General features: G+C 44.6%; 65 protein-coding genes, 14 tRNA genes and 4 rRNA genes (2 of these 83 only partly in view). 76 read left to right on the top strand and 7 right to left on the bottom strand.

Annotation, left to right across the window (positions count from 1 at the left end; translation table 11 throughout):
* The 40 genes from fusA to salA all read left to right on the top strand — a co-directional run.
* Positions 1-880, top strand: the 3' end of a protein-coding gene (fusA, locus tag NYR53_RS32295) for an elongation factor G (RefSeq protein ID WP_261303077.1). Its footprint begins 1,196 nt before the window's first position; only the last 880 of its 2,076 coding nucleotides appear in the window; its start codon lies beyond the left edge, outside the window; the stop codon is at positions 878-880.
* Positions 881-919: 39 nt separating this feature from the next.
* Complete coding sequence (gene tuf / locus NYR53_RS32290; protein WP_145669490.1) at positions 920-2,110, top strand: elongation factor Tu; 1,191 nt, start codon at positions 920-922, stop codon at positions 2,108-2,110.
* A 241-nt stretch (positions 2,111-2,351) separates the two neighbouring features.
* A complete protein-coding gene (gene rpsJ, locus NYR53_RS32285) occupies positions 2,352-2,660 on the top strand; it encodes a 30S ribosomal protein S10 (protein ID WP_028557496.1) in 309 nt (102 codons plus the stop codon).
* Between the two features lie 45 nt (positions 2,661-2,705).
* Complete coding sequence (rplC, locus tag NYR53_RS32280; RefSeq protein WP_029196463.1) at positions 2,706-3,329, top strand: 50S ribosomal protein L3; 624 nt, start codon at positions 2,706-2,708, stop codon at positions 3,327-3,329.
* A 16-nt stretch (positions 3,330-3,345) separates the two neighbouring features.
* Positions 3,346-3,972, top strand: coding sequence for a 50S ribosomal protein L4 (gene rplD / locus NYR53_RS32275; RefSeq protein WP_029196462.1), 627 nt, complete (start codon positions 3,346-3,348; stop codon positions 3,970-3,972).
* On the top strand, positions 3,969-4,259 hold the full coding sequence (rplW, locus tag NYR53_RS32270; protein ID WP_028557493.1) for a 50S ribosomal protein L23: 291 nt from the start codon (positions 3,969-3,971) through the stop codon (positions 4,257-4,259). The genes rplD and rplW overlap by 4 nt, the downstream gene beginning before the upstream one ends.
* A gap of 30 nt (positions 4,260-4,289) precedes the next feature.
* Complete coding sequence (gene rplB, locus NYR53_RS32265) at positions 4,290-5,120, top strand: 50S ribosomal protein L2 (RefSeq protein WP_028557492.1); 831 nt, start codon at positions 4,290-4,292, stop codon at positions 5,118-5,120.
* 48 nt (positions 5,121-5,168) lie between these two features.
* On the top strand, positions 5,169-5,447 hold the full coding sequence (gene rpsS / locus NYR53_RS32260; protein WP_029196461.1) for a 30S ribosomal protein S19: 279 nt from the start codon (positions 5,169-5,171) through the stop codon (positions 5,445-5,447).
* Between the two features lie 30 nt (positions 5,448-5,477).
* On the top strand, positions 5,478-5,810 hold the full coding sequence (rplV, locus tag NYR53_RS32255) for a 50S ribosomal protein L22 (RefSeq protein WP_261303076.1): 333 nt from the start codon (positions 5,478-5,480) through the stop codon (positions 5,808-5,810).
* 13 nt (positions 5,811-5,823) lie between these two features.
* Positions 5,824-6,486, top strand: coding sequence for a 30S ribosomal protein S3 (gene rpsC, locus NYR53_RS32250; protein WP_261303075.1), 663 nt, complete (start codon positions 5,824-5,826; stop codon positions 6,484-6,486).
* A 3-nt stretch (positions 6,487-6,489) separates the two neighbouring features.
* The gene (rplP, locus tag NYR53_RS32245) at positions 6,490-6,924 is read left to right on the top strand and encodes a 50S ribosomal protein L16 (protein ID WP_261303074.1); all 435 of its coding nucleotides are present in this window, start codon (positions 6,490-6,492) and stop codon (positions 6,922-6,924) included.
* On the top strand, positions 6,914-7,111 hold the full coding sequence (gene rpmC / locus NYR53_RS32240) for a 50S ribosomal protein L29 (RefSeq protein ID WP_028557487.1): 198 nt from the start codon (positions 6,914-6,916) through the stop codon (positions 7,109-7,111). Before rplP ends, rpmC begins: the two co-directional genes overlap by 11 nt.
* Positions 7,112-7,138: 27 nt before the next feature.
* Positions 7,139-7,402 carry a 30S ribosomal protein S17 gene (gene rpsQ, locus NYR53_RS32235; protein ID WP_029196458.1) on the top strand — a complete coding sequence of 88 codons (264 nt, stop codon included), beginning with the start codon at positions 7,139-7,141 and terminating at the stop codon, positions 7,400-7,402.
* 35 nt (positions 7,403-7,437) lie between these two features.
* Positions 7,438-7,806 (top strand): 50S ribosomal protein L14, encoded by a 369-nt coding sequence (gene rplN / locus NYR53_RS32230; protein ID WP_028557485.1) that lies wholly within the window; start codon positions 7,438-7,440, stop codon positions 7,804-7,806.
* Between the two features lie 55 nt (positions 7,807-7,861).
* Positions 7,862-8,215, top strand: coding sequence for a 50S ribosomal protein L24 (rplX, locus tag NYR53_RS32225; protein WP_079418006.1), 354 nt, complete (start codon positions 7,862-7,864; stop codon positions 8,213-8,215).
* A gap of 33 nt (positions 8,216-8,248) precedes the next feature.
* The gene (gene rplE, locus NYR53_RS32220) at positions 8,249-8,791 is read left to right on the top strand and encodes a 50S ribosomal protein L5 (RefSeq protein WP_261303073.1); all 543 of its coding nucleotides are present in this window, start codon (positions 8,249-8,251) and stop codon (positions 8,789-8,791) included.
* Between the two features lie 37 nt (positions 8,792-8,828).
* Positions 8,829-9,014 carry a type Z 30S ribosomal protein S14 gene (locus NYR53_RS32215; protein ID WP_029196455.1) on the top strand — a complete coding sequence of 62 codons (186 nt, stop codon included), beginning with the start codon at positions 8,829-8,831 and terminating at the stop codon, positions 9,012-9,014.
* Positions 9,015-9,047: 33 nt separating this feature from the next.
* On the top strand, positions 9,048-9,446 hold the full coding sequence (gene rpsH / locus NYR53_RS32210) for a 30S ribosomal protein S8 (RefSeq protein ID WP_029196454.1): 399 nt from the start codon (positions 9,048-9,050) through the stop codon (positions 9,444-9,446).
* Positions 9,447-9,475: 29 nt separating this feature from the next.
* A complete protein-coding gene (rplF, locus tag NYR53_RS32205) occupies positions 9,476-10,018 on the top strand; it encodes a 50S ribosomal protein L6 (protein ID WP_261303072.1) in 543 nt (180 codons plus the stop codon).
* Positions 10,019-10,119: 101 nt separating this feature from the next.
* Positions 10,120-10,488, top strand: a complete 369-nt coding sequence (gene rplR, locus NYR53_RS32200; protein ID WP_261303071.1) for a 50S ribosomal protein L18 — start codon at positions 10,120-10,122, stop codon at positions 10,486-10,488.
* Positions 10,489-10,517: 29 nt separating this feature from the next.
* Positions 10,518-11,015, top strand: a complete 498-nt coding sequence (gene rpsE / locus NYR53_RS32195) for a 30S ribosomal protein S5 (RefSeq protein WP_029196451.1) — start codon at positions 10,518-10,520, stop codon at positions 11,013-11,015.
* Between the two features lie 11 nt (positions 11,016-11,026).
* Positions 11,027-11,215 (top strand): 50S ribosomal protein L30, encoded by a 189-nt coding sequence (gene rpmD / locus NYR53_RS32190; protein WP_029196450.1) that lies wholly within the window; start codon positions 11,027-11,029, stop codon positions 11,213-11,215.
* A 36-nt stretch (positions 11,216-11,251) separates the two neighbouring features.
* Complete coding sequence (gene rplO, locus NYR53_RS32185) at positions 11,252-11,692, top strand: 50S ribosomal protein L15 (protein WP_047683177.1); 441 nt, start codon at positions 11,252-11,254, stop codon at positions 11,690-11,692.
* Complete coding sequence (gene secY, locus NYR53_RS32180; protein ID WP_261303070.1) at positions 11,692-12,996, top strand: preprotein translocase subunit SecY; 1,305 nt, start codon at positions 11,692-11,694, stop codon at positions 12,994-12,996. Before rplO ends, secY begins: the two co-directional genes overlap by 1 nt.
* 85 nt (positions 12,997-13,081) lie before the next feature.
* Positions 13,082-13,732 carry an adenylate kinase gene (locus tag NYR53_RS32175; protein ID WP_029196447.1) on the top strand — a complete coding sequence of 217 codons (651 nt, stop codon included), beginning with the start codon at positions 13,082-13,084 and terminating at the stop codon, positions 13,730-13,732.
* Positions 13,732-14,484, top strand: a complete 753-nt coding sequence (gene map, locus NYR53_RS32170) for a type I methionyl aminopeptidase (RefSeq protein WP_261303069.1) — start codon at positions 13,732-13,734, stop codon at positions 14,482-14,484. The genes NYR53_RS32175 and map overlap by 1 nt, the downstream gene beginning before the upstream one ends.
* A 10-nt stretch (positions 14,485-14,494) precedes the next feature.
* A complete protein-coding gene (locus tag NYR53_RS32165; RefSeq protein WP_029196445.1) occupies positions 14,495-14,800 on the top strand; it encodes a KOW domain-containing RNA-binding protein in 306 nt (101 codons plus the stop codon).
* A 2-nt stretch (positions 14,801-14,802) separates the two neighbouring features.
* Complete coding sequence (infA, locus tag NYR53_RS32160; protein ID WP_009676800.1) at positions 14,803-15,021, top strand: translation initiation factor IF-1; 219 nt, start codon at positions 14,803-14,805, stop codon at positions 15,019-15,021.
* 107 nt (positions 15,022-15,128) lie between these two features.
* Positions 15,129-15,242, top strand: a complete 114-nt coding sequence (gene rpmJ, locus NYR53_RS32155) for a 50S ribosomal protein L36 (RefSeq protein ID WP_029196444.1) — start codon at positions 15,129-15,131, stop codon at positions 15,240-15,242.
* A 19-nt stretch (positions 15,243-15,261) separates the two neighbouring features.
* Positions 15,262-15,630, top strand: a complete 369-nt coding sequence (rpsM, locus tag NYR53_RS32150) for a 30S ribosomal protein S13 (RefSeq protein WP_028557471.1) — start codon at positions 15,262-15,264, stop codon at positions 15,628-15,630.
* A gap of 18 nt (positions 15,631-15,648) precedes the next feature.
* Entirely contained in the window at positions 15,649-16,044 is a 396-nt protein-coding gene (gene rpsK / locus NYR53_RS32145; protein ID WP_028557470.1) for a 30S ribosomal protein S11, read from the top strand.
* A gap of 126 nt (positions 16,045-16,170) precedes the next feature.
* Complete coding sequence (locus NYR53_RS32140) at positions 16,171-17,115, top strand: DNA-directed RNA polymerase subunit alpha (protein WP_029196443.1); 945 nt, start codon at positions 16,171-16,173, stop codon at positions 17,113-17,115.
* Positions 17,116-17,139: 24 nt separating this feature from the next.
* On the top strand, positions 17,140-17,505 hold the full coding sequence (gene rplQ, locus NYR53_RS32135) for a 50S ribosomal protein L17 (RefSeq protein WP_029196442.1): 366 nt from the start codon (positions 17,140-17,142) through the stop codon (positions 17,503-17,505).
* A 138-nt stretch (positions 17,506-17,643) separates the two neighbouring features.
* Positions 17,644-18,405 carry a tRNA pseudouridine(38-40) synthase TruA gene (truA, locus tag NYR53_RS32130; protein WP_261303068.1) on the top strand — a complete coding sequence of 254 codons (762 nt, stop codon included), beginning with the start codon at positions 17,644-17,646 and terminating at the stop codon, positions 18,403-18,405.
* 172 nt (positions 18,406-18,577) lie between these two features.
* Entirely contained in the window at positions 18,578-19,015 is a 438-nt protein-coding gene (gene rplM, locus NYR53_RS32125) for a 50S ribosomal protein L13 (protein WP_029196440.1), read from the top strand.
* Positions 19,016-19,033: 18 nt separating this feature from the next.
* Positions 19,034-19,426, top strand: coding sequence for a 30S ribosomal protein S9 (gene rpsI, locus NYR53_RS32120; protein WP_029196439.1), 393 nt, complete (start codon positions 19,034-19,036; stop codon positions 19,424-19,426).
* A 223-nt stretch (positions 19,427-19,649) separates the two neighbouring features.
* On the top strand, positions 19,650-20,342 hold the full coding sequence (locus NYR53_RS32115; protein ID WP_261303067.1) for a phosphoadenylyl-sulfate reductase: 693 nt from the start codon (positions 19,650-19,652) through the stop codon (positions 20,340-20,342).
* A gap of 33 nt (positions 20,343-20,375) precedes the next feature.
* Positions 20,376-21,548 carry a sulfate adenylyltransferase gene (gene sat, locus NYR53_RS32110; RefSeq protein WP_261303066.1) on the top strand — a complete coding sequence of 391 codons (1,173 nt, stop codon included), beginning with the start codon at positions 20,376-20,378 and terminating at the stop codon, positions 21,546-21,548.
* A 71-nt stretch (positions 21,549-21,619) separates the two neighbouring features.
* Entirely contained in the window at positions 21,620-22,375 is a 756-nt protein-coding gene (gene cwlD / locus NYR53_RS32105; protein WP_261303065.1) for an N-acetylmuramoyl-L-alanine amidase CwlD, read from the top strand.
* 60 nt (positions 22,376-22,435) lie between these two features.
* Positions 22,436-23,524 (top strand): iron-sulfur carrier protein/transcriptional regulator SalA, encoded by a 1,089-nt coding sequence (salA, locus tag NYR53_RS32100; RefSeq protein WP_261303064.1) that lies wholly within the window; start codon positions 22,436-22,438, stop codon positions 23,522-23,524.
* Positions 23,525-23,571: 47 nt separating this feature from the next.
* Here the strand turns inward: salA and gerD are convergent, their stop codons facing one another.
* Complete coding sequence (gene gerD / locus NYR53_RS32095) at positions 23,572-24,381, bottom strand: spore germination lipoprotein GerD (RefSeq protein WP_261303063.1); 810 nt, start codon at positions 24,379-24,381, stop codon at positions 23,572-23,574.
* Positions 24,382-24,518: 137 nt separating this feature from the next.
* Here gerD and NYR53_RS32090 point away from each other — a divergent pair, with 137 nt between their 5' ends.
* Positions 24,519-25,115, top strand: coding sequence for a KinB-signaling pathway activation protein (locus tag NYR53_RS32090; protein ID WP_261303062.1), 597 nt, complete (start codon positions 24,519-24,521; stop codon positions 25,113-25,115).
* Between the two features lie 37 nt (positions 25,116-25,152).
* On the opposite strand, the gene pdaB is transcribed toward NYR53_RS32090, so the two are convergent.
* A complete protein-coding gene (pdaB, locus tag NYR53_RS32085; protein WP_261303061.1) occupies positions 25,153-25,935 on the bottom strand; it encodes a polysaccharide deacetylase family sporulation protein PdaB in 783 nt (260 codons plus the stop codon).
* A gap of 113 nt (positions 25,936-26,048) precedes the next feature.
* On the opposite strand from pdaB, the gene NYR53_RS32080 reads away from it, so the two are divergent.
* The 34 genes from NYR53_RS32080 (at position 26,049) to NYR53_RS31915 (ending at position 51,332) form a co-directional block, all read left to right on the top strand.
* The gene (locus NYR53_RS32080; RefSeq protein ID WP_261303060.1) at positions 26,049-26,660 is read left to right on the top strand and encodes a stage II sporulation protein M; all 612 of its coding nucleotides are present in this window, start codon (positions 26,049-26,051) and stop codon (positions 26,658-26,660) included.
* Between the two features lie 151 nt (positions 26,661-26,811).
* Positions 26,812-27,042: a regulator of G-protein signaling domain-containing protein gene (locus NYR53_RS32075; RefSeq protein WP_029196431.1), complete on the top strand. Its 231-nt coding sequence runs from the start codon at positions 26,812-26,814 to the stop codon at positions 27,040-27,042.
* Positions 27,043-27,366: 324 nt separating this feature from the next.
* Positions 27,367-28,908, top strand: a 16S ribosomal RNA gene (locus NYR53_RS32070).
* A 123-nt stretch (positions 28,909-29,031) separates the two neighbouring features.
* A 5S ribosomal RNA gene (gene rrf, locus NYR53_RS32065) occupies positions 29,032-29,148 on the top strand.
* A 79-nt stretch (positions 29,149-29,227) separates the two neighbouring features.
* A tRNA-Ile gene (locus NYR53_RS32060) sits at positions 29,228-29,304 on the top strand.
* Between the two features lie 31 nt (positions 29,305-29,335).
* Positions 29,336-29,411, top strand: a tRNA-Ala gene (locus NYR53_RS32055).
* A 215-nt stretch (positions 29,412-29,626) separates the two neighbouring features.
* Positions 29,627-32,544, top strand: a 23S ribosomal RNA gene (locus NYR53_RS32050).
* Positions 32,545-32,612: 68 nt separating this feature from the next.
* A 5S ribosomal RNA gene (gene rrf / locus NYR53_RS32045) occupies positions 32,613-32,729 on the top strand.
* Together the 16S, 23S and 5S rRNA genes with 14 tRNA genes alongside form the textbook arrangement of a ribosomal RNA operon.
* Before the next feature lie 42 nt (positions 32,730-32,771).
* Positions 32,772-32,847 (top strand) — tRNA-Asn (locus NYR53_RS32040).
* A 2-nt stretch (positions 32,848-32,849) separates the two neighbouring features.
* Positions 32,850-32,925, top strand: a tRNA-Thr gene (locus tag NYR53_RS32035).
* A 15-nt stretch (positions 32,926-32,940) separates the two neighbouring features.
* Positions 32,941-33,015: transfer RNA gene (locus NYR53_RS32030), tRNA-Glu, on the top strand.
* A 23-nt stretch (positions 33,016-33,038) separates the two neighbouring features.
* A tRNA-Val gene (locus NYR53_RS32025) sits at positions 33,039-33,114 on the top strand.
* A 12-nt stretch (positions 33,115-33,126) separates the two neighbouring features.
* Positions 33,127-33,199 (top strand) — tRNA-Thr (locus NYR53_RS32020).
* 9 nt (positions 33,200-33,208) lie between these two features.
* A tRNA-Gln gene (locus NYR53_RS32015) sits at positions 33,209-33,280 on the top strand.
* Positions 33,281-33,290: 10 nt separating this feature from the next.
* Positions 33,291-33,363, top strand: a tRNA-Lys gene (locus tag NYR53_RS32010).
* Between the two features lie 20 nt (positions 33,364-33,383).
* Positions 33,384-33,463 (top strand) — tRNA-Leu (locus NYR53_RS32005).
* Between the two features lie 39 nt (positions 33,464-33,502).
* Positions 33,503-33,577, top strand: a tRNA-Gly gene (locus NYR53_RS32000).
* A gap of 8 nt (positions 33,578-33,585) precedes the next feature.
* Positions 33,586-33,662, top strand: a tRNA-Arg gene (locus NYR53_RS31995).
* Between the two features lie 26 nt (positions 33,663-33,688).
* Positions 33,689-33,762, top strand: a tRNA-Pro gene (locus NYR53_RS31990).
* A 7-nt stretch (positions 33,763-33,769) separates the two neighbouring features.
* Positions 33,770-33,840, top strand: a tRNA-Gly gene (locus NYR53_RS31985).
* A 380-nt stretch (positions 33,841-34,220) separates the two neighbouring features.
* Positions 34,221-35,237 (top strand): YutH/CotS family kinase-like spore coat protein, encoded by a 1,017-nt coding sequence (locus tag NYR53_RS31980; protein ID WP_261303059.1) that lies wholly within the window; start codon positions 34,221-34,223, stop codon positions 35,235-35,237.
* 20 nt (positions 35,238-35,257) lie between these two features.
* Entirely contained in the window at positions 35,258-36,475 is a 1,218-nt protein-coding gene (locus NYR53_RS31975; RefSeq protein ID WP_261303058.1) for a glycosyltransferase family 4 protein, read from the top strand.
* Positions 36,372-37,172, top strand: a complete 801-nt coding sequence (locus NYR53_RS31970) for a HipA family kinase (protein ID WP_261306621.1) — start codon at positions 36,372-36,374, stop codon at positions 37,170-37,172. Before NYR53_RS31975 ends, NYR53_RS31970 begins: the two co-directional genes overlap by 104 nt.
* A gap of 300 nt (positions 37,173-37,472) precedes the next feature.
* The gene (gene ppc / locus NYR53_RS31965) at positions 37,473-40,259 is read left to right on the top strand and encodes a phosphoenolpyruvate carboxylase (RefSeq protein ID WP_261303057.1); all 2,787 of its coding nucleotides are present in this window, start codon (positions 37,473-37,475) and stop codon (positions 40,257-40,259) included.
* A gap of 121 nt (positions 40,260-40,380) precedes the next feature.
* A complete protein-coding gene (locus NYR53_RS31960) occupies positions 40,381-41,250 on the top strand; it encodes a DMT family transporter (protein ID WP_261303056.1) in 870 nt (289 codons plus the stop codon).
* A 57-nt stretch (positions 41,251-41,307) separates the two neighbouring features.
* Positions 41,308-41,904 (top strand): RNA polymerase sigma factor SigW, encoded by a 597-nt coding sequence (gene sigW, locus NYR53_RS31955; RefSeq protein WP_261303055.1) that lies wholly within the window; start codon positions 41,308-41,310, stop codon positions 41,902-41,904.
* Positions 41,905-41,973: 69 nt separating this feature from the next.
* A complete protein-coding gene (locus NYR53_RS31950; RefSeq protein ID WP_261303054.1) occupies positions 41,974-42,579 on the top strand; it encodes a zf-HC2 domain-containing protein in 606 nt (201 codons plus the stop codon).
* A 185-nt stretch (positions 42,580-42,764) separates the two neighbouring features.
* Positions 42,765-43,580 (top strand): diadenylate cyclase CdaA, encoded by an 816-nt coding sequence (gene cdaA / locus NYR53_RS31945; protein ID WP_029198171.1) that lies wholly within the window; start codon positions 42,765-42,767, stop codon positions 43,578-43,580.
* A complete protein-coding gene (locus NYR53_RS31940; protein ID WP_261303053.1) occupies positions 43,573-44,805 on the top strand; it encodes a CdaR family protein in 1,233 nt (410 codons plus the stop codon). The genes cdaA and NYR53_RS31940 overlap by 8 nt, the downstream gene beginning before the upstream one ends.
* A 41-nt stretch (positions 44,806-44,846) precedes the next feature.
* Complete coding sequence (gene glmM, locus NYR53_RS31935) at positions 44,847-46,187, top strand: phosphoglucosamine mutase (RefSeq protein WP_261303052.1); 1,341 nt, start codon at positions 44,847-44,849, stop codon at positions 46,185-46,187.
* A gap of 477 nt (positions 46,188-46,664) precedes the next feature.
* Positions 46,665-48,494, top strand: a complete 1,830-nt coding sequence (gene glmS, locus NYR53_RS31930; protein WP_261303051.1) for a glutamine--fructose-6-phosphate transaminase (isomerizing) — start codon at positions 46,665-46,667, stop codon at positions 48,492-48,494.
* Between the two features lie 294 nt (positions 48,495-48,788).
* A complete protein-coding gene (locus NYR53_RS31925; RefSeq protein WP_261303050.1) occupies positions 48,789-48,959 on the top strand; it encodes a hypothetical protein in 171 nt (56 codons plus the stop codon).
* Between the two features lie 15 nt (positions 48,960-48,974).
* The gene (locus NYR53_RS31920) at positions 48,975-49,826 is read left to right on the top strand and encodes a VOC family protein (protein ID WP_261303049.1); all 852 of its coding nucleotides are present in this window, start codon (positions 48,975-48,977) and stop codon (positions 49,824-49,826) included.
* Positions 49,827-50,249: 423 nt separating this feature from the next.
* Positions 50,250-51,332, top strand: a complete 1,083-nt coding sequence (locus NYR53_RS31915) for an IS110 family RNA-guided transposase (RefSeq protein ID WP_261303048.1) — start codon at positions 50,250-50,252, stop codon at positions 51,330-51,332.
* Positions 51,333-51,737: 405 nt separating this feature from the next.
* Here the strand turns inward: NYR53_RS31915 and NYR53_RS31910 are convergent, their stop codons facing one another.
* From NYR53_RS31910 to NYR53_RS31900, 3 genes are all read right to left on the bottom strand, one after another.
* Positions 51,738-52,061 (bottom strand): NIPSNAP family protein, encoded by a 324-nt coding sequence (locus NYR53_RS31910; protein ID WP_261303047.1) that lies wholly within the window; start codon positions 52,059-52,061, stop codon positions 51,738-51,740.
* A 224-nt stretch (positions 52,062-52,285) separates the two neighbouring features.
* Positions 52,286-52,696, bottom strand: coding sequence for a MerR family transcriptional regulator (locus NYR53_RS31905; protein ID WP_261306595.1), 411 nt, complete (start codon positions 52,694-52,696; stop codon positions 52,286-52,288).
* Positions 52,697-52,726: 30 nt separating this feature from the next.
* Positions 52,727-53,461, bottom strand: a complete 735-nt coding sequence (locus NYR53_RS31900) for an SDR family oxidoreductase (RefSeq protein ID WP_261303046.1) — start codon at positions 53,459-53,461, stop codon at positions 52,727-52,729.
* 357 nt (positions 53,462-53,818) lie between these two features.
* Between NYR53_RS31900 and NYR53_RS31895 the strand changes: the two genes are divergently transcribed.
* On the top strand, positions 53,819-54,055 hold the full coding sequence (locus NYR53_RS31895; RefSeq protein WP_261303045.1) for a hypothetical protein: 237 nt from the start codon (positions 53,819-53,821) through the stop codon (positions 54,053-54,055).
* Positions 54,056-54,501: 446 nt separating this feature from the next.
* Here NYR53_RS31895 and NYR53_RS31890 read toward each other — a convergent pair whose 3' ends face one another.
* Both NYR53_RS31890 and NYR53_RS31885 read right to left on the bottom strand, forming a co-directional pair.
* Positions 54,502-55,698, bottom strand: a complete 1,197-nt coding sequence (locus NYR53_RS31890) for an MFS transporter (protein ID WP_261303044.1) — start codon at positions 55,696-55,698, stop codon at positions 54,502-54,504.
* 67 nt (positions 55,699-55,765) lie between these two features.
* A protein-coding gene (locus tag NYR53_RS31885; protein ID WP_261306594.1) for an ArsR/SmtB family transcription factor crosses the window boundary here: on the bottom strand, positions 55,766-55,936 show its 3' portion. The gene runs 111 nt beyond the window's last position; the window shows 171 of its 282 coding nt (coding positions 112-282); the start codon falls outside the window, past its right edge — the gene reads right to left on this strand; the stop codon is at positions 55,766-55,768.

Genomic DNA, 55,936 nt, shown 5'->3' with positions numbered 1-55,936 from the left:
GGTCTTCCCTGAACCGGTTATCCAGCTTGCTGTTGAACCGAAGACGAAAGCCGACCAAGATAAAATGGGTATCGCATTGCAAAAGCTTGCTGAAGAAGATCCGACTTTCCGTGCTTCTACAGACGAAGAAACAGGACAAACGATCATCGCTGGTATGGGTGAGCTTCACCTTGAGATCCTCGTTGACCGTATGCTTCGCGAGTTCAAAGTAGAAACCAATGTAGGTAAACCACAAGTTGCTTATCGTGAAACGTTCCGCGCAGCAGCTAAAGTTGAGGGTAAATTCGTTCGTCAATCCGGTGGTCGTGGTCAATACGGACATTGTTGGGTTGAGTTTGAACCTCAAGAAGCTGGTACAGGCTTCATTTTCGAAAGCAAAGTAGTGGGCGGATCTATTCCAAGAGAATATATCGCACCTATTCAAGCTGGTATCGAAGAGTCCATGAAGAACGGTGTAATCGCAGGATTCCCGCTCGTGGATATCAAAGCTACTGTTGTCGATGGATCTTACCATGATGTTGACTCCAATGAAATGGCGTTCAAAATCGCGGGTTCCATGGCGCTTAAAGCAGCTAAAGAAAAATGTAAACCGGTTCTTCTTGAGCCAATCATGAAGGTTGAAGTTACTGTACCAGAAGAGTACATGGGCGATGTTATGGGTGACCTTAACTCCCGTCGTGGACGCATCGAAGGTATGGATAACCGTCATGGCGCGCAAATCATCCGTGCTAAAGTGCCTTTGTCCGAAATGTTTGGATATTCCACAACACTTCGTTCAAGAACACAAGGCCGTGGTGTTTACTCCATGGAACTTTCACATTATGAAGAAGTACCTAAGTCCATTGCAGAAGAAATTATTGCAAAAGGCAAAGGCGCTTAATATAAAACTAATAGTCACTCTAAGGAGGAATCGTTTAAAATGGCAAAGGCTAAATTTGAACGTAACAAACCGCATGTTAACATCGGTACTATCGGTCACGTTGACCATGGTAAAACAACTTTGACAGCTGCTATCACTACAGTATTGTCCAAAAGATACGGTGGAGCTGCAGTAGCATTCGACCAAATCGATAAAGCACCAGAAGAGCGCGAGCGCGGTATCACAATCTCCACAGCTCACGTTGAGTACGAAACACCTAACCGTCACTACGCACACGTTGACTGCCCAGGACATGCTGACTATGTTAAAAACATGATCACTGGTGCTGCTCAAATGGACGGAGCGATCCTGGTTGTATCCGCAGCTGACGGCCCTATGCCGCAAACTCGTGAGCACATCCTTCTTTCCCGTCAAGTAGGCGTACCTTACATCGTAGTATTCCTTAACAAATGTGATATGGTTGAAGACGAAGAGTTGCTTGAATTGGTTGAGATGGAAGTTCGCGACCTTCTTAACGAATATGAGTTCCCAGGCGATGATACTCCAATCATCCGTGGTGCAGCTCGTGAAGCTCTTCAAAACCCAGATGGTGCATGGGCAGATAAAATTGTTGAGTTGTTCGAACAAGTCGACACTTATATCCCAACTCCTGAGCGTCAAACTGACAAACCGTTCCTTATGCCAGTTGAGGATGTATTCTCAATCACAGGTCGTGGTACAGTTGCTACAGGCCGTGTAGAGCGTGGAACAGTTAAAGTACAAGAAGAAGTTGAAATCGTTGGTATCGCTGAAGAAACTCGCAAATGCGTAGTTACAGGCGTTGAGATGTTCCGCAAATTGCTTGACTCCGCTCAAGCTGGCGACAACATCGGTGCACTTCTTCGTGGTGTTGACCGTAAAGATATCGAGCGTGGACAAGTTCTTGCGAAACCGGGTTCAGTTAAACCACACACGAACTTCACAGCTCAAATCTACGTTCTGACTAAAGAAGAGGGTGGCCGTCATAAGCCTTTCTTCACTGGTTACCGTCCACAGTTCTACTTCCGTACAACTGACGTAACAGGCATCATCAACCTTCCAGAAGGTACTGAAATGGTTATGCCAGGTGATAACATCACGGTTACTGTTGAATTGATCAACCCAATCGCAATCGAAGAAGGAACACGCTTCGCGATTCGTGAAGGCGGACGTACAGTTGGTGCGGGCGCGGTTGCAACAATCCAAAAGTAATATCTATAAATAGAAGAAACATCCATCGTTTAGGCGGTGGGTGTTTTTTTTATGCATATGCCTAAAATTTCGCTTGCAATTAGTTTTCAAATTTTATATAATATAAAACGTTGGTCTGTGACGTTGCGATGATGCGAAAGGTTGCCGACACACCTGGCCCCTTTGCCATGGGGATGGTTGTTGGAGAATTTTCGCGGAGTATGTCCGATACTAAATTGGGCGATAGAAGGAGGGACTTATCATGGCAAAGCAAAAAATTCGTATCCGTTTGAAAGCTTATGATCACAGAATTATTGATCAATCAGCTGAGAAAATCGTGGAAACTGCCAAGCGTTCCGGTGCAGGTGTATCCGGTCCGATTCCGCTTCCGACAGAGAAGCAAATCATCACGATTCTTCGTGCGGTGCACAAGTACAAGGATTCGCGTGAGCAATTCGAAATGCGTACGCATAAGCGTCTTATCGATATTGTGAATCCAACACCACAAACAGTTGATGCTCTAATGCGTTTAGACTTACCGTCTGGCGTTGATATCGAGATCAAACTGTAAAACAACTATAGAATGAACGTTTAGGAAGGAAATGAGGTGTCAACGATGAAAGGTATCTTAGGAAAAAAACTTGGGATGACACAGTTGTTTACTCCGGAGGGCAATGTAGTTCCGGTAACTGTCATTCAAGCGGGACCATGTGTGGTACTGCAAAAGAAAGATGTGGATAACGACGGTTATGAGTCGATCCAAATCGGTTTTGATGATGTTAAAGCTAGCAGAATCATTAAACCAGAGCTTGGCCATGCGAAAAAAGCAGGGGCAACACCTAAGCGCTACGTTAAAGAAATTCGTGGCATTCAGTTGGGTGACTATGAAGTTGGTCAAGAGCTGAAAGCAGATCTGTTCACAGAGGGCGAATTCGTTGATGTAACGGGTACTTCCAAAGGTAAAGGTTTCCAAGGTAACATCAAAAGACATAACCAATCCACTGGCCCGATGGCTCACGGATCACGTTATCACCGCGGACCAGGTTCCATGGGTTCGATTCAAGCAAACCGCGTTCCTAAAGGTAAGAAATTGCCAGGGCACATGGGTAACGAAACAGTAACTTTGCAAAACTTGCAAATCATTAAAGTAGATGCTGAACGTAATGTATTGCTAGTTAAAGGTTCCATTCCGGGCCCTAAAAACAGCTACGTTAGCGTGAAGTCTGCTGTTAAAAAGTAAGAAAGGAGGAAGACAGATGCCAAAAGTAGCTTTATATAATGTAACAGGTGCTCAGGTAGGAGAAGTTGAACTGTCTGACGTTGTTTTCGGAATTGAGCCTCACGTTCACGCGATTCACGAAGCTGTTCTTTTGCAACAAGCAGCTGTGCGTCAAGGAACACACAAAACAAAAGGTCGTTCGGAAGTTCGCGGCGGTGGTCGTAAACCTTGGAAACAAAAAGGTACAGGTCGTGCGCGTCAAGGTAGTATTCGTGCTCCACAGTGGAAAGGCGGCGGTACCGTATTCGGACCGACACCTCGCAGCTATGGTTTCAAATTGCCTAGAAAAGTTCGTCGCTTAGCGATCAAATCCGCTTTGTCCTCGAAACTTATCGATAACAACTTGATCGTATTGGATCAGCTTCAATTGAACGCTCCAAAAACGAAGGACTTCGTAGCTATTTTGAACAACCTCAAAGTAGACCGTAAAGTATTAGTTGTAGGCGTTGCTAACGACTCCAATGTTGCTTTATCTGCTCGCAATATCCCAGGTGTGAAATTCGTTGCTGCTGATGGTGTTAATGTTCTTGATGTCATGTTGTATGACAAACTGATCATTACACAAGAAGCTGTACAGAAAGTTGAGGAGGTGCTTGCACAATGAAAAATCCACGCGACATTATCAAGCGCCCGATCATCACTGAGCGTACAAGCGACCTAATGGCTAACAAAAAGTATGTTTTCGAAGTGGATCTTCGCGCTAACAAAACAGAAATTAAACAAGCTATTGAAGCTATCTTCAAAGTAAAAGTTACAAATGTAAACACATTGAGAATGCCAGCTAAGCCAAAACGTTATGGCAAACACTCCGGTTACACTTCCATTTGGAAGAAAGCTATCGTGTCCCTGAGCGCAGAAAGCAAAGAATTGGAATTCTTTGAATCGGTATAACCCATTTCTTGAAGTAAGGAGGAATTCAGAGTGCCAATTAAAAAATATAAACCAACCTCACCAGCTCGACGTGCGATGTCGGTTTCTACTTTTGAAGAAATCACAACATCAACACCGGAGAAATCATTGCTTGCTCCTTTGTTCAAGCATGCTGGTCGTAACAACCAAGGTAAAATTACGGTTCGTCACCATGGCGGTGGACACAAACGTAAATACCGTATTATCGATTTCAAACGTACTAAAGATGGAATACCAGGACGCGTTGCTACAGTTGAGTACGATCCTAACCGTTCCGCGAACATCGCATTGATTCATTATGCAGATGGCGAGAAAAAATACATCATCGCTCCTAAAGGTCTTAAAGTGGACGATCGTATCGTTTCTGGACCACAAGCAGATATCAAAGTAGGTAACGCTCTTCCATTGGAAAACATTCCGGTTGGTACAGTTATCCACAACATCGAGTTGAAGCCTGGTAAAGGTGCACAACTAGTGCGCGCTGCCGGTACGGAAGCTCAACTTCTTGGTAAAGAAGAAACTTACGTAACCATTCGCCTTTCATCTGGTGAAGTTCGTAAAGTCCTTAAAGTTTGCCGCGCAACAATCGGTTCTGTTGGTAACGAAGATCACGAGCTCGTGAAAATCGGTAAAGCAGGACGTAATCGTTGGAAAGGCAATCGTCCACAAGTTCGTGGGGTCGTAATGAACCCGAATGATCACCCACACGGTGGTGGTGAAGGACGTGCACCAATCGGACGTAAATCACCTATGTCACCATGGGGTAAACCGACGCTTGGTTTCAAAACTCGTAAAAAAGGCAAAGCTTCCGATAAATACATTGTACGTCGCCGTACGAAGTAATCTAGGATATATGAATTCTCTTGAGGTTCAAGGAAGGGAGGAACACCCATGGGTCGCAGCTTAAAGAAGGGTCCATTTATTGATGGATACTTACTGAAAAAAGTAGAAGACTTGAACACTTCCAGCAAAAAACTGGTTATCAAAACGTGGTCCCGTCGTTCTACGATTTACCCGCAATTCGTTGGTCACACTTTCGGAGTATATGATGGAAGAAAACACGTGCCTGTGTATGTAACCGAAGATATGGTTGGACACAAGCTTGGTGAATTTGCACCAACTCGTACTTACAAAGGTCATGATGACGACAAGAAAACCGGAAAACGTTAATTTCATTTTTAACCGAGAGGAGGTACTACCATGCAAGCTAAAGCAATATTGAACCACGCTCGGATTGCTCCTCGTAAAGCAAAGCTAGTTGTTGACTTGATTCGGGGAAAAGCGGTAGGCGAAGCGATTGCGATTCTGCGTCACACACCTAAAGCAGCTTCTCCAATCCTGGAGAAACTATTGAATTCCGCAATTGCCAATGCAGAGCATAACTATTCATTAGATCCTAATAAATTAGTGGTAACTGAGACGTTTGTTAACCAAGGACCTACAATGAAAAGGTTCCAACAACGTGCAATGGGCCGCGCTAGCGCGATCAAAAAACGTACCAGCCACATTACAATCGTGGTATCTGAAAAATAAGGAGGGATAACGTGTGGGTCAGAAAGTCAACCCGGTAGGCCTTAGAATTGGTATTATTCGTGATTGGGAGTCCAAATGGTTCGCAGAGAAAGATTTCGGAACTCTGTTGCTTGAAGACGTCAAAATCCGCGAATACTTAAAAAATAAACTTAAAGACTCAGCAGTTTCCCACATCGATATCGAGCGCGCGGCTAACCGTGTGAACGTAACGATTCATACTGCTAAACCAGGAATGGTTATTGGTAAAGGTGGAGCTGAAGTTGAAGTAATTCGCAACTACATCGCTAGCATGTCCAATAAAAAAGTACACATTAACATTTCTGAAATCAAAAGCCCAGATCTTGATGCAATTCTCGTAGCTGAAGCTGTAGCACTTCAATTGGAACGTCGTGTTTCATTCCGTCGTGCGATGAAGCAAGCTATGCAAAGAACAATGAGATCCGGCGCTAAAGGTATCAAAATTGCAACTAGCGGACGTCTTGGCGGTGCTGAGATCGCTCGTACGGAAGGATATAGCGAAGGAACAGTTCCACTTCATACGCTTCGTGCGGATATCGACTATGGTACAGCAGAAGCAGCCACTACTTATGGCCGTATCGGTGTAAAAGTATGGATTTATCGTGGAGAAGTGCTTCCGACAGCTAAGAAAAAGGCTCAGCCGGAAGGAGGAAATTAAATCATGTTAGTGCCTAAACGTGTAAAACACCGTAAAGAACACCGCGGTAACATGAAAGGTCGCGCTAAAGGCGGAACGGAAGTAGCTTTTGGCGAATATGGTCTGCAAGCGGTAGAACCGGCTTGGGTAACAAACCGTCAAATCGAAGCAGCACGTATTGCCATGACACGTTATATCAAACGTGGTGGTAAAGTATGGATTAAAATTTTCCCAGCTAAACCAGTTACACAAAAGCCGCTTGAAGTCCGTATGGGTAGTGGTAAAGGTAACGTGGAGAAATGGGTAGCAGTAGTAAAACCGGGTAAAATTTTGTTTGAACTTGCTGGTGTAAGTGAAGAGGTCGCTCGTGAAGCGATGCGTCTTGCTGCTCACAAGCTTCCAATCAAAACGAAATTCGTGAAAAGAGAAGAAGTAGGCGGTGAAGCAAATGAAGGGTAGTGAATTCCGGAACTTAACCACTGCTGAAATCGAGCAAAAAGTTAATGGTTTTAAAGAAGAACTCTTTAACCTCCGTTTTCAACTAGCTACTGGTCAATTGGACAACCCGACTCAAATTCGTGATTTGCGTAAAGAGATCGCTCGTGCCAAGACTATTTTGCGTGAAAGAGAATTGGGGATTGGCTAACCAAATCTAGAAGGGAGGGTTCCTTAGATGGCTGAACGTAACGATCGTAAAGTTTTGATCGGTAAAGTTGTCAGCGATAAAATGGATAAAACCATTGTTGTTGCTGTCGAAACTTACAAAAAACATGATCTCTATCACAAGAGAATCAAATATACGAAAAAATTTAAAGCGCACGATGAAAACAACCAAGCTAAAATTGGTGACACTGTGAAAATCAGTGAAACTAGACCGTTATCCAAAGATAAAAGCTGGAGACTGGTTGAAATTACTGAAGTTGGCGTTGTTATCTAATAATCTAGACATGAACCCCGAAAGGAGGGAATACGATGATTCAACCATTTACTCGTTTGGCTGTCGCTGACAACTCAGGTGCGAAACAATTAATGTGTATCCGCGTTTTGGGTGGTACTGGTCGTCGCGTTGGTCACATTGGTGATTTGATCGTCTGTTCAGTAAAAGAAGCAACACCAGGTGGCGTTGTCAAAAAAGGTGACGTTGTTAAAGCAGTTATCGTTCGTACGAAGAGCGGTGCTCGCCGTAAAGACGGATCATATATCTCATTTGATGAGAATGCGGCTGTTATCGTGAAAGAAGATAAAAGTCCACGTGGTACACGTATCTTTGGACCAGTTGCACGCGAACTTCGTGACAGAGACTTCATGAAGATCGTATCCTTGGCTCCAGAAGTTATCTAAGAACAGTTACGATGTTTGTTTTCCTAACGGGAAACCTCAGGAGGTGTAGAAGCTAATGCCAAGATTAAAAAAGAGATTAGAATCTCATAACAATAAACTGCACGTGAAAAAAGACGATACGGTTTTTGTAATCACTGGTAAAGACAAAGGTAAGAAGGGTCGCGTTATCGCTGCTTATCCTCGTCAAAACCGTGTGCTTGTAGAAGGTGTGAACATGGTTAAGAAACATGCGAAACCATCTCAACAAAATCCACAAGGCGGTATCTTGAATCAAGAAGCTGCAATCCACGTTTCTAACGTGATGCTAATTGATCCTAAGAGCGGCAAACCTACTCGCGTAGGATACAAAGTATTGGATAACGGAACTAAAGTTCGTATCGCGAAAAAATCCGGCGAAGTTATCGACTAATACAAACAAGCATGGAAAGGAGGCAAATGAGTCATGGCAGTAAGACTGAAAGATCGTTATTTGAACGAAATTACTCCAGCGTTAATTCAAAAGTTTAACTACTCTACAGTAATGCAAGTTCCTAAAATCGAGAAAATCGTTATCAACATGGGTGTTGGTGAGGCTGTATCGAACTCCAAAGTACTTGACACTGCAGTAGAAGATCTTCAAAAAATCGCTGGTCAAAAACCAGTTGTAACAAAATCCAAAAAAGCGATTGCGGGTTTCAAACTTCGTGAAAATATGCCAATCGGCGTGAAAGTAACTCTTCGCGGCGAGCGCATGTATCATTTCTTGGATAAACTTTTCAACGTATCACTTCCACGTGTACGTGACTTCCGTGGTATTTCCAACAAGGCTTTTGACGGCCGTGGAAACTACACACTTGGTCTGAAAGAACAACTCATTTTCCCAGAGATTGAGTATGATAAAGTAGATAAAGTTCGTGGTATGGATATTGTTATCGTAACAACGGCTAAGTCCGACGAGGAAGCTCGCGAGCTTTTAACACAACTCGGAGCGCCTTTCGTTAAATAGGTTACCAGGTCGTACCTATCAGGAGGTGTTATATTAAGTGGCAAAAACTTCGATGAAAGTCAAACAGCAACGTACCCCGAAGTTTAAAGTGCAAGCATACACACGTTGTGAGCGCTGCGGACGTCCGCATTCAGTGCTTCGCAAGTTCAAAATTTGTCGGATTTGTTTCCGCGAATTAGCACACAAAGGTCAGATTCCAGGCGTCAAAAAAGCAAGCTGGTAATCACCCTATTTTCGGGAAGGAGGTTTACACAAAATGGTCATGTCAGATCCAATTGCAGATATGCTAACTCGCATTCGTAATGCGAATATCGTACGTCATGAAACAGTTGAAATTCCTGCGTCAAAAGTGAAGAGGGAAATCGCTGAAATCCTTAAAAAAGAAGGATTTATCCGTGACGCTGAGTACGTTGAAGATAGCAAACAAGGTATCATTCGTTTGTTCCTGAAATACGGTTCAAACAATGAGCGTGTTATCTCCGGTTTGAAAAGAATTAGCAAACCAGGTCTACGCGTTTACACTAAATCACAAGAAATCCCTCGTGTATTGGGCGGATTAGGGATTGCCATCATCTCCACATCTAAAGGAGTTATGACGGATAAAGATGCTCGTCAATCCAAAGCTGGCGGAGAGGTTATCTGCTACGTTTGGTAATACAATTGTAATTGAATGGAGGTGCAAACATGTCTCGTATTGGTCGTAAGCCAATCACCATTCCAAGTGGTGTAAATGTAACACTAGACAATACTCAAATCACGGTTAAAGGCCCTAAAGGTTCTTTGTCCCGTGAACTTCATAAAGATATGAAAGTAAGTGTTCTAGAAAACGAGATTTCCGTTGAGCGTCCTTCCGATAACAAACTCCACCGTTCCCTGCATGGTACAACACGTAGTGTTGTTGCCAACATGGTAAGTGGCGTAACGGAAGGTTTCACGAAATCTTTGGATCTAGTTGGCGTTGGTTACCGTGCTAACAAGAGCGGCGACAAATTAGTTCTCAACGTTGGGTACTCTCATCCAGTTGAAATCACTCCTGAAAACGGAATTGAGTTCGATGTTCCTACGAACACGAAAATCATCGTTAAAGGTATTGATAAAGAATTAGTAGGCGCTATGGCAGCTAAAGTTCGTTCCGTACGTGAACCTGAGCCGTATAAAGGTAAAGGTATCAAGTATGAAGGCGAACGCATTCTTCGTAAAGAAGGTAAAGCTGGTAAGAAGAAATAAGATCGTTAGATCGCGGGTAATAGCTAAGAGTTTTCGTATGAAAACTTGCTACGTAAGCATAAGCCTCGCATCATAAGATGATGAAAGGAGTGTAAGTATAGATGATTACTAAAAGCGATAAAAATAAAGCTCGTTTGAAAAGACATCTTCGTGTTCGTAAGAAAATCGAAGGTACAACTGCTCGTCCGCGCTTGAACATATTCCGCTCTTCCAAACACATGTATGCTCAACTTATCGATGATACAACTGGTGTTACAATCGTTGCTGCATCGACTCAAGATAAAGAACTGAAAAGTGAAATTGGTAATGGCGGTAACGTTGAAGCTGCTCGTAAAGTTGGCGCATTAATTGCTCAACGCGCGAAAGAAAAAGGTTTAGACAAAGTGGTATTTGACCGCGGTGGCTACCTCTATCATGGACGTGTTCAAGCATTAGCTGATGCAGCTCGTGAAGCTGGACTTGAATTCTAGGAAAAACATATATAAAGGAGGTAAAAGACTTGCGTGTAGATCCTAATACTTTAGAGCTAACAGAAAAAGTTGTTAATATTAATCGCGTAGCTAAAGTAGTAAAAGGCGGACGTCGTTTCAGCTTCAGCGCACTTGTTGTCGTTGGCGATGGCAATGGCTGGGTTGGCGCAGGAATCGGTAAAGCTTCCGAAGTTCCTGATGCAATCCGCAAAGGTATTGAAGATGCGAAAAAGAACTTGATTCATGTTCCTATCGTAGGCACTTCGATTCCTCACCTTGTAACAGGTAAGTTTGGTGCAGGACGTGTTCTGTTAAAACCAGCTTCCCAAGGTACAGGAGTTATCGCAGGCGGACCAGTTCGTGCAGTACTTGAACTTGCTGGTATCGGCGATATCTTGACAAAATCCCTTGGTTCATCGAACTCCATGAACATGGTTAACGCAACGCTTGAAGGCTTAAGCCGCTTGAAAAAAGCGGAAGAGGTTGCAAAGCTTCGCGGTAAAACAGTTCAAGAGCTATTAGGTTAGGAGGGGTAAACATGGCGAAACAATTACAAATTACCCTAAAACGCAGCCTGATTGGCCGCCCTGAAACACAACGCGTTACAGTGAAAACACTTGGTCTTCGCAAGATGCACCAAACTGTTCTTCATCAAGATAATGCTGCGATCAGAGGCATGGTTAATCAAGTGAGCCATTTGGTAGAAGTTAAAGAAATCGAAGCATAGTAGCAAGATATTAAGATCTAGAGGAGGTGTGCAACGATGAAGTTACATGAGCTAAGTTCTGCTACTGGTTCTCGTCACACTCGCAAACGTGTTGGCCGTGGTACAAGTAGCGGCATGGGTAAAACATCAACTCGCGGACATAAAGGTCAAAACGCACGTTCCGGTGGAGGCGTTCGTCCTGGATTCGAGGGTGGACAAAACCCGTTATACCGTCGTTTACCTAAACGTGGTTTCACGAATCGTTTCCGTACGGAATACGCAATCGTAAACCTTGAAGATTTGAACAATTTCGCAGCTGGTACCGAAGTTACTCCAGAAGTATTAATGGAGACTGGTATTGTTAAAGCTCCTAAAGATGGTATCAAAATTTTAGGAAACGGTGAAATCACAGTAAAATTAACCGTTAAAGCGAATAAGTTCTCTCAATCAGCGATTGAGAAAATCCAAGCTGCCGGCGGTCAAACCGAGGTGATTTAATGTTCAATACCATAGCCAACATCTTCAAAGTAGAAGATTTACGCAGAAGAATTTTATTTACGCTCATCTTGCTAATCGTCTACCGCTTAGGTGCCTTTATTCCGGTACCTAACATTAATACGGATGTTCTGAAACTTCAAGACCAAGCGAATCAAAGTGATGTCTTTGGTTTGCTTAACACGTTTTCTGGCGGTGCGCTCTTCCAATTCTCCCTCTTCGCGATGGGGATTACGCCTTACATCACGGCTTCTATCATTGTTCAGCTTTTGTCCATGGATGTTATTCCACGCTTTGCGCAATGGGCAAAAGAAGGCGATGTTGGAAGAAAGAAAATGACACAAGTTACTCGTTACGGTACGATTATTCTAGGTGTGATTCAAGCCTTTGGACTTTCAATAGGGTTTAACCGTTTGTATAGCGGACTCGTGATTGATCCAGGTGTCACAACTTTTGCTTTAATCGCTCTCGTACTGACGGCTGGTACAGCTTTCTTGATGTGGCTCGGTGAGCAAATCACGGAATATGGGATTGGAAACGGTATTTCCATTATCATCTTTGCAGGTATCGTCGCGGCGATTCCTACAAGCATACAGCAAATTTACAAAACACTTTTTGCGACCGAAGGAGCTTTGTTCCTGAATATCGTGAAACTGATCATTATTGCTTTGGTTGTTATACTGATTATTGCCGGGGTCATATTCGTGCAGCAAGGTATCCGTAAGATACCTGTACAATATGCGAAACGGGTAGTTGGTCGTAAAATGTATGGTGGTCAAACCACTCACATTCCTCTTAAAGTGAATGCGGCTGGTGTAATCCCTGTAATCTTTGCACTTTCGTTATTAATGTTCCCTCCTACCATTGCAAGTTACTGGAGAGGAAATGTTGTTGCAGAATGGATAATTAACAATTTAAGTATTAACCAGACTGCACCACTAGCGATTGTACTCTATGTACTGCTGATTATTGGATTCACATACTTTTATACCTTCGTACAAATTAATCCAGTTCAAATGGCTGACCAGATGAAGAAAAATGGTGGCTACATACCAGGTATTAGACCCGGTAAGACAACATCGACTTATCTGACTCGCGTAATGACTAGAATTACTCTTTCTGGAGCTTTGTTTCTCTCAGCGATCTCGATTCTTCCAATGCTATTTGGAGGACTTGCCGGTTTGCCTAGTTCGGTTCGGATTGGTGGTACATCTTTACTTATCGTAGTAGGCGTTGGTCTTGAGACGATGAAACAAATCGAGAGCCAATTGATTAAGCGTCATTACAAAGGATTTATCAATAAATAGCTAATAGGTTCTGATGGGGCAATATCTGCGACATCGGCACCTATTGTGCTGTTCGTAATGCCGAGTGCGATGGGAGGTTTTAAATGTGAACGTAATTTTTATGGGGCCTCCTGGTGCAGGCAAAGGTACGCAAGCTGAAAAAATCGTAAACGAATTTCAAATTCCTCATATTTCAACTGGAGATGCTTTTCGCTTGGCGATGAGCCAAGGAACACCACTTGGTGTTGAAGCAAAAGGTTATGTGGATAAGGGACTTCTAGTTCCTGATGAAATCACGAACGGTATTGTGAGAGAGCGTCTTGCCCAACCGGATTGCGATAAAGGGTTTTTGCTTGACGGGTTCCCTAGAACTGTTGCTCAAGCAGATGCGTTGTCTGAAATCGTCGATTCATTAGGTAAGAAGATTGAAGTTGTTATCAATCTTTCCGTTGATCGCAGTTTCTTGCTTGCAAGACTAACTGGCCGAAGAATTTGTAAATCCTGTGGTTCTACGTATCATGTAATCTTCAACCCACCAAAGCAAGAAGGCGTATGCGATAAATGTTCGGGTGAGTTGTACCAACGATCTGATGATACGGAAGAGAAAGTCGGAACTCGTTTAGATGAATACATCAATAAAACGGCTCCGCTGCTGGATTACTACCAAAAGAGGGAATTATTGCGTGAGGTTAACGGGGAACAAGACATTCATGCGGTAACCGAACAAATTAGCTCACTGCTACGAGGTCTAGCGTAATGATCATTTGTAAGTCCGAGGTTGAACTAGACCTAATGCGAGAAGCTGGTCGTATCGTAGCCGAAACGCACCGCTTATTGGCAAGGGCGATTCGTCCGAACATTACAACGAAAGAACTTGATCAGATCGCAGAGGAATTCATTCGCAGTCAGGGAGCGATTCCATCTTTTAAAGGCTACAACGGTTTTCCTGGAAGCATTTGTGCTTCAGTCAACGAAGAATTAGTTCATGGTATTCCTGGTCCAAGAAAGCTGACTGAGGGCGATATTATCAGTATAGATATTGGTGCTCAGTATAAAGGTTATCATGGAGATTCTGCTTGGACGTATCCTGTCGGTGAAATTTCTGAAACAGCTCAACGTTTGTTAGCTGTAACAGAACAATCACTTTATCGAGGCATAGCAGAAGCTAAACCGGATGCTAGACTCTACACGTTGTCGCATGCAATCCAAACTTGTATTGAAGACGCAGGCTTCTCCGTGGTTATAGAGTATGTCGGTCACGGTATCGGAACGGATCTTCACGAAGAACCACAAATTCCGAATTATGGTGTTCCTGACAAAGGTCCTCGTCTCAAACCAGGCATGGTCCTAGCCATTGAACCGATGGTGGTCGTTGGCGAAAGATTTGTCCAAACACTCGAAGACGATTGGACTGTAGTCACTGCGGATCGTACCCTATGCGCTCATTTTGAACATACGATTGCAATTACGGCAGCCGGTTATGAAATATTAACTTTGCCTAGATCGTAGGTGATGATGAATGGATAGCAAGATTCCGAAGGTGGGTCAAATCGTAAAGGTGCTTCGCGGTCGAGATCCCGGAGAATATGCGGTCGTGATTGGAATTGTCGATCATCGCTTTGTCTGGCTTGCCGACGGTGATCATCGCAAATTCGATCAACCGAAGAAGAAGAACCTGAATCATCTTCAGTTACAAGAAACGATTAGCAGTGAAGTGGAGTCCAGCATTAGGGAAACAGGTCGTGTTACTAATGGAAAGTTGCGCTTCGCAATTGCCAAATTCGTTGAACTTATGCAAGATGAAGCACAAGAGAAAGGAGAATGACTGTGGCCAAAGAAGATGTAATTGAAGTAGAAGGTACAGTGATTGAACCTCTTCCGAATGCAATGTTTAAGGTTGAATTGGAAAATGGTCATAAAATCCTAGCCCATGTATCCGGTAAGATCAGAATGCATTTTATCCGCATTTTGCCTGGAGATAAGGTTACCGTAGAATTATCGCCTTATGATTTAACGAGAGGCCGTATAACCTACCGTTTTAAATAAATGTTCGGCTTACATGTAAGTTACTCTCTCAAGGCGTATGCTTACGAAGCAAGTTTTCTATTAGAAAACGCAACATGGTTGCTTACGATGATAAGGAGGGCTTAAAAATGAAAGTTAGACCGTCGGTTAAACCGATTTGCGAGAAATGCAAAGTTATTCGCCGTAAAGGTAATATCATGGTTATATGTGAAAATCCTAAGCACAAACAAAAACAAGGTTAAAAGGAGGTGCAATCTGTAGATGGCACGTTTAGCTGGAGTTGACTTACCTCGTGACAAACGAGTTGTAATCGCGTTGACTTACATTTTCGGTATCGGCACTACAACTGCTCAGAAAATCATTGCTTCCACAGGTATCGACGCTAGTACTCGCGTTCGCGACTTGACTGAAGATGAAGTGAGCAAAATCCGTGATGTAATTGACAAAACCCTTAAAGTAGAAGGCGACCTTCGCCGCGAAATTTCCCTAAACATCAAACGTCTTATCGAAATCGGATCCTACCGTGGTCTTCGTCACCGTCGTGGTCTTCCTGTTCGTGGACAACGTACTAAAACTAATGCTCGTACACGTAAAGGTCCTCGTCGTACGGTAGCTAATAAGAAGAAATAATAAAGGGGGTTAGAGCTAATGGCAAAACCTAAAAAAGTCGTCCGTACGAAACGTCGTGACCGGAAAAATATTGAGAGCGGTGTAGCACACATCCGTTCAACATTTAACAACACGATCGTAACGATCACGGATCCGCATGGTAACGCAATTTCCTGGGCAAGTTCAGGAAACCTTGGATTCAAAGGTTCCCGTAAAAGTACTCCTTTTGCGGCGCAAATGGCAGCTGAAAAAGCAGCTAAAGCAGCTATGGAGCATGGTTTGAAAACTGTTGAAGTAATGGTTAAAGGTCCAGGAGCTGGCCGTGAAGCAGCAATCCGCTCTTTGCAAGCAGCAGGTCTTGAAGTAAACCTGATTAAAGACGTGACTCCGGTTCCTCATAATGGCTGCCGTCCTCCAAAACGTCGTCGCGTATAATTCAGGATCACTTTGTAGTATAATTATTCCAAAATCGTGAATAATGATTTGAAGGATAGGAATACTATGAAATTTTCAGGCGAAGTATCCAGAGGGAAACGACGTATTGAATGGAGGGTACATTTCATGATCGAAATCGAAAAGCCAAAAATAGAAACCGTAGCATTAAGTGAAGATGGCGCTTATGGTAGATTTATCATCGAGCCGTTGGAGCGTGGCTATGGTACAACCTTAGGTAACTCACTACGTCGTATCTTACTGTCCTCTTTACCGGGGGCAGCAGTAACCTCTGTCCAAATCGATGGCGTTTTACATGAGTTTTCAACGATTCCTGGCGTTCTTGAGGATGTAACGGAAATTATCCTCAACTTGAAAGGTCTATCGTTGAAAATTCACTCCGATGAGGAGAAAGTGCTTGAAATTGACGCAGAAGGAGAAGGTAACATTACCGCGGCTGATATCCGTGGTGATAGCGATGTGGAGATTCTTAACCCGGATCTTCATATTGCAACCTTGTCTCCGGACGCACGTCTTCACATGAGGATTCATGCGGGCAGAGGACGCGGTTACGTCCAATCGGACAAAAATAAGCATGAAGAACAACCAATTGGTGTGATTCCAATTGATTCGATCTACACGCCTATTACCCGAGTAAACTATTCTATTGAGAATACTCGCGTCGGCCAAGTGACTAACTATGATAAGTTGACCCTCGAAGTGTGGACCGATGGAAGTATTCGACCAGAAGAAGCAGTGAGCTTGGGTGCCAAAATCTTAACTGAACATCTAAACTTGTTCGTCGGTTTGACGGATGAAGCGAAAGATGCTGAGATTATGGTAGAGAAAGAAGAAGATAAGAAAGAGAAAGTTCTGGAGATGACTATCGAGGAACTTGATCTATCTGTTCGTTCTTACAACTGTCTCAAGCGTGCAGGGATTAACACCGTACAAGAGCTGATTACCAAAACAGAAGAAGACATGATGAAAGTTCGGAACTTAGGCCGCAAATCACTTGAAGAAGTTCAAGAAAAGCTCGAAGAGCTGGGTTTGGGACTACGTACTGAGGAATAATCTTGTCAGAAGGAGGTTAATTCAATGAACTACAGAAAGTTGAACCGCGATTCCAGTAATCGTAAAGCATTATTCCGTGATCTGGTTACAGATCTGTTCATACATGAACGCATCCAAACTACAGAAGCAAAAGCAAAAGAAATTCGTTCCATCGCTGAGAAGTTAATCACTCTTGCGAAGCGCGGAGATCTTCACGCACGCCGTCAGGTTGCTGCTTTTGTTCGTAGAGAAGCTGCTGATGAGAATCAAGATGCGATTCAAAAACTGTTCTCTGATTTGGCTACTCGTTACTCCGAGCGTCCAGGTGGATACACACGTATCCTTAAACTGGGACCACGCCGCGGTGACGCAGCACCAATGGTTTACCTAGAACTAGTAGATCGCGCATAATGACGGATGGGAAAGGGTGGACGGAATCGCTAGATTCTGGTGAAGCCCTTTTTTTGCAGTCTTAGTACGTTCTCTAGAAGTGAATTTAGCTAAGGCTAATCACTTAGATAGGAAGGATGACTCATGGAGGAACAAGCCTTGAGAAATCTACGCTTTACCATAAGTTATGATGGGACTGCTTATTCAGGTTTTCAGATTCAGCCTAAAGCAGACACGATTCAATACCGTTTAGAACAGGCTGTTTTCATGTTGACTGGTGAGAGGGTGAAAGTCATCTCATCCGGGCGTACAGATGCCGGTGTACATGCGAAAGCACAAGTTATTAATTTCATCACGAATTCGAAGATTCCAGTGGAGCGTTGGTGTTTAGCTCTCAATGCTAGACTCCCCAGAGATATCGTCGCACATACCGCGGAAGAAGTCCTTCCTTCCTTTCATTCTCGCAAAGCCGCGAAACGCAAAACATATTGCTTTTCAATTCGCTCGGCGCGCTTCCCTGATGTCTTTCACCGCAACTATGAATACCATCATCCTACGCATTTGAATGTGGAAGCCATGAGAGAGGCGCTCCCTTGCTTGCTAGGTGAGCATGATTTTACTTCGTTTTGTACGGTGAGAACAGATAAGGAAGTAAAGGTGAGAACCCTCTACGAGGTACGTCTGGAGACGGAAACTGACGAGTTATCTACGACGGGGAAGATCGCCCGAATACGGTTAATCGTAACAGGTAATGGTTTCCTTTATAACATGGTTAGGATCATCGCAGGAACGTTGATTCAGATTGGAGAAGGTAAGAGACCAAGCAGCGATATGCAGCGAATTCTTGAAGCTAGAGACCGGTCTCAAGCAGGTCCTACGGCCGAAGCTATGGGTTTAACGTTATGGAGAGTCGACTATTAAAAAGCTTAAAACTTTACTTGCTTCTTATGGATGTTTCGTGTAAAATATAACTTGGCGTTTCGTGATCGGCTATCCCACAGCCCCTGATCACAAATGGCCGTCAACCATCCATCATTTATGTAAATTAACAATAATAATTATGTATTGAGATATATTTTTAGGAGGATTAAGCATGCGCACCACATATATGGCTAAGCCAAATGAAGTTGAGCGTAAATGGTACATTGTTGACGCTGCAGGCCAAACACTTGGCCGTCTTGCAAGTGAAGTTGCTAGCATTATCCGCGGTAAGCACAAACCGGAGTTCACTCCACACGTAGATACTGGCGATTTCGTTGTTGTTATCAATGCTTCCCAAATTAAGCTAACAGGTAAGAAAATGCAAAACAAAATGTACTACCGTCACTCTTTATACCAAGGTGGTTTAAAAGTGACTTCTGCTCAGGATCTGTTGAACAGCAAACCTGATCGCATGATCGAGTTTGCCGTACACGGTATGCTTCCTAAGAACCGTCTTGGCGATAGCTTGAAAACTAAGCTTAAAGTCTACGGTGGAGCAGAGCACCCGCACCAAGCACAACTACCAGAAGTCTGGAATCTTCGCGGTTAATATAAGGAGGAACGTTTCGTGGCACAAGTTCAATATTATGGAACGGGTCGTCGTAAACACTCGGTAGCGCGTGTGCGCTTAGTACCGGGTGAAGGACGCATCATTATCAATAAACGTGATCTAGATGAGTATTTCGGTCTAGAAACGTTGAAACTGATCGTTAAACAACCATTGACATTAACTGAGACTGTCGGTAAATACGATGTTCTAGTTCTTGCAAATGGTGGTGGAATCAGCGGACAAGCTGGAGCAATTCGTCACGGTATTTCCCGTGCATTGCTGAAAGCAGATCCGGAATACCGTGGATCCTTGAAAAAAGCAGGATTCTTAACACGTGATTCCCGTATGAAAGAGCGTAAAAAATATGGATTGAAAGCCGCTCGTCGCGCTCCTCAATTCTCCAAACGTTAAGATTACGCGCCTTTGGCGCTCAAGAGAAACCTTTCCCGCATTTTGCAGGAAAGGTTTTTTCTTTTTTGCACAAAAGAGAGGGCTGGATCAACCGACAATATGGATTTTAACAAAGTTAATACCAAAATGACAAAAAGTATTTGACACAAAGGAGAACTCAGCTATAATTAAATATAAATCATACAATAACAGTCGGGATTATAAACTTTAGGAGGTATTTAATATGAATCTCTTTGAAAAAGAAGCTTTTGTAACGAAAGCCGCTGAAGAATTCGAAAATCAATCACCGGAAGCGGTATTGAAACTTGCCGTTGACACGTTCCCTAGCTTAACGCTTGCTTGCAGTTTTGGTGCAGAAGATGTTGTGCTTGTTGATATGCTGCAAAAAATCAATCCGAATGTAGATATTTTTTACTTAGATACAAATGTTCATTTCGCTGAAACCTATGAAACAAGAGATCGCTTAGAACAGCATTATGGTACTAAATTCGTTCAGGTATTGCCAAAGCTTACGCTTGATGAACAAGCTGAGAAATTTGGAGATGAGCTTTGGAAAAGTGATGCTAACCAATGCTGTAACATTCGTAAAGTAGATCCGTTATCGGATATCCTTAAAAATTATGATGCCTGGATCACAGGAATTCGCCGCGACCAAGCACCTACTCGTGCAAATGCTAAAAAAGTGGAGTACGACGTGAAATTTGGTTTAATCAAATTTAATCCTCTTGCTAGTTGGACTTCAGAGGATGTATGGAATTACATTCGTGAGAATAATATTATCTATAATCCCTTACATGATCGCAATTACCCAAGTATCGGTTGCACACATTGCACTCGTCCTGTAGCTGAAGGTGAGGACCCACGTGCAGGTCGTTGGGCTAGTATCGAAAAAACAGAATGCGGACTTCATAAATAATCATAGGTATAGAACTCACGGAGGTGGTACCTAATGACGACGATTAAGCCCCATGGCGGCGAATTGGTTAATCGCTTGGTTCCAGCAGATCTAAGAGAAGAGCTCCTCAAACGCGCGGCTGAATTAAAAAAAATTCGTGTAAATGCTTGGACGATTTCGGACCTAGATCTTATCGCTGTGGGTGCATTTTCCCCGTTAGTTGGTTTTTTGGATGAGAAAAACTATACCTCTGTAGTGGAAAATATGCGTCTTGCTGATGGTACCGTTTGGAGTATACCTGTTACATTATCGATCGACCCAGAAGTTGCTGGTTCCATTTCAATCGGTGAACAAGTTGTGCTTATTGGTGAAGAAGATGAAGTGATCTATGCTATATTAGATACGACTAGCATTTACAAAGTTGATCAACAAAATGAAGCGATTAAGGTATTTAAGACAGATGATATGGCTCACCCTGGCGTGGATAAACTGTTCTCACGTTCTTCTACGAATATCGGAGGACCTATTCAACTGTTTAACCGACCAAAACCTAAGAAGTTTGAAGAGTTTTACTTTGACCCATTTGAAACACGTCGCATTTTTGCGGAAAATGGGTGGAAAACTGTCGTCGGTTTTCAAACGCGTAATCCGGTTCACCGAGCTCACGAATACATTCAAAAGTCGGCCATGGAAATCGTGGATGCTCTTTTCCTTAATCCGCTTGTTGGTGAGACTAAATCCGATGATATCTCTGCAAATGTACGTATGAAAAGTTATTTGGTATTACTTGAGAACTACTATCCGAAGGATCGGACTTTCTTGGGTGTATATCCGGCTGCTATGCGTTATGCAGGTCCACGAGAGGCGATTTTGCACGCGATTGTGCGTAGGAACTATGGTTGTACGCATTTTATCGTAGGACGCGATCACGCGGGTGTTGGCGATTACTACGGCACGTATGAAGCTCAAGAGATCTTCAGTAATTTTACTGCAGAAGAGATTGGGATTACACCGCTATTCTTTGAGCATAGCTTCTTCTGTACCAAATGTGGCAATATGGCTTCTAGTAAAACTTGTCCTCATGATAAGTCCCACCATATGCATCTATCTGGCACAAAGGTTCGGGGATTGCTTAGAGACGGTCAATGCCCGCCTAAAGAGTTCACACGTCCTGAGGTTGCACAGGTTCTTATTGAAGGTCTAAGAGACCCCGAATATCAAGTTTAAGTAAGGTATATTTGTCCACCCTGTCCCATATAGATGTTACAGAGTCTATGGGGAACAGAGGTGGATTTTTTATGCGCAAAAGTAAGAAGAGGCTGGTCGTCTGGCTGACTTTTCACAGTAGTCTTAAGCTTGTTCTTTCGACCTTGCTGGTCGCACTTGTTGTTTTCATCTATGTCTATGAGCTGCCTGCAACGAAGACGTGGTCGGAATGGACTTTACCTTTGTCAGGTAAAACAATTGCTCTAGATGCTGGTCATGGTGGACCTGATGGTGGAGCTTCCAGTAAGGAAGGGGTTGTTGAGAAAGATATCAACTTAGCGATCACACTTCATCTTCGCGATTATTTGCAGCAGGCGGGTGCGATAGTCGTTATGACAAGGGAAACGGATACTGATTTAGCTGAAGCTGGTACGAAGGGATATAGTAAAAGAAAGACGCAAGATCTCCACAAACGCGCTGATCTCATCAATGAGAATAATGCTGATCTGTTTCTTAGTGTTCATTTAAACAGCATACCTTCTCAAAAATGGAGAGGCGCACAAACGTTCTATTACCCGAATAACCCGAATAACCCTAATTTAGCAGCACTCATTCAGTTGGAATTAAGGAAGAACCTAGAGAATACCGATCGTGTTGCCAAAATGGCGGACAAGACCGTTTACTTATTAAAAACGCTGAAAATTCCGAGTGCTCTTGTAGAAGTAGGTTTCCTTTCAAATCCAGAAGAAGCAAGATTGCTTGCAAGTGAGAAATATCAGAAGATGGTGGCAGCATCTGTCTATCAGGGGATCTTAAGATATTATGCTGGGGAAAAAGTGGGTTCTTAATCAAAATGTGTTATAATTAAGGCCACAATTACAATGTCCGAATAAAGGTGTGGTGTGGCTATGATAAATAAAGATCAACTATTAGAAGCGTTACAACCTCTTATGGAACCTCAATACAATAAAAGCGTTGTTGAACTTAATTTAGTTAGAGATGTTATGTTTAAAGACGATAACGTATCTCTAAGTTTAATTGTCACAACCGAAGATGAGGCCTTTAAAGAAAAAGCGAAGGTTTATATTCAGCAAACTTTAGAAAAATTGGGTGTAGCACAAGTACATATTCGTTTTAGACTCATGACAGATTATGAGCGTAATCAGATTAAAGATACGGTTCAATCGTCTGCAGAGAAGAAAACTCAACCCGTTCAACCACCGATTGAACAACCCATCTTGGGAGAAGCGTCAACAGTTGAGTTCATAGCCGTTGCAAGTGGCAAAGGTGGTGTGGGTAAATCAACCGTAACTGTTAATTTAGCCGTTGCTTTAGCCCGCCAGGGGAAAAAAGTAGGAATTATCGATGCTGATATATACGGTTTCAGTATCCCTGATATGATGGGCATAGAAGAACAGCCGAAACTTGTCGATAATGTCATTTTGCCAGTTGAGAAATTTGGTGTAAAAGTAATCTCAATGGGCTTCTTTGTTCAAGATAATGCGCCTGTTGTCTGGCGTGGTCCTATGCTAGGTAAAATGCTTCGCAATTTCTTCAATGAAGTCAATTGGGGAGATGTTGAATACATCCTTCTGGATCTTCCTCCGGGAACGGGAGATGTAGCACTTGATGTGCATCAGCTCATCCCGCAAAGCAAAGAAGTGATTGTGACAACTCCACACGCTACAGCAGCTTTTGTAGCCGCTAGAGCAGGAGCTATGGCCATTCAAACAAACCATGAAATTCTGGGTATTGTGGAGAATATGTCGTATTATGAATGCAAAGATGGCAGCATAGATTACGTCTTCGGTAAGGGTGGTGGAGCTAGGCTGGCTGATGATTTACATAGTGAATTATTAGCTCAGATTCCACTTGGAGCACCTGACAATCATGTCTCGGAAATCGACTATTCACCTTCTGTCTACAAATCAGACTCTAAAACTGGACAAATCTATCTAGAGATGGCTGCGAAAATCATTACCAAATTGGAAAAATAATAGAAAGGGCATACGGATATAATCCGTATGCCCTTTTACTTTCATATTTATGAATCTGAAGAGCTGGAGTCATCCTTTTTCTTTTCGCCATCTTGCTTCTGAGAGTCTCCAGAATCACTTTTCTCATCTTTCTTTTTGTCTTTGTCTTTGTCTCCTCCACTATCACCACCGCCGCTATCTCCCTTGCCACTACTGTCCTCTTTCTTTTGAGCGCTCTTAGCTGTAGGCATCTGATCAGGCTTGCTTTGTTGCGCAATGGCTGCCTTAAGAAGATCGACCATATGTGCGCGGAACAATGGACTCTGAATGGATTCTTCCATAACCGTCATCATTTGCTGGCGATAGGCGGCAGTTTTCATGACATCTAACATCATCTTTTCATATTCTGGGTTTTTCATAACATCAACGAGTGATTTTTGATATTCTGGGTCCTTTAAAAGCTCTTTGAACATCTGTTTGGTTTCTTTTTGGATAGCCTTAGCAAAATCTCCGGCAAATTTAGGGTCTTTCATCATATCAGTGAGGAACATATTATTTTCTTTTGCTGTGAGTACATCCTTTACTGCCATCTGCAGCTGCAAAGATTCATTTGCTGACAAAAGTTTGATTTGAGATTGTCCGGCTACACCGTTGGCGCCTACATCACCATTCATTATGCTGCGGTTTGCCGCGCTGATTGCTTTCTTCCCATCCTCTGACTTCAGAATATCAAGAATCATGGTCTTTTGTTCTTTATACGTATTAGCTTGAGATTGACCTTGACCTTGTGATGAACTATCTGATCCACACGAAGCGAGAAGTAAAGCGATAGAAATGAGTGGTAGGACTTGCAGCTTTCTGAGCTTTGTTATTGACATAAAGCATGCTCCCTTCCCTAACTTAATAGTTGTTAGTATGTGTGGTTCGGGATAGATTATAAGGGCCATTCATTGGCTTTTTATCGTAAACGTTGGTACAATTAACAATTAGAGTTGAAGTATGGAGGTAATCGATCTTGACGCTGCGGAAGTGGTTTCACTTATTTTGGACAACATTGTTATTAGGAATGATTGTATCTATAGGGATTGGGCTCATCTTACAATATTCCGACAAAGAATTTTCAGTAATGGGGTTATCGGCAGTAGGCTTTAATGTAATAAATATGCTGCTTGGTGGTGCGACGATAAGCGTTCTGAGTCAAATGGGCTTTTTTGCTTATCTCATTGTTAGGTTCATTGCTGCAGGTATCATTCGCTCCAAAACAGTATGGGATCTTTTGCAATTAGCTATTGTCATTGTTGTCTTGTTTGACCTCGTATATCTGAGAATGACTAATTTTGAAGGCACCGGATCCGTACTAAGTTATTCTGTTTTACCTGCTATCATATTGGTTATTTCTATGGCAGTTGCTTATTGGAAGGTGAAAATGACGAATCAGAATGCTTTCATCCCGACACTGTTCTTTATGTGCGCTGTATCGGTTCTTGAAGCTGTACCTGCACTAAAGCTAGATAACGCAGCATCAAGTCTATTTATGTTGGCTCCGTTGCTTGTTTGTAATGCATGGCAAATTTTGATTCTACATAAAATATTGGATAACAAAAAGAGCTAATATCATTAGCTCTTTTTTGAATCTTGAGCATAGCTCATTAATGGATTTGTTTCATTGCCTGGTCTTCAACCGGTTTCGTCTCTACCTGGGTTTGTTTGATCAGCTCACTCACCGTCACGAATTCGTATCCTTTAGCTCTTAATTGCTCAATGATAACGGGGAGGGCCTCATGTGTTTGTTGAGACGAATCGCTGGCGTGAAGTAACACGATATCTCCTGGGTGCGCTTTGGATACTACACGGTTAATGATTGTATCAACACCTTTATTTAACCAGTCTTGAGAGTCAGTATCCCATTGAATAACCGAATAACCCAAATCATCCGCAATACGAAGCACTCGTTTGTCGAAGTCACCATTTGGAAGGCGGATTAGGTTCGGTTCTTTTCCGATCAATTCCGTTAAAATACCATGTGCCGTAGTAATTTGTTTGCGTATTTCTTCATCACTTAGCGTACTATAATTATCGTGTTTGTTGCCATGGCTTCCAATTTCGAAACCGTCCTTCTTAATATGCTCCACAATCTCAGGGTGGCTTTTGCTCCACGGAGAGGATAGGAAGAAGGTTGCATTCTTTACACCTTTTTCCTTAAGAATTTTCAAAATAGGTTCTGCACGCTTCTCACCCCATGAGATATCAAAAGTCAGGGCAATGACCTTTCTCTCAGTCTGCACGCTATAAATAGCGGAGGGCTCTGCATTGGAAAAGACGGATACATTACTTTGTTCCGAATAAACAATAGCGGCAGCGAAGACGATGGCAAGGGCGATGAAAACATATTGTTTAAACTTACGAGCATTTACAACGAAAAAGTAGTTCATGAATAGCTTGTACCTCCTCTAAGCCTTACATACGGGCAAGGCTTGTATACTCATTTGTAAATAATGTATGCTCGTACACAGTACTTATGCTTCCGAAATAGGAGGGAACCAAAATGAAATTCCGACCACTGTTCCAACATTTTAAAGAAATGAAACATTACTTTATCGTTGTCGTTTTAGTATTTGGATTTAGTTTATATTTAGGTTGGGCGAATTCAGCGCAGTTTTCGAATTTCTTAGAAGGGCAGATGCAAGGGCTTAAAACTTTAAGTCAATCGCTTAGCAATAAGGATAATCCCCAACTATGGTTTTTTATTTTCATCTTTCTAAATAATGCGATTAAGTCTGTGGTGATTATCTTTCTCGGTCTATTACTAGGCGTTCTGCCACTCTTTATGTTGATTGCTAATGGGATGATACTCGGATATGTACTCTCCCTACAAACGCATGAAAGCACATTATCCGTTGTTCTGAAGGGGATTCTTCCACATGGTATTATAGAGATTCCGGTCATATTGATTGCCTGTGCATACGGGCTTAAATTAGGTTTATTAGTCTGGAAATCCGGAGCACAGATCTTTGTGCCTGATAAAGACAAAACAGCTCGTGCGGAGCTGGTTAAAATACTTCATCTAACAAAGCCATTAATTGTATCCATTGTGATACTTTTACTCGTAGCGGCAATTATTGAAAGTACACTTACATACTGGTTGGTGCATCTGTAAAATATTTTCAGAACTTCTGTCATAAAAATGGCAAAATCTGAGCATAACAGTAAAACGGTAAGGAGAGCGGACCGAATAAGGGTCGGCTCTTCTTTCAATCAAACTGTAAGTGCCATAAATCTCTACAGTCGAGAGGGGTTTGGATGGATGTATGCTCGGATTTTTGTTCAATGATCGGGAATGCAGAGAGTTGGATTATGTACTTCGCAAAGAATTAGATGAAATGTTGTTCGATCTCAATGACAAAAGAATTGATCAAGAGATTAAAGGGGCCATAGAATCCAGATATAAAGTGATCTTCCGGATGTATGCTCGCATAGCGACTCCAAAGGAAATATCAAAGTATGCAAGAAATCGTAACTATCAAGCTCAAAAAAAATAGAGGGTAAGTGCTTGACTTACCCTCTCATCCTATGGTATTTTATAACTCGCCCCTTCGAATAGAAGGACAGCAAGTTAATTAAAGAAGATGACTTTCGTAATTCTTTGAAAAAAATACTTGCAATCCTCTAGGTCAATGTGGTATATTAAAAAAGTCGCCGCTAAACGGATGATGAAGAAATAAAAAGAAAATTGATCTTTGAAAACTGAACAACGAGTGAGTAAGTACGAACGAGAAATCGTTCAAAATAGAGATTGCAAAATCTCGCTAGCAACGCAAATGAGCAATTAAGCTTTCGGATATACGGACAAGCAATTGTCCACTATTATGGAGAGTTTGATCCTGGCTCAGGACGAACGCTGGCGGCGTGCCTAATACATGCAAGTCGAGCGGATTTATCCTTCGGGATAAGTTAGCGGCGGACGGGTGAGTAACACGTAGGTAACCTGCCTATAAGATCGGGATAACTATCGGAAACGATAGCTAAGACCGGATAACTGGTTTTCTCGCATGAGAGAATTATGAAACACGGAGCAATCTGTGGCTTATAGATGGGCCTGCGGCGCATTAGCTAGTTGGTGAGGTAACGGCTCACCAAGGCGACGATGCGTAGCCGACCTGAGAGGGTGAACGGCCACACTGGGACTGAGACACGGCCCAGACTCCTACGGGAGGCAGCAGTAGGGAATCTTCCGCAATGGACGCAAGTCTGACGGAGCAACGCCGCGTGAGTGATGAAGGTTTTCGGATCGTAAAGCTCTGTTGCCCTAGACGAACAGCAAGGCGAGTAACTGCGCTTTGTGTGACGGTATAGGAGAAGAAAGCCCCGGCTAACTACGTGCCAGCAGCCGCGGTAATACGTAGGGGGCAAGCGTTGTCCGGAATTATTGGGCGTAAAGCGCGCGCAGGCGGTCAATTAAGTTGGGTGTTTAAGCCCGGGGCTCAACCCCGGTTCGCATCCAAAACTGGTTGACTTGAGTGTAGGAGAGGAAAGTGGAATTCCACGTGTAGCGGTGAAATGCGTAGAGATGTGGAGGAACACCAGTGGCGAAGGCGACTTTCTGGCCTATAACTGACGCTGAGGCGCGAAAGCGTGGGGAGCAAACAGGATTAGATACCCTGGTAGTCCACGCCGTAAACGATGCATACTAGGTGTTGGGGATTCGATTCCTCGGTGCCGAAGTTAACACAGTAAGTATGCCGCCTGGGGAGTACGCTCGCAAGAGTGAAACTCAAAGGAATTGACGGGGACCCGCACAAGCAGTGGAGTATGTGGTTTAATTCGAAGCAACGCGAAGAACCTTACCAGGTCTTGACATCCCTCTGAATACGGTAGAGATATCGTAGGCCTTCGGGACAGAGGAGACAGGTGGTGCATGGTTGTCGTCAGCTCGTGTCGTGAGATGTTGGGTTAAGTCCCGCAACGAGCGCAACCCTTGATCTTAGTTGCCAGCACTTTGGGTGGGCACTCTAAGATGACTGCCGGTGACAAACCGGAGGAAGGTGGGGATGACGTCAAATCATCATGCCCCTTATGACCTGGGCTACACACGTACTACAATGGTCGGTACAACGGGAAGCGAAGCCGCGAGGTGGAGCCAATCCTTATAAGCCGATCTCAGTTCGGATTGCAGGCTGCAACTCGCCTGCATGAAGTCGGAATTGCTAGTAATCGCGGATCAGCATGCCGCGGTGAATACGTTCCCGGGTCTTGTACACACCGCCCGTCACACCACGAGAGTTTACAACACCCGAAGTCGGTGGGGTAACCCGCAAGGGAGCCAGCCGCCGAAGGTGGGGTAGATGATTGGGGTGAAGTCGTAACAAGGTAGCCGTATCGGAAGGTGCGGCTGGATCACCTCCTTTCTATGGAGACTCGGGTCTGATAGACCCAGTCAAGTGCGAAAGCACAAATCGCTTACTCACTCGTGTTCAGTTTTGAAAGAGCAAGCCTCTTTCTGCAGGATGGTTAACACCATGTTGCACTCGTTTGGTGATGATGGCGGAGGGGGCCCACGCGTTCCCATCTCGAACACGACCGTTAAGCCCTCCAGCGTCGATGGTACTTGAACCGCAGGGTTCTGGGAGAGTAGAACGTTGCCAAGCGAGCCCACGTCAAGCTTTCGAAGAAAGCTTTCTTCGAAAGCTTGTAGGTGGGTTTTTATTTTGGGAAGTTTCTCATTAAGGGCCCTTAGCTCAGCTGGTTAGAGCGCACCCCTGATAAGGGTGAGGTCGGTGGTTCGAGTCCACTAGGGCCCACCATTTAACTTCATATAGAAGTTTATCCCATTATGGGGCCATAGCTCAGCTGGGAGAGCGCCTGCCTTGCAAGCAGGAGGTCAGCGGTTCGATCCCGCTTGGCTCCACCATTCATCATTTTAAGATAGAAATTTCCAAGAAATTTCGACTTGAAATGAGGCAATAAGATGTGATAAGATAACTTTCGCCGCTGAAATAGGGCAAAGAAATGCGAATCACAGATTACAGTTGTTCCTTGAAAACTAGATAACGAAATGAAACGTAAAGTAAGAACTTAGGTAGCATGATCTTCGGATCTTGCGAAATTTTCAAATGTTTTTTTCTAGGTTAAGCTAGAAAGAGCACACGGAGGATGCCTAGGCACTAGGAGCCGAAGAAGGACGTGGCGAACGACGAAATGCCTCGGGGAGCCGTAAGCAGGCTTTGATCCGGGGATGTCCGAATGGGGGAACCCAGCTGTGGTAATGCGCAGTTACTCATTACTGAATACATAGGTAATGTAGAGGCATACCCAGGGAACTGAAACATCTAAGTACCTGGAGGAAAAGAAAACAAAAGTGATTCCGTCAGTAGCGGCGAGCGAAAGCGGAATAGCCCAAACCAAGGAGCTTGCTCCTTGGGGTTGTAGGACCTCGATATGGGGTTAGTTCGGTAGGCGAAGAGATCTGGAAAGGTCCGGCATAGAAGGTAAAAGCCCTGTAGCTTAAATCGAACGAAACCCCTAGAGGTATCCTGAGTACGGCGGGTCACGTGAAACCCCGTCGGAATCCGGCAGGACCATCTGCCAAGGCTAAATACTCCCTAGTGACCGATAGTGAAGCAGTACCGTGAGGGAAAGGTGAAAAGCACCGCGGAAGCGGAGTGAAAAAGAACCTGAAACCGTGTGCTTACAAGAAGTCAGAGCCCTCTATATGGGTGATGGCGTGCCTTTTGTAGAATGAACCGGCGAGTTACGTTCCCGTGCGAGGTTAAGCTGAAAAGGCGGAGCCGCAGCGAAAGCGAGTCTGAATAGGGCGCTTGAGTACGTGGACGTAGACCCGAAACCGTGTGATCTACCCCTGTCCAGGGTGAAGGTGAGGTAACACTCACTGGAGGCCCGAACCCACGCATGTTGAAAAATGCGGGGATGAGGTGGGGGTAGCGGAGAAATTCCAATCGAACTCGGAGATAGCTGGTTCTCCCCGAAATAGCTTTAGGGCTAGCCTCGGATGTGGAGTTGTGGAGGTAAAGCACTGATTGGGTGCGGGGCCCGCCAAGGGTTACCAAGTCCAGTCAAACTCTGAATGCCACAAACTTAAATCCGGGAGTCAGACAGTGAGTGCTAAGATCCATTGTCAAAAGGGAAACAGCCCAGACCATCAGCTAAGGTCCCCAAGTGTGTGTTAAGTGGGAAAGGATGTGGAGTTGCACAGACAACCAGGATGTTGGCTTAGAAGCAGCCACCATTGAAAGAGTGCGTAATAGCTCACTGGTCGAGTGACTCTGCGCCGAAAATGTAACGGGGCTAAACACGCCACCGAAGCTATGGCTTGCACGTATGTGCATGGGTAGGGGAGCGTTGTATGTACGTTGAATTCTGACCGTAAGGACAGGTGGAGCGCATACAAGTGAGAATGCCGGTATAAGTAACGAAAAGATCAGTGAGAATCTGATCCGCCGAAAACCTAAGGGTTCCTGAGGAAGGCTCGTCCGCTCAGGGTAAGTCGGGACCTAAGGCGAGGCCGAAAGGCGTAGTCGATGGACAACAGGTGGAAATTCCTGTACCACCGTAGCCGTTATGAGCGATGGAGTGACGCAGAAGGATAGTGACGCGAGCTGATGGATGCTCGTCCAAGCAGTGAGGCTGGTTAGTAGGCAAATCCGCTAACCGTAAGGCTGGGCTGTGATGGGGAGGGAAACTTTAAGTACCGAAGGTCATGAGTTCACACTGCCAAGAAAAGCTTCTAGCCAGGCGAAGGTGCCCGTACCGCAAACCGACACAGGTGGGTGAGAAGAGAATTCTAAGGCGCGCGGAAGAACTCTCGTTAAGGAACTCGGCAAAATGACCCCGTAACTTCGGGAGAAGGGGTGCCTCGGTAGGGTGAATAGCCCGAGGGGGCCGCAGTGAAAAGGCCCAAGCGACTGTTTAGCAAAAACACAGGTCTGTGCGAAGCCGCAAGGCGAAGTATACGGGCTGACGCCTGCCCGGTGCTGGAAGGTTAAGAGGAGTGGTTAGGGGTTAAACCCGAAGCTATGAATTGAAGCCCCAGTAAACGGCGGCCGTAACTATAACGGTCCTAAGGTAGCGAAATTCCTTGTCAGGTAAATTCTGACCCGCACGAATGGCGTAACGACTTGGGCGCTGTCTCAACGAGAGATCCGGTGAAATTTTAATACCTGTGAAGATGCAGGTTACCCGCGACAAGACGGAAAGACCCCATGGAGCTTTACTGCAGCTTGATATTGGACTTTGGTACGATCTGTACAGGATAGGTGGGAGCCTTTGAAGCCTGAGCGCCAGCTTGGGTGGAGGCGCCGTTGGGATACCACCCTGATCGTATCGGAGTTCTAACCTGGTACCGTAATCCGGTATGGGGACAGTGTCAGGTGGGCAGTTTGACTGGGGCGGTCGCCTCCTAAAATGTAACGGAGGCGTTTAAAGGTTCCCTCAGAATGGTTGGAAATCATTCGCAGAGTGCAAAGGCATAAGGGAGCTTGACTGCGAGACCTACAAGTCGAGCAGGGACGAAAGTCGGACTTAGTGATCCGGTGGTACCGAATGGAAGGGCCATCGCTCAACGGATAAAAGCTACCCTGGGGATAACAGGCTTATCTCCCCCAAGAGTCCACATCGACGGGGAGGTTTGGCACCTCGATGTCGGCTCATCGCATCCTGGGGCTGAAGTAGGTCCCAAGGGTTGGGCTGTTCGCCCATTAAAGCGGTACGCGAGCTGGGTTCAGAACGTCGTGAGACAGTTCGGTCCCTATCTGTCGCGGGCGTAGGAAATTTGAGAGGAGCTGTCCTTAGTACGAGAGGACCGGGATGGACGTACCGCTGGTGTACCAGTTGTCTCGCCAGAGGCATCGCTGGGTAGCTATGTACGGAGGGGATAAGCGCTGAAAGCATCTAAGCGCGAAGCCCCCCTCAAGATGAGATTTCCCAGTATGTAAGACCCCTTGTAGACGACGAGGTTGATAGGTTCGAGGTGGAAGTGCAGCAATGCATGCAGCTGACGAATACTAATCGGTCGAGGGCTTAACCACAAACCCTAAATGTTCACTTTACGCAAGTTTCGTATCTAGTTTTCAAGGCGCAAACCACGCTTTGACTGTTTGGTGATGATGGCGGAGGGGACCCACGCGTTCCCATCTCGAACACGACCGTTAAGCCCTCCAGCGTCGATGGTACTTGAACCGCAGGGTTCTGGGAGAGTAGAACGTTGCCAAACTAGTATAGGGATCTTTTGACGAAGTCAAAAGTCTCTCTACATTCCCTGATAGCTCAGTTGGTAGAGCACTCGACTGTTAATCGAGTTGTCACAGGTTCGAGTCCTGTTCGGGGAGCCATTGCTTCCATAGCTCAGTCGGTAGAGTGCATCCATGGTAAGGATGAGGTCACCGGTTCGATTCCGGTTGGAAGCTCCAGTAATTTATTAATAAGGCCCGTTGGTCAAGTGGTTAAGACACCTCCCTTTCACGGAGGTAACAGGGGTTCGAGTCCCCTACGGGTCACCATTATTTTTTTAGTACGATCCCATGGAGGCTTAGCTCAGCTGGGAGAGCATCTGCCTTACAAGCAGAGGGTCGGCGGTTCGATCCCGTCAGCCTCCACCATTCACTTCATAAGCCGTTGTAGCTCAACTGGTAGAGCAACTGACTTGTAATCAGTAGGTTGGGGGTTCAAGTCCTCTCGACGGCATGTTATCGATGGGGATTAGCCAAGCGGTAAGGCAACGGACTTTGACTCCGTCATGCCAAGGTTCAAATCCTTGATCCCCAGTTCTTCACATGAGTCATTAGCTCAGTTGGTAGAGCACCTGACTTTTAATCAGGGTGTCGTAGGTTCGAATCCTACATGACTCACTTTGCCTTATTTACAGCATGCGCGTATGGCGGAATTGGCAGACGCACTAGACTTAGGATCTAGCGGGTGACCGTGGGGGTTCAAGTCCCTCTACGCGCATCAAATCCTCAGCAGTATTTATACTCCTGAGGTACCCATGCGGAAGTGGCTCAGCGGTAGAGCATCGCCTTGCCAAGGCGAGGGTCGCGGGTTCGATCCCCGTCTTCCGCTCCATTTATTAAGCGCCCTTAGCTCAGCTGGATAGAGTATTTGACTACGAATCAAAAGGTCGGGAGTTCGAATCTCTCAGGGCGCGCCATTTTTCATATGTTATTACCACCTTATCGGGACGTAGCTCAGCTTGGTAGAGCACCTGCTTTGGGAGCAGGGGGTCGCATGTTCAAATCGTGTCGTCCCGATAGACACGCGGGCGTAGTTTAATGGTAGAACTTCAGCCTTCCAAGCTGATCGCGCGGGTTCGATTCCCGCCGCCCGCTTCTAATGAAAAAGATCACCTTCGGGTGGTCTTTTTTCGTTTGAACGGGGACGGAAGAGAACCATGTGGGTTCGGCCTTTCCGTGAAGACATCATATATACCCAAGTAAAATGCGCATCCCATATACCACTAGTTGTTTTCCAGAGGAAGCATGTTGAATGACTTATTGGAGTAATCCCATCACCCACCTTACAAGTTACAAACACTGAAAACCTTGAATATAAGGTTTTTTTTGTTTTCTATAACTTGTGCATAGATGTAGAGTGAGTTAATAGGCTGCTGCTGAGGTCCAAATTCGACTGCATTTACATATTCTTAATAAATAGGTGAATTAGATAAACAAAATTTTAATTTATGGTTATTTAGCAGGAGGAATCTTATGTGACCAGCCAGCAAGTTAACCAGCTTGTACAAACATTTAAAGTGAAGATTAAACATATGCAATTTGTGAAGTCAGGTGTTTACCGTTTGATATCTACCGATGGAAAACAACATTGTCTGAAGAAGATGAGTTACACCATACGACGATTGCGCTGGATGGATCGGGTGTTGAGGAGGATTCGGCACCAGGGCTTTTCCAACATTGCCTGGCGGAATCCGTTTGAGCAATCAGGGAGACGTCTTTATGCCAGACGATCGCGCGGAGGAACCCTATACATTCTTACCCCTTGGTTCAATGGACGGTCACCTTCACCCGCCTCGCAAAAGGACCTTAAAGCTTGTGCTGCAACATTAGCCCGATTTCATCTTGCTGGTCGCAAAGCAACACTTCCCCGATCTGGCGCCCTCAATATGCTGCGGAAATGGCCTGCCCTTTTAAAAGCACGCGAATCGTTATTGAAAAAACAAATAAAAAAAGCAAAACGAAATGGTCACGGCAGTCCGATGGATCGTTTGCTGCAAGTTCATGGGGATGGCCTTCTCCAGAGATCACAGGAAGCACTGCGTATACTTAGACACAGCAATTACAAAGCAGTTTGTAAGAGGGCCGCGAAAACCGGCGCCTTGTGTCACGGAGATAGTGGACCGAAAAATTTTGTTCTTACCTTCGGTGGAACGTATATGATCGATTTTGAAACACTGCGTTTTGACTTGCGGGCGTACGATCTCTTTCGTATGATTCGTCTTTCCTGCAAGAACAAAGGATGGAAATTATCAACGGCACGTTCCATACTGGATGGCTACCAAAGCGTTTCCAAGCTTGAACGTTCAGACATTGAGTTGATCAAGGTGTGGCTCCAATTTCCGAACAAAGCATATAAGCTGCTGTCCCGCTACGATCGATCGAGAGCCGAGGGTAAACGAAAAATCGAACAAAGTCTAGAAAAAGTGATTGCTGACGAACGGCATATCATCTCATTCCTCCATAGGCTAAGCCAATATGTTCAAAAGGGTTGATTGTGATGAGAATCTGGGTCATGACGAATGAATACGAAGGTCATATTGTTGGCGGGCTTGGCATCATCGCAACAAATCTTTCAAAAGCGTTGGCAAAAAGGAATGGGATATTCCTAACTATTATTTGCAAGGGTGCTAGTCGTGAAGTGACCGTTGAAAACGATAGCTCGATAAGGGTCATTCGATTTCCCAGTTGTTCGAAGTATCATTCGGTTAGAAGTCAAAAGTTTAATACTGTACCGATTGCCAGATGGTTGCAAGCGCATGGCTTTACAAGGCCGGACTTGATCCATATTCACAGCTTGCAGTGTGATGATCTCGCTAAATATTATAAACACAAATATCGTATTCCGGTCATCTATACATGCCACTCTCTAGTCGTATTGGAAAAAAGAAAGAGTGGACGGACGAAGATGGCTGCGCGTCAAAAAAAACTGATTCGTATCGCAAATGCCATAACAGTACCCAGCCAGTGGCAAAAAAACAAGAACAGGAAATATTACCCCTTTTATAAGGGACAAATCAAGGTAATTCAAAATGCCGTGTCAATGAAAAAAGAGATAAGCAAACCGCCCCCCAATCCTTACCATTTGTTGTATGTCGGTCGTTTGACTGCAATAAAAGGGATTAAAGAGTTGCTACATGCTATTTCCCTGCTTAAAAAAAGCGATCATCAAATAAAGCTAGATATCGTAGGGAAAGGATCTAAAGCTTACACGATTAAATTAAAAAAAACTGCTCAAAAACTAAATATTAATAAGAATGTCAAGTGGATTGGAAAGCTCAAACCGATGGCCGTTCAGAGATTATATTCTTCCTACGGAGCTGTAATTGTTCCAAGTCGCCATGAGTCTTTCGGTTTGGTCGCAATGGAAGCAATGGCCAATGGGGCTCCGCTTGTGTCAACCCGGAATGGTGGCCTTAACAGCTTTGTGAACAAGAATAACGCAAGTGTTATTCGAACAGTAACAGCTTCAAATATCGCTTCAAGTATCAGGGAGATATGGAGAAAACCTGACGTGACCATGAGCCGTGTTAGAATAGCCAAGGATACGGCGTATCGGTACGGCTGGGCAAAAATATCAAATCAGTACTTTTCGTTATTCTCCAAGTATGCAAAAGGGAGGAGGACTAATGTTGCCAGTACGCCACTGGAAATTGAAAAAGATATGGAAAACGAAGCGCCAAGGCCAAGTATGGATCGTCCAGAATACCTTGGGGAGGCGCGGCTACTTTAAATTTTCAACTAAGAAGCAGTGGTATTTTTCGGGGCCTATGATCGCTAATGAATATATCGCATCAACACTGGCTCAACGTCTTGGATTCCCTGTCGGCAAGCTCCAATTGGCTAAGGTCGCTGGACCCGATGGTAATCTGCAATCAGGAGTTGTTTCCAAAGAGGTAATGGCCAAGGAGGTCATAACTTGGAAAAAGGCCGGAAGACACGTCTATTTAAATCCAGCCCAATATGTCAAGCGGCTAGCTCTGATGAGGCAGCTGATCGTTTTTGATGCGTGGATTGCCAATATAGACCGCGCTGCAGGGAAAAATCTCATACTATACCGAAAAGCAAACGAAGAAAAATATAATTGGTATTTAATCGACCATGGACACACCCTTTATGGATCACCGAGAAAATGGAAGAAGCGACCATGGGACGCTTCCTTTTGGAGAAACATACGGAAATTCTATCACACTCCCAAGGGGCTACTGCGGTTACAATCCTCCTGGACAGTCCTAGAACCGATGGTTCAAAAAATAGAACAACTTACAGAAGCGGATATAGAAACTGCTCTGAATGGTGTACCGAAAGGGTATCTTAGCGCTAATAAGCGCCAGTTCATTAAAAGGCTTCTACTCACACGAAAAAAACAATTACGCCGTATGATCGAACGTTGGCTCGCCAGTAAAGGATTGAAGGAATACCGTAAGTAAACATGAATATGAAAGGCACTAACACTAAGGCACTAATATTTCGTTAGTGTCTTTTTTTCCTCCGACCTCACCTGCGAGGTCATTATTCACAGTCCCGTCTGCGCATTTATCAAGAGAATTCAGTGGAACAGGCATGTAGTGATACATAAATTACCACGGCCCAAGGGGCTTTTTTTTTATTTTAATACTATGTGCAGAAGGCGGATTGTGGTAAAATATTCTGAAATGAGTTTTTATAGCATCTAGCTTTGGTAGAGAGAAGCATTAATGCATCATAGTGAATAGATGAGGTGGAGAGTTATGTTAGAGAATGATATTGTCCTACAGAAGCAAGCAACGAATAACCTGCTGCGCAGGGACGTACGCTTCTTGGGCCACATACTAGGTGAAGTTCTGGTTCATCAAGGCGGTAATGATCTACTTGATGTTGTCGAGAGAATTCGTGAGATGAGTAAGTCTTTAAGAGCACACTATGTCATCGAGATATATGATGAATTCAAGAAAACGATCTCTTCCTTGGATCCGGAGATTCGTCATCAAGTGATCCGTGCATTCGCTGTTTACTTCCAACTTGTTAATATTGCTGAGCAGAACCATCGGATTCGTCGTAAAAGAGATTACGAGCGTTCCTCCGGTGAATCCGTACAGCCGGGTTCCATAGAGAGTATTGTGCAAGAGTTAAAGAATAATCACATTCCATACGCAGAAGTTCAAGAGATTCTTAAAGCTATCTCTTTGGAATTAGTCATGACAGCACACCCGACAGAAGCTATGCGTAGAGCTGTGCTTGATATTAATCTTCGTATTTCGGAAGATATGATGAAACTCGATAATCCTATGCTGACTTATCGCGAGCGTGAGCAATTGCGTGAGAAGCTGCTAGGAGAAGTTCTTAATCTTTGGCAAACAGACGAGCTGCGTGATCGGAAACCAACGGTTATTGATGAAGTTCGTAATGGTATGTATTATTTTGACGAAACTTTGTTTGATGTACTTCCAGAGATCTATCATGAGCTTGAGCGCTGTTTAAATAAATATTACCCACAGGACTCTTGGCACGTGCCGTCCTTCTTGAAATTCGGTTCTTGGATTGGTGGGGACCGTGACGGTAACCCATCGGTTAAAGCGAATGTGACTTGGGAAACATTAGGATTGCATCGTCAACTGGCTTTGCAGAAGTATGAAGAAGTGCTCAAAGAAACCCTTGAGCATATGAGCTTCAGCAAAAGCATTGTGAACGTTAGCGACGATCTAATTGAATCTATTCAATGCGACCGTGAAGCTATGGGGAACATCCAGGACGTTTGGCGTAATGAGAAAGAGCCATATCGCATCAAGACGACATATATGATTGAGAAGGTTCATAACACTGGCAATCCGAATGTTCCTACAAGTCAGAAATATAACAGCCCGGAAGAGTTTATTAGTGATTTGAAAATCATCGATGCTAGCTTGAGGATGCACTTTGCTGACTATGTAGCTGACAAATATATTAAAAAGCTTATTCGTCAGGTTGAGCTATTTGGCTTCCACTTGGCTGCTCTGGATATCAGACAGCACAGTAAAGAGCATGAGAATGCGATGACTGAGGTTTTGGCGAAGATGGGCATCACGAGTAATTACAATAAGCTATCGGAAGAGGAAAAAATCAGTCTCTTAACGGATGTACTGAATGATCCAAGACCGATTACATCTACGTATTTGGATTACTCGGAAAGTACACAAGAGTGTTTGGATGTTTATCGTACGGTAGGCAAAGCACAGAAGGAATTCGGTCGCAACTGTATTAACAGCTATCTCATCAGTATGACGCAGGGAGCAAGCGATCTCTTGGAGGTTGTTGTTTTTGCGAAAGAGGCTGGATTATATCGCAAAGAGAGCGATGGCAGTGTGACGAGTACACTGCAGTCTGTACCTCTTTTTGAGACGATTGATGACCTGCATGCGGCTCCTGGCATTATGAGCACGTTGTTAGCGATCCCTGCTTACAAAGCTAGCCTTGACCCAGAGACAATGCTGCATGAGATTATGTTGGGCTACTCTGACAGCAATAAAGACGGCGGTGTGATTACAGCGAACTGGGAGCTTCGTTTGGCGCTCCAGGATATCACAGAAGCTGCTAAACAATACGGCGTGAAGCTGAAGTTTTTCCATGGCCGTGGCGGAGCACTTGGCCGTGGCGGTATGCCGCTTAACCGCAGTATTCTGGCTCAGCCGGTTGAAACGCTTGGTGGCGGCATTAAGATTACGGAGCAAGGCGAAGTATTATCTTCCCGTTATTCTTTGCAAGGCATTGCATACCGCAGCTTGGAGCAAGCGACTTTTGCGTTAATTACGGCATCCAAATTGTCCCGTTCTCCGCAAAGACATCCACTGGAAGACAAGTGGGAGAACATTATGCGTGGTATTTCGGAGCAAGCTCAGACGAAGTATCAGGATCTTATTTTCCGGGACGAAGACTTCTTAACGTTCTTTAAAGAGTCCACTCCGCTTCCTGAGATTGGCGAGCTGAATATCGGTTCGCGTCCATCAAAGCGTAAAAATAGCGATAAATTCGAAGATTTGCGCGCAATTCCTTGGGTATTCTCATGGACCCAAACGAGATATTTGCTGCCGGCATGGTACGCGGCGGGTACGGGTCTCCAAAGCTTTTATCAAGGAAATGGAGCGAACTTAGAAACTTTGAAAGAAATGTATGAGAATTGGTCGTTCTTCCAGACGATGATTGATAATTTGCAAATGGCTCTTGCCAAGGCGGACCTTCAAATTGCTAAGGAGTACGGCAACCTGGTTAAAGAATCTGCAATCGCAGAGCGTATCTTCAATCTCATTAGGGAAGAATATGAACTGACTTCGTCCATCATTTTACAAATTACAGGTCAACATGAGATTTTGGATAATGTTCCTGTTATTCAGGAGTCCATCCGTCTGCGTAATCCCTATGTAGATCCGCTGAGCTATATGCAGGTAGAGCTGCTTACTGAGCTTCGTGCACTACGGGAGAACAACGAGGATGATGCTATCCTGCTTCGTGAAGTGCTGCTTACGATTAACGGAATAGCCGCTGGGCTTAGAAATACGGGCTGATAAAACTTATAGCGTAGAAGTAAGATACAGGATGATAAAGTCGGGGGCCACGTCTAACGTAGGCAGCTCGACTTTTCCTGTCCTTATACGAAATGCCCATAGACGGGAGTGGTACAGCAACATGGGGCGATGGTTAGCAATGGTTCTTGTCATTATCGGGGCGTCAAGCTACGGCTTGCTTTCCTCTTTTATCAAGATGGCTTATGATCAAGGATTTACAGATGGGCAAATTACACCGGCACAAATGACGATGGGAACCTTGTTTGTATGGTTGTTGATTCTTTTTCACAAAAAATCATGGGTCAATCCCTTTAAAGGTCCTTGGATTAAGCTTGGTTTGATAGGTATTTTTGGATTGGCTTTAACAACGGTCTTTTACAATATTGCTTTAAAAGAGTTGAATGCTTCTTTATCGATTATTCTTCTGTTTCAGTTCACATGGATGACCATTGCAATGGATTGTATCGTGAAACGAAGGCTTCCAAGAAAGGCAGAGAGCATCGCGATTATCTTGATACTGGTGGGGACTTTACTTGCCGTAAATGTGTTTGAGACGAACTGGGAACAATTCAGCTTACTGGGAATTTTGTATGGTTTGTTGTCGGCTTTGACTTACAGCATTTTTCTCTTTTTCACTGGACAAGTGGTTAGTACCCTGCCTCCTCTTATGAATTCGGCTATTATGCTTACCGCGGCGATGCCAGTTATGTATATCTTGTATCCACCAACGGTCTTCGTGCATGAGAATGGAAGTACGCTGCTGTTATGGGGGCTTTTGTTGGGCTTCTTGGGGCAGGTAGTGCCTACGGTGTCGTTTAATATCGGAATTCCGCGCATCGGTAGTACGCTTGCCGCTATGCTTGGATCGGTGGAGCTGCCAGTAGCCGTTATTGCTGCATACCTACTTATAGGAGAGCCCGTAAATGGGTTACAATGGTTAGGGATGGGACTGATCATAGGAGGCATAATTATTTCTGAAAACAAATCATGATTTCTGCGTATGTATATGTAGTAAGATCGAATTGTCGAGAAGCCGGAGGAAATCGAATTGAACTTTGTAGAAGCACGTCTGGCTAAGGTGGCCAGGAATGGGGATCGGAATGCTTTTGCAGAGCTTGTAGAGCTCTATAAGGACAAGATCTTTCATTTGGCTTACCGTATGCTGAATAATAAGCAAGAAGCCGAGGATGCCGTGCAGGAGACGTTCTTGCGGGTGTATACCAATCTGCACCGATATGATGAGAATCAAAAGTTTTCGACTTGGATTTTCCGGATAGGGACGAATCTGTGTATCGATAAGCTGCGTCGAAGAAAAAATACCTACTCGCTTGATGCGGAGATGCCAGATGGAGAGGGTAATGATTATTATGCCATGCTCCCGAGTCATGAGGACACACCTGAGAAGCAAGTGATTGTATCCGAAACCCAAGAACAAATACGCCAAGCCATTGAAACGTTACCTGAAAAATATAAATCTGTTGTGATTCTGAGATATCTGCACGATATGTCATTGCAGGAGATAAGCGACGTTCTTGATATGCCAGTTACAACGATCAAAACGCGTGTACATCGAGGGCGGGAGTACTTGCGTAAAAGGTTAGAGCAGGAGGAACAAGGTGCTAGCACAAATCCTGTTCATATGTGAAACATATTTGAAATTCAAACGTATGGTATACCACAACATGCAAAAGTCTAAGAAAGGGGTGGCTGAATCATGAATTGTAAAGAAGCCCTCCCGCTCATACATGAATACCTCGACGGTGATTTGCAAGGATCCGATTCTCAGCGATTGAAGGAGCATTTGATATCCTGCCAAGCATGTCATGCTTTGTTCAGACAATTGGAGAAAACGGATGCGATGGTTAGAATGCTCCCTCCCGTTAGAGTACCTGATACGTTAACTGCACAAATCATGAGCGGACTGCCTCCAGTGAAGAAGCGCAATTCCTGGATGGACTTCATTCGCAGGCATCCTGCTGTATCGGTAGCTGTTGTTTTCGCTACTGTCATGTTCGGAAGCTTCATGTCCATGTGGAATGATGATACGAATTTGATGGTGAAGGGAAGTAACCTTCAGGACGTTGTGATTGAGGGCGATACGGTTACTGTACCGCAAGGGCATACGGTGAAAGGTGATCTTGTTGTTCAGCGGGGTAAACTGAAAGTTGAAGGCGATGTAACAGGAAACTTAACTGTTATTGATGGTTCTCTCAATCTAGCGTCAACCGCGCATATTTCTGGGCACGTCACGCAAGTCGATGAAGCATTGGGCTGGGTCTGGTATAAATTAGGCGAGTTCGTAGGCATGCTCTCGCATTAACTTGAAACGTCTTCCAAATGGCTTATGCCAGAGGAGGACGTTTTTTTCTTCACATCCTAATAAAATGAACCAAACTTGATTTGATAACGTCTTGTGAAGAGAGAAAAATAGAAGTATAACTGGGTTTATGTTATGATTCTATTATAGAGAGATCACTGTGTTCAGTCGCTGGGGGAGAATAATAAATGGACTTACTCACGAGCATCTCGGCTAAGGATATCGTTGATATTCTGATCGTTAGCTATGTGATTTATAAACTAATCCTGTTGGTGCGTGGGACAAGAGCTATTCAACTTATGAAGGGTATCCTTGTGGTCGTCATCACATGGGTATTTAGTATTTGGTTTAAGCTCAGTACGCTGCAGTGGATGATGAACCAAACCTTTACGTTCGGGGTTCTTGGGGTCATTATTATTTTTCAACCTGAACTAAGAAGGGCATTAGAGCAGTTGGGCCGGGGGAAGCTATTCAGCCGATCTTCTACGGAAGAAGATCAAGATGTGAATAAGCGGATTAGTGAAGTGATACGTGCTGCGAATTATTTAGCCAAAAGAAAGATAGGGGCCTTGATTGTTTTCGAGAAAGAGACCGGTCTGACCGATTATGTCGAGTCCGGTATTGCGATAGAGAGCAAGATCAGCGCAGAGCTGTTGATTAATATTTTCATACCGAATACGCCGCTTCACGACGGGGCTGTGATTATTCGTCAAGGCCAATTAATGGCGGCTGGTTGTTATTTGCCCTTGTCTGAAAATCCCTTTATCAGTAAAGAGCTTGGTACACGGCATCGTGCGGCCATTGGGATGAGTGAGGTTTCAGATGGCATGTGTATCATTGTTTCGGAAGAGACGGGGCAAATCTCGCTCACAATGAATGGTCATATCGTGCGGGATATCAAAGAAGAATCTTTGATTGCCAAATTGTTCGAAGAACTGAAGCCGAAGGCGAAAACAAAAGAGAAGAACCCTTTCTTGAAATGGAGGGGCCGTTCAAATGGATAAATGGTTACGCAATACGAATGTGGTGCGGATTGTTGCGCTTGTTATAGGGATTTTGTTATGGGTTGTCGTTCACATGGAAGAAACCAATCTATCCGGAAATTCACCTCTCCGCGAGCGGGAGGAAACGATAAATAACGTAGCCATTACGGCAAAATATGATGAGACTCACTACCACATTTCGTCGATGGCTCCTGCTAATGTACAGATTATTGTGAAAGGGAAGGAATCATCGGTTAAGAAAGTGACGACCAGTAATTCCTATCAAATTGAGCTCGACTTGACGCAAGTGGGCAAGGGTGATCATCAAGTCATGCTTAAACCTGTTGGTTTTCCTTCAGATGTAGATGTACAAATTGTTCCTAGAACGGTTCATGTGGTTATCGAAGAGCTGCAGATGAAGGAAGTGCCAGTCGTCATTAATGTCAAAGGAACACCAGCAGCGGGCCTCAAAGCCGGACAGCCGATTGTGAAGCCAGCCAAAGTGTATATTACTGCGCAGACCAGCAAGCTGGATCAGATCGAGAATGTTCGCGGCGAAGTCTCGGTCGATAAGGCCCAAGCTGCCGTTACGAAGCAAGTGAGACTGCAAGCTTTTGATAAAGATGGCAAAGAAGTAACATTGAATATTAATCCTTCTGTTGTCGATGTTGAAGTGCCAATCACGAGTCCGTTCCAAACCATTCCGCTGCAGATGAAGATTAGTGGAGAGCCGCCGAAAGGTTTCGCGATAGCGATGGTTACTCAAAATCCGGACAAGGTAACTGTCTACGGTACTCAAGATGTTGTAGATCGTCTAGAGTTTTATCAAGGGCCGCAGCTGAGTGTTCAGGATCTGAAGGAAACAAAGGAGTTTGCACTGGACATTCCCTTAAGGAATAAAGTAACACAACTGGATCCTGCCAAAGTTACGGTTCACGTGGAAATTGTTCCTTCCATTACGAAGGCTTTGGAAAACGTACCGATCACGATTATTGGTCAAAACGAAAACTATAATACCAAAGTTACACTGCCGGAGACGGCAAAGCTAAACATTACGGTAGAAGGCGCTCCTGCACTTATTGATCAAATGAAAGTGCAAGATGTACAGGCGATCCTGGATGTTAGTAATTTGCCGCCAGGCAAGCATGAGCTGAAGGTGACCTTAAATCTGCCGACTTATGTGAAGCTGGGTATGCCGCAAGAAGTAAAGGCGACTGTAGAAATCAGTGAGAAAGCACCAAAGTAACAAATCCATAATGGGTTGTAGAAAAAGAGGAGAATATAAACATGGGGAAATATTTTGGTACAGATGGTGTACGAGGAGTCGCTAATGGCGAACTGACACCAGAATTAGCTTATAAGGTAGGCCGCTGTGGCGGATATGTATTAACGAGACAGGCCAAGCATCCGAAAGTCGTGATCGGGAGAGATACACGGATCTCGGGTCCCATGCTGGAAGCTTCTCTCGTGGCAGGATTGCTATCGATTGGCGTTGAAGTTATTCGTATCGGTGTCGTCAGCACTCCGGCGGTAGCGTATTTAACGAAGAAGCTCGGAGCCGATGCAGGCGTTATGATTTCGGCTTCGCATAATCCGGTTGAGGATAACGGGATTAAGTTTTTTGGAGGCGACGGCTTCAAACTGCTAGATGAGACGGAGCTTGAAATTGAGCAGCTGCTTGACGCGGCTGTGGATGAATTGCCTCGCCCCGTCGGCGGCGAGATTGGCACGGTTTCGGATGCGCCGGATGCGAAGTTCGCTTATCTGGCGTTCTTGAAGGAGACGGTATCCGAGTCTTTCGCGGGATACAAGGTCGTTCTGGACTGCGCGAATGGCTCAGCCTTCGAGCTGGCTCCTACGGTCTTCCGCGAGCTGGGAGCGGAAGTGATCACCATCGGCGCTGAGCCGAACGGTCGCAATATCAACGATCATTGCGGCTCCACGCATCCTGAGAAGCTTCGCGCAGAAGTGGTGAAACATGGCGCAGCCATTGGTCTTGCTTTTGACGGTGACGCGGATCGTCTGATCGCGATCGATGAGACCGGTGATGAAGTCGACGGCGACTTCATCCTTAGCATTCTGGGCGATGCGCTGAATCGCACAGGGAAGCTGAACCACGGCACGATTGTGACGACGGTGATGGCGAACATTGGCTTTTTCAAAGGAATTGAAAAAGCGGGTCTTAAAGCTATGCAAACCGCAGTAGGCGATCGCTACGTGATGGAAGAGATGCGTAAAGGCGGTTATAACTTAGGCGGAGAGCAGTCGGGGCATGTCATCTTCCTTGATTACATTCCGACCGGAGATGGGATTCTGACGGCTTTACAGCTGGTAAACACGATTGTCCACTCAGGGCGTAAGCTTAGTGAGTTAAAAGGAATTATGCGTAAGTTCCCACAGCTTTTGGTTAATATTCGCGTTGCGGATAAAAGCAAGCTCAAGGACAACGCTGTGATTGAAGATGCCATTCGTAAAGTGGAAGAAGAACTCGGAGATAACGGCCGCGTATTGGTGCGTCCTTCGGGAACAGAATCATTGATTCGTGTCATGGCTGAAGGTCCTGACAAGGAGCAAGTTGAGGCTTACGTTCATGATATTGCTAAGGTTATCCAAGAGCAATTAGTATAAAGGGTAGGACACTTGGATCCCCCTTTCGTGCTTCTTGCTAATTGGGGGATTTTCCAAGAAAAAATAAGTTGCGCGTTCGCGCTAAAATGAATATGATGTATTTGACTCAAGAAGGAAAGGCAGGATAGAGGTTAATTAAGCAACAAATAGCGCCAGAACTCGCAAGCGGGACGGAAATGTAGTGAGAAACGCTACTACTACGCAGGTGAGTTGACGAGGTGAAGGTGTTCGAAACATTCGGCGGGGACCTTCCGGCATGAGGAGTGCCGTTAAGTTGGAGAGCAAAAACGTTTGGGCGACCAGGCTGACAAGTATCCAACATCTACTTAATTATTTATTTATAAAACGTAATGTTCGTCCTTATATATGGTTTATTTGATTCGCCGTTTTTCTTGTCTATCTGATTGATTTATTAAAACAGGATCTTTGAAAAATAGCCCTAATAAAAGAGGCTTATAAAACTATGGAGGTACTACTATGTGCGGAATTGTTGGTTATATTGGAAAGCGTAATTCTCAGGAAATTTTATTGGAAGGGCTCAAAAAGCTCGAATATAGAGGCTATGACTCTGCAGGTGTAGCTGTGTACACGGCTGATGGTTTACAAATTAAGAAGGCAAAAGGCCGTATCGCGAATCTTGAATCCAAGCTGGATGAAACTCCACTGACCGGAAGCGTTGGAATCGGACATACGCGTTGGGCGACACACGGTAAGCCTTCGGATGTGAACTCTCATCCTCATACGGATAATTCGATGAAATTTTCGGTTGTGCATAACGGCATTATCGAAAATTATATTAGCCTCAAAGAAGAGTTGACTGCGAAAGGTCATAAATTTGTATCTGAGACGGATACAGAAGTTATTTCTCACTTAATCGCTGATTTGTATGAAGGAGATATCCTCAAAGCCGTTCAAAAAGCTGTTAAGCATATGACAGGTGCATTCGCACTAGGCGTACTGACCGAATATGAGCCGGATCGCCTTGTCGCTGTGCGTCAGGCTAGTCCTTTGATTATCGGTATTGGCGAAGGCGAGAACTTCATTGGTTCGGATATCCCTGCTATTCTTGAATATACACGTAATGTGTTTATTTTGAATGATGGCGAAATGGCGCTATTGACGCGCGATGGTGTCGAATTAATGACTTTAGAGGGGAATTTTATTTCCAGGGAAATGTTTCATGTCGATTGGGACATTGTAACGGCTGAAAAAGCCGGATTTGATCACTTTATGTTGAAAGAAATCTATGACCAACCCAAAGCTTACCGTGACACAATGGGCAGCCGTATTTCCCCAGATGGTCTTAGCGTGACGCTGAACGAGCTTACGATTACTGCTGAAGCGATTCGCAACATTAGTCGTGTTCATATTGTCGCTTGTGGTACAGCCTATCATGCCGGTATGGTTGGCAAGTATGTTATTGAGAAATTGGCGCGCATTCCGGTGGAAACGGATGTTGCCTCGGAATATCGTTATCGTTCACCGATTATCACGAAGGATACACTTGTCATCGTAGTTAGCCAGTCTGGTGAGACGGCTGATACGCTTGCTGCGCTTCGTGAAGCTAAACGTTGTGGTGCGCATGTTATGGCCATAACAAATGTGGTAGGAAGCTCAGTAGCACGTGAAGCAGATGATGTGATCACAACTTGGGCGGGCCTTGAAATTGCAGTTGCGTCTACTAAGGGATATACTTCTCAGTTAATTGCTTTCTATCTGCTTGGCTTGCACCTGGCTCAAACGTTAGGAACACAAACATCGGATGAGATTAAAGAAGCGGTTAAAGCATTGAAAGAGCTGCCGGCTCAAGTGGAAGAAATTTTGGCGCAAGCGGAAGCCATTAAAGTAGTTGCTGAGGAGATGGCTAAGCACGATAATCTCTTCTTCATCGGAAGAGGCTTGGATTATGCTGTAGCGATGGAAGGCTCTTTGAAGCTGAAAGAGATTTCTTACATTCACTCTGAGGCTTATGCCGCAGGCGAATTGAAGCACGGTACACTAGCGCTCATCGAGGATGGTGTTCCGGTGATTGCGTTGGCTACTCAGCATGAACTGCTTGAGAAAACGGTAAGCAATATTAAAGAAGTGAAAGCTCGCGGCGCAAATGTACTCGGAATTGCCGTTGAAGGCGAGTTGGAGCTGCAGAAGTCTGTAGATAGCACCTTCGTTATTCCGAAGACGCTGGATGTTCTATCGCCTGCGTTGTCGGTCATACCGCTACAACTGCTTTCGTATTACGCGTCGTTGGCGCGTGGTAATGATGTTGATAAGCCTCGTAATTTGGCGAAGAGCGTGACGGTGGAGTAGGTTTTGGTTAATTAGACACTGCTGTGAATGCGTTAAATATTGTGTGTAACTGAAAAATAAACAATGTAACTGATAAAAATAACTTGTAACTCTGCAGAAAGATTGTAACTCGGATATTTTTGATGACATCACAGCGATGTCCTATGTAAAAAAACTCGGAAAATACTCCTTAGAAAAGTCCCGATGATAAATACTTCATCGGGACATTTTTCTTTTATAAAAGGGAGATGAGGATGGCATCTACATTAGGCGATAGAAGGAACAAGGGTTGTTGCCGGTTTATTCGCGCTTATCTTGGCTGTTGCAACTCTCAAGGTTAAACTCGCGGTCGGGTTCCTTGGAAACGGACAGATGGCTGGTTATGAACTTGAAGTGGCTTTGTTTGCAATTTCCATCTATCTTGCCCTGAAGAACAAATCATTCTGGGCATTAGAAAATATTATTTATCGCTCGAAAAATGCTTAAGAAGGGGTGCGTATCATGAGTGATTTTCACCGGGAACCGAACACTAATGTCGGGCAAGTGAACCTTAAGGTTCAAGACTTAGAATGTGCTTTGAAGTTTTATCAAGAAGTCATTGGCTTTAAGGTCCTGGAACAAACAGAAAAATCAGCAAACCTTACAGCGGATGGAAAAACGATACTGTTATCCATCGAACAACCGGATAACGTTGCACCAATGCAGGGGAAAACGACAGGGCTGTACCATTTCGCCCTACTTCTTCCTACACGTTCCGATTTGGCTCAAATTGTTCAGCATTTTGCCAATATTGGACTTCGGTTCGGATCTTCGGACCATCTTGTCAGCGAAGCCCTTTACTTGTCAGACCCAGATGGAAACGGGATCGAAATTTATAGAGATCGTGAACCTTCGGAATGGAAATGGAATCATGGCGAAGTGGAAATGGCTGTTGACCCATTGGATTTCAGGGACCTTCTTTCAGGGGTGAAGCAACAGGCATGGAATGGATTGCCGGCTGATACCATGATGGGCCATATCCATTTGCATGTATCGGAATTGGTAAAGACAGAGGAGTTTTATGTGAAGGGACTCGGTTTCGAGGTTGTAAATCGATATGGGACGCAGGCGCTTTTTATTTCAACGGGAAAATACCATCACCACATTGGATTGAATACATGGAACGGTGTAGGGGCACCCAAACCATCTGAAAACAGCGTCGGTCTTCAATCGTTTACTTTAATCTATCCCAATGCTGCAGCAAGAGATCGCGCTGTAGCTAATCTGCAAAATATTGGTGTACCCGTTTCAGAAGAAAATAGTGCATTTGCTACAAGCGATCCATCTGGGAACCGAATTCTCTTGCTGATTTAAGCGGAGGTCGAGGGACGAATTATGAATTCGGGAATTGGAATCGGTCTTTACACGCTTGCAGATCTTGGTCCATAGTAGACCGCGATCGGAATCTTGGTCAGCTTCGCAAAGTCGTCCTTAGAGACGGGAAATTACCCCTCAGAAAAGTCCCGATGATAAATACTTCATCGGGATATTTTTTTTATGAAAGGGAGATGAGGATGGCATCTACGTTAGGCGATAGAATTAGGCTAATTCGTAAACCAATCGCTTAAGTCAAATTGATTTCTCCAATTGTTAGATAAAATAGTTATAATGAACGAAACCAACATCCCAGTTTGCTTCTACGTAGGTTAATTTGGAAACAATGGCATTGTACAGTGAGTCAGTGAACCATTGGTTGCCAAATCAGAGCTACAAAACAAAAAGGAGTTGGTTACTACTATGAGTATTTCCACAAAATACGTCGGCCTAGACGTGTCTAAATCCAAAATCGCAGTTGCTATCGCAGAAGAAGGTAGACAAGAGTCTCGCTATTGGGGGACGATTCCGCATACGAAAGAAGCCGTCCGCAAACTTATGCAGCAACTACGCAAAACAGAAGAAATTGTACTGGAAGTATGCTATGAAGCCGGACCTACAGGATATGTACTCTACCGTTGGCTGTTGGAGATGGCAATTTCGTGTACCGTCGTTGCTCCCTCTCTAATTCTTAAACGTGCAGGAGATCGGGTAAAGACAGACAAAAGGGACGCTTTGCGTTTGGCGCAATTGTTTCGCGCTGGCGAGCTCACATCTGTCTACGCCCCCACACCCGAGGATGAAGCGCTACGAGACTTAGTTCGTGCCAGGGAAGATGCGAAGGAAGATTTGAACCGGCACAAGCAACGGATAGGAAAGTTTCTGTTACGAAACCAGCTTGTAGATCCGAAGGGCTCTACACCATGGACGTATGCTTACGAAGCGTGGCTTGAGGCGTTGAAATTTACAGACGACTGCCAGCGTCTTGCTTTTCAAGAGTACCGCCAAACCATATGGGAAACGAAAGAAAGAATCAAAAGGTATGAAAAGGAAATTGAACAACAAGCAAAAACGAATGTACAAGCTCCACTCATCCAAGCGTTACAAGCATTACGAGGCGTAGCAGTTCTTACAGCAACAACACTTGCATCGGAGATTTGCAATATATCGCGTTTTCCGAACCCCACATCTTTCATGAGCTATTGCGCGCTTGTACCTAGTGAAAGCTCTACCGGAGATAGCCGCTGGCAAGGTAAGATTACGAAGACCGGCAACGCCCATCTCCGAAGAGTATTAGTGGAATTAGCTTGGAGCTACCGCCACAGTCCCTCGGTTAAGAGGACGATGAGAGAGCGCATTGCCGGTCTGCCACCAGAGGTACAAGCTATCGCTTGGGAAGTACAGAATCGTCTACACAAGAAATATAAAAGTATGATACGTATAGGGAAACATAAGGGAGCAATTACCGTTGCTATTGCGTTCTGGGTTGGGTTAAGTAAAGCATGATTAAATTTGGAGAGGTGGTGATGAGGGGTCGGGATCATTTTTTATCTCGGAGTCAGAATCAGGCAAGGTGAAGAGAAAATCCGCGTAATACTTTTGAGCAAGTTTTTTGGCTGATGCCCGTAAATAGTTAGCGGTAAACTCTTCAGACGTATGTAGAATGTGTGAGAATTCACGAATATCAGATTGCTAACCAGCGATTTGCTTTTGCCTCCGAGCTAAAGAATGATCCCCCCTTCCGTCCCCCTAAAGGGGAAACGCAGGGAGTACACTCCCTGCACCCGTTACTCGCCGTAAGGCAGGCCGGTAAAACCCTTGAAGTATGGAAGATCAGGGCCCCTGTCAAGGAAAGCACTAACCCTGAGGCAGCGCACACGAACCTTTGCTTGCATCCGATAGAACACTGATCTACGGTGTAAAAAATGAAGCACGATTCATGAAAATCTCTTGGATATTTTCAATAATCGGCCCATCCTCTTCTGACTTGCGTTTCACCTCGATCCACTCGGGATCTTGCCGGAATGTGCCCCAAAGCTGCTGACGTTCGTCCGTATCTTTATATGCCAATACGTAATACAGCTTCGAAAGGCCAGTTTGATCGATCCAGAAATCGGTTACTTTTATCCCCAGCCGCTCAAAGATCGTGAGCGTATGCTGGCTGAAACGCTGTTGAATGGCTTCCATTTTACCCTCGTACATCGTGTAAATACGCAGCTCGTACAGCATGACCATTCCCTCGCTTTCATTACTCCTGTTTTGTGCGATCTGCTCTTAAAGTAGCATGAATTTTAATGGGAAGGCAATATAAAAAAACGCTAGGCACAATCTTGACAGACTTTTATTTAAGTTTGTCAAAAACTAGAGAGCAACAAAGGCGCATGACAGGTTTCGTTCATATCAAAGTATTAGACTTGCACCCGTTGATTAAAGGGCAGAAGAGTTCAATAAGAAAGCTCTCAATCGGCAAATGGGGATTTCCATTTTTTGTTTAAATCCGGATTTACAAGGACCTCTTTATAAGTGTCAATTTTGTAATCAATCATCCTTTGTGTCTCCAGTAATCTGTCAATCTCGTTCTGAATTCTATTCTTGTGTTCGATTAGAATGGAGACTCTCTGAGGGAGTGAAGCTTCACCCATTTCGTAAAGCTTGCGGAAACGCTTCATTTCTTCCAGTGTCATTCCGGTTGCTTTGAGTCTCGTTAAAAAGACCATGCCTTCCAATTGATGTTTACTGTACGTTCTGTGTCCGCTTGCTTTGCGGTCGGCATACGGAAGTAAGCCGATTTTCTCGTAATAGCGGATCGTATCTTCCGACAGACCCGTGAATTCAGCCGCCTGTTTAATTGAGCTTACGGTTTCGGGCATGTCGATCACTTTGCCGCACCTCCTGACGTATTACCACGGTATCACTCCGTTCTCATCAAAGAAACCGCCGTTCGGACCATCGCCCAGAAGGGTGGCGAGTTTCACGACAATGGAAGCGCCCTGTTCAACGGTACGATAACCCGTATGCCCATTCAAATCCGTAGCTGTGTACCCTGGATCAGCTGAATTTATCTTGATCGGCGTATCTTTTAATTCTTTGGCAAACAAGACTGTTAGTGCATTGACAGCCGTTTTCGAACTCATGTAGGCGAGCAAATTTACTCCGTATTTTTCGGCATCCGATTCCGGGGTATTATACTCGGTCAAGGAAGCCAAGCCACTTGAAAGGTTTACAATTCTGCCAGCAGGCGATTTTTTAATCAAGGGGAGCATTGCCTTAGTGACAGAAAAACTGCCGAAAACATTTGTCTCATAAGTATTCCTTAGAACAGTTAATTCGTGTTGACTCGGAGGAAGACCACTTTCCAAGCACACGCCAGCGTTATTAATCAGAACATCAAGAGCTCCATACTGATCATCAATTTGTTTTACTGCGGATTGTATTGTATCCAAGTCTGTTATGTCCAGGGTAATTGCCTTTGCATTTATGTTCTCAGCCGTCAGGGTAGCCGTCGCTTCCTGTCCCCTTGCTTCATCTCTTGAACCGAGCAATATTGTGAATCCTAGTTTGCCCAATTGCCTAGCAGTCTCAAGACCAATACCTTTGTTTCCGCCAGTGATCAAAACTATTTTTGATGTGCTCATGATTACTCCTCCTAAAAGTGATATTTACTTGACTTACGATCACTATACAACTTGGAGTACACTCCAAGTCAAGAGCAACATTCAAGATAGAATGTCCTGTTATTGGACTATTGGGGGCGTTAGTTCAATAAAACAGCAGCAGTCTAGAACTTTATTTTCTTTCCATGGCTGCTGTTGTTTCATTTTTTAGGTTAGTCTAATACTTTTTTTTCGGAGTGTGACGGTTTGTAAATCGAAAAATCGCGCGAATTCAATACATCCAGTCTAATACTTTATTGTCTCAAGACATCTAATCTTGAACTTAGTGAAACGGAGAATAAAAATAGACTTTATAAATGTCCCCAGTGCAATGAAATTATGAAAGATATGGGCCATGATTTCAAAGCACCAAGGCAAGATGATAAGAAGCAATGGACAAAAGCAGAATTTCTGTATAATAACGGATTCACGTATCATTCCTGTGGATGCAACGGTCCAGGTTATCGGCCTGCAAAATTATCAGAAGTAGAAGAGTTTATAAGTAGGAATAAAACATTTAAATCAGCAGGAGAGAATTTATTTCAAAAATTATCAATCAAGATTAAAGGTCCATAAAAAGAAACTTATATGACTAAGCTAACGGGTACGATAGTTCAATCAAACAGTGGCAGTCTATTACTTTATTTTCTCTCGACACCAGTACCATTCGGGCTTTCTCATCTGGGCTGAACTTTCTTCTTGAAAGTACACATCATTGAAGAATATGGAACTCTTATTTTCTTTAGTAAGCCAGGTAAATAAGACTAAGTGGGGCTTTTTAGGTGATAAAGGAGGAATTCAACATTATTGGTTTGGGCATTAAAACTAGCCAATCTAGTAAACCAAGTGGGACAAGCAAAACGACTACGACTACTCATCGGGTCTTTGAGTGTTACGACAAACACCTCAACCATATCTTTCCGAATGTATAGGCCTTCCAAAAGAGAAGGCTACCGGGGGATCGGCAGCCTTCTGCGGAACAGTGAAGAGCTATCGTGAAATTTGGCTTCCTATTTGTTCAATCAGGCTTCCGCTTCCCTCAAATTTCGCTCTTCCAACTTCCTACGCGAATGGGAGCGAGATAGTCCGAGCGATGCGGCGGCTGTCCCTGCGGCGATGGTAACTCCCGCCGCCCCAATCCAACTGATGGCCGGTAACGACGCTTGCTCTATGACGATGCCCCCGATCCCCGCTCCGGCGGCCATGGCAAGCTGCACGACCGACATGTTTAGACTAAGCATAATGCCGGAAGCTTGCGGAGCAAGCGTAATTAAATGAACCTGCTGCGTAGGACCCGACGACCAGGCCGAGAACGACCAGAGCATTAGAAGCGGGAACACGAGAGCAGGGGATAGAGCTGCCAGCGATAACAGGATTAGAGCTACTGCGTGCAGCAGCATGCCGCCGACCAGCGTGCGGGGGAATCCCCATTTGTCTGTGCTATAGCCTCCGAGCTTAGAGCCGATCAAGCTTGCGATGCCGAAAGCGAACAATCCGATGCTCACCCATTTTTCGCTCATTCCCGTAACGGTAAGTAGAAATGGCGAAATGTACGTATAGGCAATCGAATATCCACCGATCCAGAAGAAGGTTACAGACAAGGCCAAAACGATTTTTCGTTCCTTCAACAGCGCCAACTGTTTGCGAAGCGGCACTGGCTCTTCGCCATCCGTTTGCGGAATCGTGAAGGCAATAACAAGCATAGCGAACAGCCCGAGTACGCCGATTCCCCCGAAAATTGTTTTCCAATCGTAGGCGGAAGCGACAACTCTTCCAAGAGGAACGCCGATGATCAGCGAGGTACTGAAGCCCATAACGAGTGTCGCTATGGCGCTGCCTTGCTTTTCAGGCGGAGCCATCTTGGAGGCTACGGTCATGGCCGTAACGACAAACACCCCGGTACTGAGTGCCAAGATGATCCGAGATCCGATTAGAGATTCATATCCGGGCAAAATAAAGGTGATTCCGTTTCCTATTACGAAAAGGCCGAGTGAGTAAAGCAGCAGCTTCCGTCGCTCCAAGCGGGCAGTAACGGCCATAAGGATAGGGGTCCCGAAAGCGTAAGCGAGCGAGAAAACGGTAATGAGCTGTCCTGCAGCGGACACCGAGACACCGATATCCTCCGCAACTTTATCCAAAATGCCTGCGATGATAAACTCCGACGTTCCGACAAGAAAACTGACGGCGGCCAACATGTAAATTTTCCAAGCGTATGACATGATTTTCTTACTCCTCTCTCTGTCCGATCTTCTATATTTCTAGAAATATAGAAATAATGACAAAAAATTATTCCAGCAAATACGGTGCATACTTTTGTGCTATTTCGCGGTTCACGCTGTAGTAGATATACGTTCCATCCTTACGGAGATCGAGCAGACCGCAATCCGTCAATTGCTTCAGGTGATGGGATAGTGTCGAGCCAGCGATGGATTCCAGCTTGCTTCCGATATCGGAGCA

The sequence above is a fragment of the Paenibacillus andongensis genome (assembly GCF_025369935.1).
GTDB classification, from domain to species: domain Bacteria; phylum Bacillota; class Bacilli; order Paenibacillales; family NBRC-103111; genus Paenibacillus_E; species Paenibacillus_E andongensis.
Note: the sequence above shows the minus strand (reverse complement) of the source record. Positions and strands in the feature narration are given on the sequence as shown.

Coding starts and splice junctions, on each gene's coding strand:
- tuf (WP_145669490.1), top strand. CDS start 920: ATGGCAAAGGCTAAATTTGAACGTAACAAACCGCATGTTAACATCGGT.
- rpsJ (WP_028557496.1), top strand. CDS start 2,352: ATGGCAAAGCAAAAAATTCGTATCCGTTTGAAAGCTTATGATCACAGA.
- rplC (WP_029196463.1), top strand. CDS start 2,706: ATGAAAGGTATCTTAGGAAAAAAACTTGGGATGACACAGTTGTTTACT.
- rplD (WP_029196462.1), top strand. CDS start 3,346: ATGCCAAAAGTAGCTTTATATAATGTAACAGGTGCTCAGGTAGGAGAA.
- rplW (WP_028557493.1), top strand. CDS start 3,969: ATGAAAAATCCACGCGACATTATCAAGCGCCCGATCATCACTGAGCGT.
- rpsS (WP_029196461.1), top strand. CDS start 5,169: ATGGGTCGCAGCTTAAAGAAGGGTCCATTTATTGATGGATACTTACTG.
- rplV (WP_261303076.1), top strand. CDS start 5,478: ATGCAAGCTAAAGCAATATTGAACCACGCTCGGATTGCTCCTCGTAAA.
- rplP (WP_261303074.1), top strand. CDS start 6,490: ATGTTAGTGCCTAAACGTGTAAAACACCGTAAAGAACACCGCGGTAAC.
- rpmC (WP_028557487.1), top strand. CDS start 6,914: ATGAAGGGTAGTGAATTCCGGAACTTAACCACTGCTGAAATCGAGCAA.
- rpsQ (WP_029196458.1), top strand. CDS start 7,139: ATGGCTGAACGTAACGATCGTAAAGTTTTGATCGGTAAAGTTGTCAGC.
- rplN (WP_028557485.1), top strand. CDS start 7,438: ATGATTCAACCATTTACTCGTTTGGCTGTCGCTGACAACTCAGGTGCG.
- rplX (WP_079418006.1), top strand. CDS start 7,862: ATGCCAAGATTAAAAAAGAGATTAGAATCTCATAACAATAAACTGCAC.
- rplE (WP_261303073.1), top strand. CDS start 8,249: ATGGCAGTAAGACTGAAAGATCGTTATTTGAACGAAATTACTCCAGCG.
- rpsH (WP_029196454.1), top strand. CDS start 9,048: ATGGTCATGTCAGATCCAATTGCAGATATGCTAACTCGCATTCGTAAT.
- rplF (WP_261303072.1), top strand. CDS start 9,476: ATGTCTCGTATTGGTCGTAAGCCAATCACCATTCCAAGTGGTGTAAAT.
- rplR (WP_261303071.1), top strand. CDS start 10,120: ATGATTACTAAAAGCGATAAAAATAAAGCTCGTTTGAAAAGACATCTT.
- rpmD (WP_029196450.1), top strand. CDS start 11,027: ATGGCGAAACAATTACAAATTACCCTAAAACGCAGCCTGATTGGCCGC.
- rplO (WP_047683177.1), top strand. CDS start 11,252: ATGAAGTTACATGAGCTAAGTTCTGCTACTGGTTCTCGTCACACTCGC.
- secY (WP_261303070.1), top strand. CDS start 11,692: ATGTTCAATACCATAGCCAACATCTTCAAAGTAGAAGATTTACGCAGA.
- map (WP_261303069.1), top strand. CDS start 13,732: ATGATCATTTGTAAGTCCGAGGTTGAACTAGACCTAATGCGAGAAGCT.
- NYR53_RS32165 (WP_029196445.1), top strand. CDS start 14,495: ATGGATAGCAAGATTCCGAAGGTGGGTCAAATCGTAAAGGTGCTTCGC.
- rpmJ (WP_029196444.1), top strand. CDS start 15,129: ATGAAAGTTAGACCGTCGGTTAAACCGATTTGCGAGAAATGCAAAGTT.
- rpsM (WP_028557471.1), top strand. CDS start 15,262: ATGGCACGTTTAGCTGGAGTTGACTTACCTCGTGACAAACGAGTTGTA.
- rpsK (WP_028557470.1), top strand. CDS start 15,649: ATGGCAAAACCTAAAAAAGTCGTCCGTACGAAACGTCGTGACCGGAAA.
- NYR53_RS32140 (WP_029196443.1), top strand. CDS start 16,171: ATGATCGAAATCGAAAAGCCAAAAATAGAAACCGTAGCATTAAGTGAA.
- rplQ (WP_029196442.1), top strand. CDS start 17,140: ATGAACTACAGAAAGTTGAACCGCGATTCCAGTAATCGTAAAGCATTA.
- rplM (WP_029196440.1), top strand. CDS start 18,578: ATGCGCACCACATATATGGCTAAGCCAAATGAAGTTGAGCGTAAATGG.
- NYR53_RS32115 (WP_261303067.1), top strand. CDS start 19,650: ATGAATCTCTTTGAAAAAGAAGCTTTTGTAACGAAAGCCGCTGAAGAA.
- sat (WP_261303066.1), top strand. CDS start 20,376: ATGACGACGATTAAGCCCCATGGCGGCGAATTGGTTAATCGCTTGGTT.
- cwlD (WP_261303065.1), top strand. CDS start 21,620: ATGCGCAAAAGTAAGAAGAGGCTGGTCGTCTGGCTGACTTTTCACAGT.
- salA (WP_261303064.1), top strand. CDS start 22,436: ATGATAAATAAAGATCAACTATTAGAAGCGTTACAACCTCTTATGGAA.
- gerD (WP_261303063.1), bottom strand. CDS start 24,381: ATGTCAATAACAAAGCTCAGAAAGCTGCAAGTCCTACCACTCATTTCT.
- pdaB (WP_261303061.1), bottom strand. CDS start 25,935: ATGAACTACTTTTTCGTTGTAAATGCTCGTAAGTTTAAACAATATGTT.
- NYR53_RS32080 (WP_261303060.1), top strand. CDS start 26,049: ATGAAATTCCGACCACTGTTCCAACATTTTAAAGAAATGAAACATTAC.
- NYR53_RS32075 (WP_029196431.1), top strand. CDS start 26,812: ATGCTCGGATTTTTGTTCAATGATCGGGAATGCAGAGAGTTGGATTAT.
- NYR53_RS31975 (WP_261303058.1), top strand. CDS start 35,258: ATGACGAATGAATACGAAGGTCATATTGTTGGCGGGCTTGGCATCATC.
- NYR53_RS31970 (WP_261306621.1), top strand. CDS start 36,372: ATGTTGCCAGTACGCCACTGGAAATTGAAAAAGATATGGAAAACGAAG.
- ppc (WP_261303057.1), top strand. CDS start 37,473: ATGTTAGAGAATGATATTGTCCTACAGAAGCAAGCAACGAATAACCTG.
- NYR53_RS31960 (WP_261303056.1), top strand. CDS start 40,381: ATGGGGCGATGGTTAGCAATGGTTCTTGTCATTATCGGGGCGTCAAGC.
- NYR53_RS31950 (WP_261303054.1), top strand. CDS start 41,974: ATGAATTGTAAAGAAGCCCTCCCGCTCATACATGAATACCTCGACGGT.
- cdaA (WP_029198171.1), top strand. CDS start 42,765: ATGGACTTACTCACGAGCATCTCGGCTAAGGATATCGTTGATATTCTG.
- NYR53_RS31940 (WP_261303053.1), top strand. CDS start 43,573: ATGGATAAATGGTTACGCAATACGAATGTGGTGCGGATTGTTGCGCTT.
- glmM (WP_261303052.1), top strand. CDS start 44,847: ATGGGGAAATATTTTGGTACAGATGGTGTACGAGGAGTCGCTAATGGC.
- glmS (WP_261303051.1), top strand. CDS start 46,665: ATGTGCGGAATTGTTGGTTATATTGGAAAGCGTAATTCTCAGGAAATT.
- NYR53_RS31920 (WP_261303049.1), top strand. CDS start 48,975: ATGAGTGATTTTCACCGGGAACCGAACACTAATGTCGGGCAAGTGAAC.
- NYR53_RS31915 (WP_261303048.1), top strand. CDS start 50,250: ATGAGTATTTCCACAAAATACGTCGGCCTAGACGTGTCTAAATCCAAA.
- NYR53_RS31910 (WP_261303047.1), bottom strand. CDS start 52,061: ATGGTCATGCTGTACGAGCTGCGTATTTACACGATGTACGAGGGTAAA.
- NYR53_RS31905 (WP_261306595.1), bottom strand. CDS start 52,696: ATGCCCGAAACCGTAAGCTCAATTAAACAGGCGGCTGAATTCACGGGT.
- NYR53_RS31900 (WP_261303046.1), bottom strand. CDS start 53,461: ATGAGCACATCAAAAATAGTTTTGATCACTGGCGGAAACAAAGGTATT.
- NYR53_RS31895 (WP_261303045.1), top strand. CDS start 53,819: ATGAAAGATATGGGCCATGATTTCAAAGCACCAAGGCAAGATGATAAG.
- NYR53_RS31890 (WP_261303044.1), bottom strand. CDS start 55,698: ATGTCATACGCTTGGAAAATTTACATGTTGGCCGCCGTCAGTTTTCTT.